This is a genomic window from Bradyrhizobium sp. LLZ17, assembly GCF_041200145.1.
GTDB lineage: Bacteria > Pseudomonadota > Alphaproteobacteria > Rhizobiales > Xanthobacteraceae > Bradyrhizobium.
On the sequence record NZ_CP165734.1, the window covers coordinates 115,344 to 173,014 of the forward strand.

The following is a 57,671-nucleotide window of genomic DNA, read 5'->3' on the forward strand; positions in this document are numbered from 1 at the left end:
TGTCGAGGGCCGCGATTGCATCGGCGGCACCTGGGATCTGTTTCGCTATCCCGGTATCCGCTCCGACAGCGACATGTTCACGCTGGGCTATTCCTTCAAGCCGTGGACCGATCCGAAAGCGATCGCCGACGGCGCGCAGATCCTGAACTACGTGCGCGAGACCGCGGCCGAGAACGATATCGAGAAGCACATCCGCTTCCGCCACCGCGTCAGGCGCGCGGCGTGGTCGACGAGCGAGGCGCGCTGGACCGTCGAGGCCGAGCGCATTGCCGGTGATGGCGCAACCGAGTTCGTGCGCTTGACCTGCAATTTCCTGTTCATGTGCGCCGGCTACTACAAATACGAAGCTGGCTACACGCCGGAGTTCAAGGGCGCTGAGGATTTCGCCGGTTGCATCGTGCATCCGCAAAAATGGACCGATGACATCGACTATTCGGGCAAGCGCGTGGTCGTGATCGGCTCCGGCGCGACCGCGGTCACGCTGGTGCCAGAGCTCGCCAAGAAGGCGGCGCAGGTGACAATGCTCCAGCGTTCGCCGACCTATGTGGTGTCGCGGCCCGCGCAGGATCCCGTCGCCAACAAATTGCGCCGCAACCTGCCGACGCGGCTTGCCTATCACGTCATCCGCTGGCGCAACGTGCTGTGGGGAATGTTTTTCTTCCAGCTCAGCCGGCGCAAGCCCGCCAAGGTCAAGGACCTGATCCTCAAGGGCGTGCAGATGGCGCTCGGTCCCGATTACGATGTCGCGACGCATTTTACGCCGCGCTACAATCCATGGGATCAGCGGCTGTGCCTCGTGCCGGATGGCGATCTGTTCAAAGCCATCCGCGAACAGCGCGCCGCGGTCGTGACCAACGAGATCGATACGTTCACGCAGAGGGGAATCCGCCTCAAGGACGGTCGCGAGCTGGAGGCGGACATCGTCGTCACCGCCACCGGTCTGGTGCTGCAAGTCGTCGGCGGGCTCGAGGTCAGCGTCGACGGCCGCGCCGTCGATTTCGCCAACACGCTGACCTACAAGGGGATGATGTATGCCGACGTGCCGAACATGGCCTCGGCCTTCGGCTATACCAATGCGTCCTGGACGCTGAAATGCGATCTCACCTGCGAATATGTCTGCCGGCTGATCAACTACATGGACCGGCATAATTTCCGGCAGTGCATGCCGCACAATGACGATCCGACCATCACCGCGCAGCCGTCGCTCGATTTCAGCTCGGGCTATGTGCAGCGCTCGGTCGCTAAGATGCCGAAGCAAGGCTCGAAGCGGCCGTGGCGGCTTTACCAGAACTACGCCTTCGATATCGTCTCGCTGCGCTTCGGCCGGATCGACGACGGTGTGATGCAGTATTCCTGATCACTGCCATCATGTGAGCATTGGGGCGCGCTGAGCGGCTGGGACCGGTACCGCGCTGCAACCACAAATACGTTGTTCTGCGTATTCGGGCCTCCAGGCTGAATCGGCCATCCTGCCCAAACGGTTAACGCCGGATTAACCGGTGAGTCCTAGGCTGTCTCGGCCGGGTTACTCGCGAGGCCGAGGTGAGCCCAATGGAAGCCCAGAAGATCGCGGTCGACGCCGTCGTGGCGCTGACCGATTGCGACCGCGACGCCGTCATCGCCTTCATCCGCCGGCTCTATATGGCCGGCGTCACCGACCCCAAGCGCCTGACCTTCAAGGGTCTTCAGGCGCTGTCACGGGCTTGATCCGGCTGGTTTCGGCGCTCAGTTCCCTCGTTTTGCTCCCCCCGCGTGAACGCAACGGTGCGGTGAATATCTTGCCGCTGCGGCTATGTCGGAGTAGATCACGTCCCCGGTTCACTCGGGAACTGGGGAAATGCTGAAACAGCTTTTTGCGCCGCAACTCGTCATTCTCTATGTGCTGGCGGCATCGACGATTTACGTTCACTTCCGGGGCAAGCAGCGGCTGCGCTTCGCGCGCCAGCTCGGCGACCACTCGACCTATCTCGCCCCCTACAACGTGCTGATGTATGCGGGCTCGGCGGTGCCGAACAGGCCGGTCATTGCGGTCGAGAACTTCCCCGAATTGAAACCGCTCAGCGACAACTGGGAAACCATTCGCGACGAGGCGGTGCGCCTGTTCGACGAGGGCTTCATTCGCGCGGCTGCGAAGAACAATGACTGGGGCTTCTATTCCTTCTTCAAGAGCGGCTGGAAGCGCTTTTACCTGAAATGGTACGACGACTTCCTGCCCTCCGCGCGCACCTTGTGCCCGAAGACGGTGCAACTGCTCAACTCGATTCCGAGCGTCCACGGCGCGATGTTCGCGATGCTGCCGCCGGGCGGCAAGCTGGGTGCGCATCGCGATCCCTTCGCGGGCTCGCTGCGTTATCACCTCGGGCTGGTCACGCCGAACTCGAACAAATGCCGCATCCTCGTCGACGGAGTCGAATGCGTCTGGCGCGACGGCGAGGCCTTCATGTTCGACGAGACCTTCATCCACAGCGCCGAGAATGCGACCGACGTCAACCGCATCATTCTGTTTTGCGACGTCGAGCGTCCGATGAAGTACGGCTTCATGACCGCGATCAACCGCTGGGTCAGTCACCACATCGTCAAGGCGTCGGCAACCCAGAACGTCGACGGCGAGAGCGTCGGTGTGCTCAACAAGGTGTTCGGCAAGCTCTACGAGATCCATCTTGCGAGCCGCAAGGTCAAGGAATGGAATCGCAGCGTGTACTACACGCTGAAATATTCGCTGACGGCCCTGATCCTCGGCCTCATCGTGGTGTCGGCGTTGCGGTGATGGAGCAGATAGCCGCGCCTTTGCCGGCCGCGAATGCCGAGATTGCGCAGTTCTTCCACGTGTGGCTGGAAACCTTCGCGGGCTATGTCCGCGAGGTCGACTACGCCGCGGCGCGACCGCTGTTCCATCCGGATGTGCTTGCCTTCGGTACGCATAACGACGTCATCCCCGGTCTGGACCAATGGGTTGCCACGCAATGGAACAACGTCTGGCCAAAGACGACCGACTTCCGATTCGTGCTCGAGCAGACCGCGATTCTGACCTCACCCGATGGCGCGATGACGACGGTGGTCGCGCCATGGACGAGCACGGGTTATCATCCCGACGGCACCCCGTTTCCGCGTCCCGGCCGTGCGACGATGGTGTTTTCGCGACATGGCGATGGCTGGCTGTGTATCCATTCGCACATGTCGCTCAATCGCGGTGTGCCGCAGACAAGCCATGCCGATCGGCCGGTGAAGGCCTGGTAGATCGGGATCGTCGGCAATCGAAATGAAAAGGCCCCGGACATGCCCGGGGCCTTCCGATTTCCACTCGCTGAAATAAGCTACTCGGGCTGGCCGATCGACACTTTCAGCGAGCCGACTCCGTCGACGCCGCATTCGAGCTTGTCGCCGGGCTGGAGCTGCGACACGCCAGCCGGCGTGCCCGTCATGATGATGTCGCCAGCGGCGAGCTTCACCTGCTGCGAAAGCTGCCAGATAATTTCAGGCACGTTCCAGATCAACTCGGTGAGGTCGCCCTTCTGGGCTTCCTTGCCATTGACTGTGAGCCAGATACTGCCTTTGGCGGGATGGCCGATCGTCGATGCCGGCTGCACCGCGGAGCAGGGCGCGGAATAGTCAAACGACTTGCCGACCTCCCACGGACGTTCCTTCTTGCGCGAGGCGATCTGGAGGTCGCGGCGGGTCAAGTCGATGCCGACAGCATAGCCGTAGACATGGTCCAGCGCCTTGTCGGCCGGAATGTTCAGCCCGCCGCTCTTCATCGCGACGATCAGCTCGACCTCGTGATGCAAATCCTTGGTCAGCGGCGGATAGGGGATGGTGGCGCCATCGGGCACCAGCATGTCGGCGTGCTTGGCGAAGAAGAACGGCGGCGCGCGCTCGTCATTGCCCATCTCGCGGATGTGTTCGAGATAGTTACGACCGACGCACCAGATGCGGCGCACCGGATAGCGGCCGGGCTCTCCGACGACGGGAAGCGACGGCTGCGACGGAGGCGGGATGACGTAGGAGGCGGCGTTCATGAAGCGGTCTCGCTGCTCTTGGGGTGAAACGAACTCTATGCGGTTGCGCTGATCGGCGCCAGAGCGCCGGCGTCGTGATGTTGCAGCCGGAAGAACGAGGCGTAGCGTCCCGAGCGGCGCAACAGCTCGTCGTGCCGGCCCTGCTCGATGATCTCGCCGCCCTCGACCACCAGGATCGCATCCGCGTGCATGATGGTGTGCAGGCGATGCGCGATCACGATGGTGGTGCGGTTCTGGCACAGATGCTCGATCGCCTCCTGCACCTGCTTCTCGGACTCGGAGTCGAGCGCGGCGGTGGCTTCGTCAAGCAGGATGATCGGCGCGTTCTTGATCAGCGCGCGCGCGACCGCGATGCGCTGGCGCTGGCCGCCCGAGAGTTGCGTGCCGTGCTCCCCGACGGGTGTGTCGTAGCCGAGCGGGAAGCTCATGATGAAATCATGCGCGCAGGCCGCCTTCGCGGCATCGGTGATTTGCTGTTCTGTCGCGCCCGGCCTGCCGAAGGCGATGTTGCTGCGAATAGTGTCGCGGAACAGATAGACGTCCTGGCCGACATAGGCGGTCTGCTCGCGCAACGACTTCCGCGAGATCGCGCCGATCGACTGACCGTCGATCACGATCGCTCCTTGCGTCACCTCGTAGAAGCGCAGCAGTAGCGCCAGCACGGTCGACTTGCCGCCGCCGGACGGGCCCACCAGCGCGGTGACCTTGCCCGGCTCGGCAACAAAGCTCATGTGGTTGAGCACGGTCTCGCCGGAGCGATAGCAGAAGCTGACGTCGCGCAGCTCGATCTTCGCTTCAGAGAGCTTCAGCGCCGGCTTGTCGTCGTCGGAATGCTCGCTCGCCGGACTGTCGACGACCTCGAGCAGCATGCGCGCGCCGACGAGCTGGCTGTTGAGATCGATATTGAGCCGCGCCAGCCGCTTGGCTGGCTCGGTCGCCATCAGGAAGGCGGTCATGAAGGAGAAGAACTGGCCGGGTGTGGCACCGAGCGCGACCACGCTGTAGCCGCCATAGAGCAGGCAGCCGGCCACCGCGAAGCCGCCGAGCATCTCCATCAGTGGATTGGAGCGGTTGGCGACGCGGGCCATCTTGTTTGCGTTGCGCTCGACGATCGCGATGTTCTCGTCGATGCGGTTCTGCATCGTCTCTTCGAGCGTGAACGCCTTGACCGTGCGGATGCCCTGGAGCGATTCCTGCATCGTCTCCATGATGTCGGCGGTGCCGGTGAACTGGTTGAAGGCGAGGCCCTTGATGCGCTTGACCAGCTTGCGCAGCACCAGCATCGCCGGCGGCACCGCGACGAGGCCGATGAACGACATCAGCGGATCCTGCCAAACCATCACGCCGATCATGGCGAGGAGCATCATGAGGTCGCGCCCGATGGCGTTGACCAGCATGTTGAGAACGTCGGTGATGGACTTTGCGCCGGCCGTCAGCCGCGCCAGGAATTCAGAGGAGTGCCGCTCGGAGAAGAAGCCGATGCTCTCGCGCATCAGCTTGGTGAAGAGCTGGCGCTGGTTGGTGGCGAGGATGGCGTTACTGATCTTGGTCAGGATCACCATGTGGCCGTAGGTCGCCACGCCCTTGACGAAGAGCAGGATGACCGTGACGCCCGAGAGCATCGCGATGCCCGGGATGTTCTTGTCGACATAGGCCTGGTTGATGACCTGGCCGAGGACGTAGGTCGCGGCCGCGGTCGATCCGGCAGCGAGCGCCATCAGCGCGAAGGCGACGAGGTAGCGCCGCCAGTAGACGAACCCTTGTTCCGTGACCAGGCGGCGAATCAGGACCGCTGCCGCGTAGGGATCGTCGGTGATTTTCTTTGGAAACTGCGCCATCCGGTGTCCATTGACGGCGCAGGGAAACGCCTGCCCGCGCGTCAGGGATCGAACGGCCTCTGTGCCCGCTAAAGCCACGGTTTTCAAGCCCAATTAGGGGCTTGCGTCCGGATGGAATCTAGGCCGAGGCGGCGTGGCGGAGTTCGCCATGGGACTCCCGGAACAGCTTGTCCTCCCAGGCCAGCGCATGCGCTGCAATGGTCTCGAGGTCGTCGTATTGCGGCCTCCAGTCGAGCAGGCCGCGGATCCGGCTGGTATCGGCGACCATGGTCATGATGTCGCCGGGGCGACGCGGAGCGTATTGCACGGCGAAGCTGCGGCCCGATACCCGCCGCACCGCATCGATCGTCTCCAGCACCGAATAGCCCCGGCCGTAGCCGCAATTCAGCGTCGTCGAGGCGCCGCCATTGCGCAGATAAGCAAGCGCCGAGCGATGGGCCTGCGAAAGGTCCGTGACGTGGATGAAGTCGCGGATGCAGCTTCCGTCCGGAGTCGGGTAGTCGGTGCCGTACACGTCGATCTTGGCGCGCTGGCCGGTCGCGGCTTCAACCGCGATCTTGAGCAGATGCGTCGCGCCGACGGTGGCGAGCCCGATACGCGCCTGCGGATCGGCACCCGCAACGTTGAAATAGCGCAGCACGACATATTGCATGCCGTAGGCGGCGGCGACGTCGTGCAGCATGATCTCGGTCATCAGCTTCGACGAACCGTAGGGCGACAGCGGCCGCGTCGGTGCATGCTCGGGCACCGGCACCTGGTCCGGGTCGCCGTAGACAGCCGCGGTCGAGGAAAAGATGAAGCGGTCGATGCCGCGCTTGACTGCGACGTTGAGCAGGCTGCGTGCGGTCATGAAGTTGTTGCGGTAATAGCCAAGCGGATCGCGCATCGATTCCGGCACGACGACCGAGCCGGCGAAATGGATGATGCTCTCGATGTCGTGCTGGGCGATCACGCCTTCGACCAGGTTCTCGTCGCCGGCGTCTCCAATGAACAGCGGCACGCCTTCGGGCAGACAGGTAGAGAAACCGGTGGAGAGATCGTCGATGACGACGACGTCCTCGCCGGCTTCCGCCAGCGCAAGGACCGTGTGACTTCCGACATAACCGGCGCCGCCGGTGACTAGCACAGTCATGCTCTCACCCGTCTTCCAATCGATGCTGTAAGCTAACGTTTACGTGGTGAAGAGGGGGTATCGGCGCCGCTGAACTGGTCACTATGCTTAATGTTGAGTATAGGGGACTTCCGAAACGGAGCGTGACGTGGCGAACTTCCCCGGTGATCTCCAGGTGATCGTGCCAAATCTGCACAGGCGCTATTCCGGGGTCACCGCGACCAACCGGATGGTGGCGCCGCGGCTGGCGAAACTCTATCGCGCGGCGTGGTTCGGCTCCGACGCCCCGGAGGGGATCGCGCGGCTGAGCACAGCCGATTTCCTGAGGCTATGGCGCCGCGAGGCGCCGCTGATCTGGCATGCGCGCCGCAACAACGAGATGATCGCGGGCGTGGTGCTGCGCGCGCTCGGCTGGCCGCTCAAGCTCGTCTTCACCTCGGCGGCGCAGCGGCACCATAGCTGGATCACGCGCTGGCTGATCCGGCGCATGGACGCGATCATCGCGACCTCAGGGATCTCTGCGTCGTTCCTGAAGGTGAAGGCGAGCGTGATCCCGCACGGCGTCGACACCGAAATCTACGCGCCGCCAGCGGATCGCACGGCTGCCTTCACGGAAGCCGCGCTGCCGGGCGCTTACGCGATCGGCTGCTTCGGCCGGGTGCGTGCGCAGAAGGGCACGGACGTGTTCGTGGACGCGATGTGCCGGCTGTTGCCGCGTTATCCCGATTTCACCGCTGTCATCGTCGGGCAGGTCACGGCGGAGCAGACCGCCTTTGCGAATGATCTCAAGCAGCGCATCGAGGCTGCCAACCTGCAATCGCGTATCGTCATCACCGGCGAGCTGCCGATCGAACACGTGCAGCGCTGGTATCAGCGGCTGTCGATCTACGCCTTCACGTCGCGCAACGAAGGCTTTGGCCTGACGCTGATCGAGGCGATGGCGGCGGGCAGCGCGCTCGTCGCAGCGCGCGCCGGTGCAGCCGAGCTCGCGGTCGAGGATGGCGTGACTGGCGTGCTGATCCCCACTGGTGATGCTGATGCGCTCGTTGCGGCGCTGGAGCCGCTGATGCGCGATCCCGCCGCCGCGCTCGCCATGGGGATGCGTGGACGGGCACGGGTGCTTGCGCAGTTCAGCCTCGATGCCGAAGCGGCGCGGATCGGCGAGGTCTACCGGCCGCTGCTCTGAGCCAGTGCCGGCGTGTGGTCGCGAACAAAAACCGCGAAAACAACCCCATGCACAGTAGACGGTGACTGCGAAATCAATGGTTTGAGCGGCGGCGCGATGTCTTTGCGGATTTTTCGAAATCCGTTTGACGCGTCGGGCAAAACACCTGTAGAAGGTGATCGTCGCAAGTTCGCATCGCGCCGGCCGCGGCCCATGCGGGAGGCCGCGCCGTCATCGCAGCGATCGCCAACCGATCTCGGCTCCAATTCCATCTAGTCCCGCGGCTCACTGATTCGCACCGGCGAGCGCGTGCCGGAGGGCGTGGAGGTCGAGAGCTTCCCCGAGGAGGTCTATCGCGAGGCGCCGACCTTGCGCGAGTACCGCTACATCAACCGCGATAGCCACACCTATATCGTGGAGCCGCAGGAGCGTCGCATCATCGAAGAGATCGATTGATCCTGCCCGCGAAGGAGAACGAAGGGCCGCTCTCGCAGCGGCCCTTTTTAATGTCGTTCCGGGAAATTAGGACACGTTCGGTTCCGGTATAGGAACACCGTGCTATTGCGGATTCCTCAGCTCCGTTGGAGGAGTCAGGATTGCTCCTGCCGGGGCTGCGATTTCATTCCGAGCAAATTTTTCCGGCGGGGGTCGCGCGAATGCGGCCCTTTTTTACTTCACAGTCGCGGGGGTAAGACACCGATGCGGCCAACACGAACGCCAACGCAACTGACGATCGATTTTGCTGAAGATGAGCAGGATTTCGGTACCATACGGTGAAGGCCCCTTGGCGTGAGGTCTCGCGCGCAAAGATGTGAGCCCGCCAAATGGCAGGTTACAAATTGGCGGGACACAGATGACGACAGTTGCGGTTTTGTCGGATTCTCTGCGGCCGGTGTAAGCTCGGCGCCATCAAAAGGGAGCCTGACAATGACAAGGCAGGAGAAGCTTGTGCTGATCGAGCGCTTGCACGACATCTGGAGCACGGGCGATACCCGGTCGATCCACGAGGTGTATGCCGAAAGCTTCGTCGCCCACATGCCGAAGGGTTGGGGGCCGGCCCCATCCCGTGACGGACACGACGGTATCCGACAGGCAATCGAGCGGCTCCGTTCCGGCTTTCCGGACTGGCGCGAGCACATTGACGACATTGTCATAGATGAAGACAGAGTGGCCGTTCGATATCACTCTACGGGCACTCATCTCGGTGCGTTCGCGGGCATGCCCGCCAGCTGTCGTCGTGTTGAGGTCGATGAATTGTCGATCTTCCGAATCAAGGAAGGACGCGTTGTGGAGCAATGGTGCCTCAACGACGACCTTGCCTTCGGAAAGCAGATTCGAGGCGAACCTCTCAGCTAACCGAGGGCTGCTGTCCGCCATTCTCAACATTCAGTGTACGATCCCGTCAACGCCCCGGGGTTTGGGCGAATGGCTGGCTGTGCTCAGGCAGCGTGAGCGACGTTCTGAGGACGCCAGTTCCAAGGCAGAAGTTCGTGAATACGCTTTGCGGGGTGGTCCGGCAAGCGGGCGGGCACGTCGGCCACCAAGCCTGCGCATCAATGTCGTCGAGCTTGGCACTGGCAATCCTGGGTGTAGATCGAATTTCGCCAAGGGCCTGTAGAATGAAAGAGGCCGCCCAACCTGGCGGCCTCACTTATTTGCGGAGGCGCGGTCTGTCGTGCTGGTTCCGTGTTATAGTGAATTGTGACAACCGGAGATCGTCCAATGTGGACGTGGACATTTGTCGTCGTTTCCTTGGCTTCGATACCGCTTGCAACCCATATGGCGCATGTCCGCGACAGGTCACCCCGAGCTTGGTTCTGGATAGCTGCCGTCGTTGGTCCTTTGGCGCCTTTGGCGCTCCTTGCTCTTGGCCGAGGCAAGCATCCCGCGCCGGCGAACTAGGTGTGGTGGCCTCGCGCCTAACCCTTCACGGCGGGTACGGGCGGCACCGGCAGAATGATTTCGGAAGCGACCTTCCAGTCCTTCCCGACGCGAAGCCAATTGATGATCATAAGAAACGGCTTGGCTGTTCCATCCTGCCCCGCATAAGAGACCGTGATGTTCATCGGCACGTAGGACTCGGCGACGTCGCGCGTCAGGCCGACAACCTTGAGCTTCGAATAATCGGGCTCGAGCACGACCGGACCGGAGCCGCCGATATCATGCAGCTTTTGATCAATCGCCTCGTTGCCCCAATAACCGGCCCAGTTGCCCTCGGACTGGATCGCGCTCTTAGCCACCAATAAGGTCGAGGGCGATTGCCAGAACATCTCATGCAGAGCCTTGAAATCGTGCTTGTTGGCAAATTCCATCAGCCTGCCGAACTCCGACTTGATGGTACCAAGGGTCGTAGAATCGAGCGGCTCCTCCTTGACAGCGGAAGCAGCCCCGATAGTGCCCGTGGAAAGCGCCATGGCGGTGAGAGTGGTAAGAAGTGTCTTGTACATGCGGGAATTCGCTTCCAGGTCGGTGGCTATGGGTCTGGTTCAGATCACAACGATGCCAGTCACTTTGCGCGATGGAGATGAGACACTCACTTCCATCGGCCGAGCACGGCTTCAGGACGTTAACTTGTACATTCGCGTAGCAGAGTTACGATTTTCGCATCGAGAGTTCGGGCGACGGCGAGGGCTTCCGAACTGCCGTAATGCAGCAGGTAACTCTCCATTTTGTCATAAGAGACGTGAACGCTATCGGGACGCTCATCAATGAGGACCGTGACTGGCGCGTAAGATCCAGCATCGGGCACGTGCCTGACCATTTCTTTCATGATAAGCGGATTGCCGACCACAAGCCGTATGATCTTAGGCGTCTTGGATCCCGTTTCGCGACGCAAGATGTCGCCCAAGTCGAACTCCGCGAAGAGCATAAGGTCGGTGCGGCCCACGCCGCTTTGGACAATGCGCTCAAAATCCGGGAAGGATTTTGCTGCCCTCGTCGCCCTAAAAAATTCGGCAATGTCAGGCTGACCGACCGCCGACTTGAGCGCAGCCACGACAGCGTCGAAAGGTTTTGAACTCGTGAGGCTGAAGCGCTCAACTTCTATTTTGGATTGTCATCTTATCTTCCGTCCCAACGCTCATGATTGAAGTGGCTCGATCGCATCAGAAGTATCGGGGATCACGCAACCGAGGGCCGAGCGTCCAGGAAAGTCCGGACGTGGCTGACGAAGATCTCGTGGTGCTGAAACAGGGCGCCGTGCCCTGAATCGGGATAGAGGACCAGTTGAGCGTTGCTTAGTTCCCTAGACATCGCGTAGGCATTGCTCGCGGGCAGCATGGTGTCGTGGCTGCCGCTGACCACAAGAGCCGGCTGGCGGATGGCGCGAAGAATGGCGTGCCCGGGATCCGGCGTGGCGCACCAGGTGATCAGCGCTCTAGCTTGCGGATCGGTCACTGCGCTGCCGTTATCGGTGTCCCGATCGTCCTTACGCACCTTCGTCCGCTTCAGGAATGCCAGGCCGGACAACCGGCTGGCGGACGAATTCGTGAAGAAAAGCGGCAGGCGGGGGTCCGGCGCATCGGTTTGAGAGAACGCCTGCTGCAGAACCGCTAACAGGTGTTCCTCTCCGCCTTTCGGCGCGGTACCGACGAGTATGAGCTTGCGGACAAGCCGTTCGTGCTCGGCGGCAATCTCTTGGGCAACGCAGCCGCCGAGAGAAAAGCCCAGCAGGTCGACTTCAGAAGCGCCGAGTAGGTTGATGAAGGCTACTGCATCTCGCCATCGCTGCGATATTGTCAGGCGTTTGGCCGGTCGAGCGACCGACCCCGGCGTTGTCGAATGCGATTACAGGGCGATCGGTGGCGAGAGCGTTGACGACGGCGGGATCCCACGCATCGATGTTGCCCGAAAAGTGCTGCAGGAGAACCAGCGGAGTTCCGGTCGCGGGGCCGAGACGGCGATAGGCGAAGCGGATTCCGTGGCCTTCGATGTAACGGGTTCGTGCCGTTTCGAGTGTGGGACCGTCCTGGTTCGCGATGTCGAGTTGAGTCATATCGTACTCCGAATGCTTGGCATGAAATGATCGAGCGGGTGACCCGCGAGCGCGGCGAGCGAGGCATTCCTCTAGGATGCCACTGGCGCTTCTGCGCCTTTGCCAGGTTTGCGCCATCGCGGTCTGAGGCGTTCTGCATTCCTCTGAGCGAGCGTGCGCGCTCCCGGCGCGAAAGCGCCGGGAGCGGTACAGTCACCTCGCGAGCGCCGCCTTTTCGATGACCTCAGCGACTTGCTTCGCATGGACGACGAGCGAGGCATGGCTGCCGGTGACTTCCGTCGTCTGAGCATGGATCCTGGCTGCGAACGACTTCTGGGCCTCGGGCGCGAGGACTTTGTCCTTCGTGCTGATGACGTAGAAATTCGGCTTGTGATGCCAGGCCGCAATGTCGACAGGGGCTTCGAATGCAACGTGGTTCAGCGGAAGTTGCGAGGTGGCCAGATGCGCGGCGATCTCCGGGGGAAGGTCGGCCGCCACCGCGGAAGGAAACACCTTCGGGTCGATGTAGAGGTTGCCCTTGTCGTCGGGATGAATAGCGTTGCCGCCTTCGGTCGGCGGGCCGGCTTTGGACAGCGACGCCAGAGACTCTCCGACGTCGGGCGCGAACGCGGAGACATAAACCAGCGCCGAAACCTTGGGATCGTCCCCTGCTTGCGTGATGACGATCCCACCCCATGAGTGGCCGACCAGAACGGTCCTGCCGTCCTGATTCGCGAGCGCCTGCTTGGTGGCATCAACGTCTGCGGCGAGCGAAGTGAGCGGATTTTCGACGAGCGTGACGTGGTAGCCTTTTTTCGTAAGAATATCGGCAACGGGCTGCCAGCTCGTCTGGTCAACGAAAGCGCCGTGCACGAGCACGATATTGTGGGCTGCCCCCTTGGGCAGTTCGGCGGAGTGGACGGAGCCGGCCAATGTCGTGCCGGCCAGCAGTACGGTGGCGGCGGAGAGGAGGATATTTCGCATTGATTGTTCCTGTTGGTATGTCGGACGAACACGGTCCGGGGAAATGGACAGGCGTTTCCAGCAAGGTCGCGGTTCTTCCATCTGCCGTTGGCGAAATGGTTGCCGCACGTCACGTCGGCCCGCCGTGGCATGACCTATTCCGCGGACCTCTCGGACGATAGGGACCAATCGTCCGGATCTTGTGTCCGATCGTCCACTGCTCTAGTCTCGGTGGATGGATATACTCACCCAGGTGCTCGATCGGGTTCGTCTCGGCGGGACGCTGCTCTTTCATTTCGAGCTCGGCCATCCCTGGCATCTTGAATTGCCGGCGCGCCCCTACGCCCTGTTTCACTATCTCAGCCAGGGTTCAGCGACCCTCGCGCTCGAACAGGGAGAGGAAATCCAGATCACCGGGGGCGATTTTGTCGTGATCACACGTGGCGAGCCCCATGTGTTTTATTCGGATCGCCGGGCCGAGCCTTTGCGCATCGTGGATATCGAACGGTCGTCGCCACGCCTCGGCTTCCTTCGCCACGGCAACGGTGCAAAACCGCTCTCGACCATGCTCTGCGGCAATTTTACGGTGTCGCGGCCGATGTTTGGCAGCGTGCTGGAGTTGCTTCCACCCGTGCTCTTGCTGAAGCCGACCTCGGACCGTGGTTGGCTCGAAGCCATCCTGCGCCGCATGATGAGCGAGTCCGCGCTCGAGCGTCCTGGCCAAGGCGTCGCGCTTTCACGACTGACGGAAGTGCTGTTTGTCGAGGTGCTCCGAAGCTGGATCGCGTCTCTCAGTCCCGGACAAGGCGGCTGGATCGGGGCCATTTCTGACCCCCATATCGGACCGGCGCTGAAGCTGATTCACAAAAGTCCGGAGCAGCTTTGGACGCTGAGCGATCTTGGCCGTCGCGTCGGGCTCGGCCGCTCGGCATTTTCGGCGCGCTTCAGCAGGCTCGTCGGCCAGCCCATGCAACGTTATGTGATCGAACGCCGGATGGCGGAGGCGGCGTTCCTGCTGGAAACCAGCGACGAGCCCATCGCACGCATCGCCAGCCGGGTTGGTTACGAGACAGCGGCGGCCTTTTCAAAGCTGTTTCACCGGCATCACGGACTGTCGCCCGGCCGATACCGGGCCGCTCGACGACTTGATGGAAGTCGCCCGCAACCGAACAGTTCGGCAGTACAAGCATAGCCGACCTTCGGCGTCTTTTCCGGTTCGGTCGCTGTCGGGTTCAATCTGGAGATGCGCGGCGACTTCACCGAGCCTGGCCCGCGATCCAACCTCGTCAAACTCACCCGTGAGACGTGCGACCAGGCTTCATTTCCAATTTGTAATCGATCATTGGTGAACCAATGCAGTCGTCGGACGCAACTGAGATTTGTGACCATCGATATTCAGTGGAGAATTTCCGATGAAGCGTCTCGTTCTTGCGGCGATATTGTTGATGAGCGCTTTAGTCGGTGCCCAAGCCGACTCAGAGTATGCGAACACCCAAAAACAGTGGCGCGGGGATGATGCCCTCCATGCCGATGCACAATATTGCGATCAGCGCTTCGGAGTGGTGCTGGACGGCGCCGCAACTTCAGCCGCCTATAAGAAATGTATGCTCGGCCGGGGTTGGCGGTACAGGCGCTCCACCCACCCACAGACCTGGATTGATCCCGAAATTGGTGACACCTGCCACGACATCCTTGGCGGGCTTGGCTCGTCTTGCGGGAATTTCTAGTGAGGTCCCGCAACACGAGTGACCCAACGCAGGCTTGCGGATGGTCCCGCAACCCCGCTCGCAAGGGCAATTTGTCCTGGCGCGCGGGTGCGGTCGGTGTCAAAGCAAAGCGGATATCACACCGATTTATGAGTACGCGCCCCAGGACACGAGGGATCAATACGGAGCCCCGAGTGGCTGCGGGAGGGTCGCCATGTCGCCTAAAGATTACCGACTTCGCGGCCGAGGTTCAGCTCAAAGTCGCCGGCGCTTCCTATGCCTCGCGCGCGCAGCTTCGGCATGCGCTCGGCTGCGCCTGGCCAGCGGAACGTGGTGAAGAAGGTGTCCTGCGTCGCCTGCAGCTGAGCGGGGTCCGGCAGGCCGTGCTGGTTGATGGTCGCTTTGCAGGTGCTCAGCGCCTGTTTGTCGAACGACAGGATGCGCCCCACGAAATTCGCGACGAACTCATCGAGGTGGGCTTCGGGGATGGCGCGGTTGATCCAGCCGTATCGTTCGGCGGTCTCGGCATCGAAATCGTCGCTCCCGAGGATGATCTCCATCGCGCGCGAGCGGCCCACCAGGATCGGCAGGCGTTGAAGCGCCCCGCCGCCTGGGATGAGGCCGCATCCGACCTCAGGCTGGCCAAAGATCGCCTTTTCCTTGCTGGCGAAGCGCATGTCGCAGGCCAGGGTGAACTCGCTCCCACCGCCGCGCGCCCGGCCGCGGATCACCGCAACGCTGAGGACGTTGCTATGAGCCAGCTTGGTGGCCGGTTCGATCCAGCGTGGCGCGCCGAACCGGCTGCGGGGCTCGGCCGTGCTGTAGTGAGCGATGAAGAAGTCCGGGTTGGCGCTCTCGAAGGTCACGACCTTCAGCGCATCGTCCGCGTCGATCTCCTCCACCAAATCGTAGAACTCGTCGTAGGTGCGATCATCGATCGCGTTGATCGGCGGGTTGTTGAAGGTCACGCGCCAATAGCCCGGCGTGGACTTGTCGATGCTGATCCTGGTGGGGATGTCGCTCATGGTTGCCTCCGTTCCATGGACTTGTTGAGTGAGCCTTGCGTCAGGGGACGATGACGAGCTTCCCGCGCGTATGTCCGCCGGCTAGAATCTCGTAGGCGGCAGCGAGCTGATCGAAGCCATAGGTCGCGCTCACGGAGGCGCGGATGGCGCCGGTGTCGATCAGGGCCGCGATCTCCGCCAGTTGAGCGCCGTCCGGCCGGGTGAGGGGGCCATGGAACTCCGCCTTGCGGGCGGCGGCGCGCGCGATGAACGGTCGAATGGCCGCCGAAGCTTGCTCGGCCACCGGAGGCGGGAAGCCGATTTCGCGATAGCTCTGGGCATCGGCGGTGCGCACCAGGCCGACATAGCGGCCGCCCTCGCGCAGGGTGTCGATGCCACGCTCGATCAGCGGACCGCACACACCGTCGTAGACGACGTCGAATGGGCCGGCAGCCTCGAAGCTTTCGGTCGTGTAGTCGATCGTGCGGTCCGCTCCGAGCCCAGCCATGAACGCCTGGCTGTCCGGTCCGCCCGTCGCAACGACGTAGGCCCCCAGGTGCTTCGCGAGCTGGATGGCGAAGGCGCCGACGCCGCCCGCGCCTGCCTGGATCAAGATCCTTTCGCCGGCCTTGAGCTGCGCGCGCTCCACAAATGCCTGCCAGGTGGTCAAGGCGACCGTCGGCAGGCTCGCCGCCTCCTCGAAGGAAAGGGTGCGCGGCTTGTGCGCCAGGAGACTGAGTGGAACGGCTGCGCGGTCGGCATAGGCGCCGGGACGCCGGTTGGGCAGGCGGGCGTAAACCTCGGCACCTGCCTTGAACGCCCCGCCCGAGGGCGCGGAGACAACAACGCCGGCGACGTCGTAGCCCAACACCTGCGGAAAGGTGAATGGAAAGGCGGCATGGAACAGACCCTGCCGCATGGCGATCTCGACGGGATTCGCACCGGCGGCCCGGACCTCGATCAACGCCTCGTCGGCGCCCGGGACAGGATCGATGACCTCCCCGTAGCCGACCACGGAATTGTCGCCATAGCCCGTGATGTACGCTGCCCGCATTTCATTCTCCTCGCGCTAGGTCGTCCGACCAATTAGTCTCATTATTGAACTTTTATGCGCTTGAATGAACGTTGGCAAGCCCCGTCGGGGCGCCGGCGTGAATGAGAGCGTTTTCGAGCGAAGTGAATGCCGATTCGCGTGAAGAACACGCGCCAAAACAAGACTTTAGAGCTTAGGTTCTGATTCACTCAGAACCGAAAAGCTCAGAGGTTGCCGGCCCGGGCCTTCGGCTTACCCGCGGCGCGCCGGCGCAAGCGAAGATCGGCAAGCGTGATCTCGCGCCCAAGGGAGGAGCGGACCTTTATCGGGTCCAGTTCGCTGCCGTCGACGCCGTCAAGCATTTGAATCGGGGGCGGATCGGGCCGGAACAGCCATCGGTCACCCCATTGGCGCAGTGCGATGATGGTCGCAAAGAGATCCTCGCCCATTTCGGTCAGAACATACTCGTGCCGCCGCGCTTCCTCGGCGATGGGCCGGCGTTCGAGAATGCCAGAGGCGACGAGTTTCTTCAGTCGGGCGGTCAGCAGGTTCCGCGACATCTCCAGCTCCTTCTGGAAATCGTCAAATCGGGTCGTGCCGCCAAAGGCCTGGCGCAGGATCATCAAACTGCCCCAGTCGCCGATGACGTCAACGGAGCGGGCCATGGGGCACTCGTACGAGGCCCAACTTTTCCGCTGCATGGACTGATCTCCTTCGCCGGTGTCGCCTGGGCAGGAATTAAAGTCCCATGCGACAACCGACAAGGTTGCCACAAACTCCTGCCGTCGTCTCTCCCACGGAGAGGGTGCCCCACCTAGGCCCCAGCCTCCCTCAACACCCGCTCCGCAATCGCCACCACCTCGCTTGCCGCGATATCCCGCATGCAGCGGTGGTCGTTCATCTTGCAGATCGTGCTCTGGCAGGGTTGGCAGGCGAGCACGCTCTTGTCCTGCACGACAGTGGCGGCGAGGCCGTTGAGGGGGCCCAGAGATAGGGGCTGGTCGGGCCGAAAATGCCCATGGTGGGCGTCCCCAATGCGGCTGCGATATGCATCAGGCCGGAATCGTTGGAGATGGCGGCGCCGGCCGCGGCCATGGCCAGCACGCCGTTGCGCAGGTCGGTGCCGGTGAGGTCGCGGACACCCGGGCCGCCTGCCGCGACGATATCCTGGGCGAGGCCCTTTTCCGCGGGGCCGCCGACCACCCAGACCTCCAGCCCGCGCTCGACCAGCAGCCGGGCGGCCTCCGGATAGGAGGTCCAGCGCTTCGAGACGCCGACCGAGCCGGGGGCGAGCGCCACGGCGGCGCCCGCACTCAAGCCGTTGGCCTGCCGCCAGCGGGCGATGTCCTCGGACGGGACCCGCAATTGCGGCACCGGCCATTCCGGCGGCAGCGGCGCGCCGTCGGGCTGGGCCAGCGCGGCGTTCTTGTCGATGAAGCGGGGAAGCTTCTTCTCCCCCCAGCGCCAGCGGTTGAGCAGGCCGAACCGGAACTCACCGACGAAGCCGACCCGCTCGGGGATGCCGGCCAGCGCCGGCGCGATGGCCGCCTTCCAGGTCCGGGGCAGCACCAGGGCGGTACCGTAGTTCCGCGCGCGCAGGAGCTTTGCCAGCCCGAACTGGCGGCCTACGGCAAGCTGGCTGCGCGGCAGGTCCCAGAGGATGCCCTCGCGCACGCCGGGCATATAATCGACCAGCGGGGCACATAGCGAGGTGGTCAGGAGATCGACCGGCCGATTCGGCCATCGCTCCTTCAGGACCCGCACGACGGTGTGATTCCGGACGAAATCGCCGATCCACATATAGGGGACGATCAGGATCGGGCGCGTGTCGCTCGGGTCCTCATTTCCGCCGAATTGCAGATCTTTGTTCATTCTTAGGGAGACCACGGGTGCTCTGATGTGGCGGTTCGGTTAGCTGCTCCGGGGCGCCGGGTAAAGCGGCGGCAGCGCCGATCCCAAAACCGCTTACACTTTGGCAGATCATGCGCTAGGGCAGAACCGGACCTTAAAACTCGGGCAGGGATGCTGGAATGTTGCTGGTGACCGGCGGGGCCGGTTTTATCGGATCGAATGTCGTGGCCGCGTTGAACGACGCCGGCCGCAGCGACGTCGTGGTCTGCGATCGCCTCGGTACCGACGGCAAGTGGCGCAATCTCGCCAAGCGACAGCTTGTGGATATCGTTCCGCCGGCTGAGTTGCTCGACTGGCTCAAGGGCCGCAAGCTCGATGCGGTCATCCATCTCGGCGCGATTTCCGAGACCACAGCCACCGACGGCGATCTCGTCATCGAGACCAATTTCCGCCTCTCGATGCGCCTGCTGGATTGGTGCACCGCCAATGCTGTGCCGCTGATCTACGCTTCGTCGGCGGCGACCTATGGCGACGGGACGGAAGGCTTCGACGACGATTCTTCGCTGCCTGCGCTGAAGCAACTGCGGCCGATGAACCTCTACGGATGGAGCAAGTATCTGTTCGATCTTACTGTTGCCGAGCGCGTCGCGAACGGCGACAAGCTGCCGCCGCAATGGGCTGGCTTGAAATTCTTCAACGTGTTCGGCCCGAACGAGTACCACAAGGGCGCGATGATGAGCGTGCTGGCGCGCCGCTTCGACGACGTCAAGGCGGGCCGTGTCGTGCAATTGTTCAAGTCGCACTGCGAAGGCATCGCCGACGGCGATCAGCGCCGCGATTTCATCTATGTCGACGACGTCGTGCGCGTGATCATGTGGCTGCTGGCAACGCCATCGGTCTCCGGCATCTTCAATGTCGGCACCGGCAAGGCCCGCAGCTTCAGGGACCTGATGCTGGCCGCCTATGCGGCGCTCGGCACCAGGCCCAACATCGACTACATCGACATGCCCGAACAGATCCGCGGCAGCTATCAGTACTTTACCCAGAGCAAGGTCGATCGTCTCCACCGCGCCGGCTATAATGGCGGCTTCACGACGCTGGAGGATGCGGTGAAGGCCTATGTCGGGGATTATCTCGACCGGCCCGATCGCTTCCGCTGAGGCCCTTTGATGATGCCGACGCCCATTCTCGATTTCGATGCACTCGCGCAAGACTTCACGCGCCGCACGGTGCTGTGCATCGGCGACATCATGCTGGACGAGTTCGTGTATGGCGACGTGTCGCGGATTTCACCGGAAGCGCCGACGCCGGTGATCAGCGCCCAGCGCAGCGAAATCCATATCGGCGGTGCGGGGAATGTCGCGCGCAATATCGCCTCCCTCGGCGCGCGCTGCGTCTTTGTCGGCCTCGTCGGCGACGATGAGCCGGGCAGGCGGCTCGCGGCCGCGCTTGCCGACCAGGCCGACATCGAAAACCTGCTGGTCTGCGATCCGTCGCGGCCGACCACGCGAAAAGTGCGCTTCGTCTCCGAGCATTTTTCCACGCACATGCTGCGCGCGGACTGGGAGCAGGCGGCGCCTGCTTCCGATGCCGTCGAGACCAGGCTGATCGAGACGATCCTGCCGCAGATCGCGCGCGCCGACGTCGTGCTGCTGTCCGACTATGCCAAGGGTGTGCTGACCGCGCGCGTGATCCGCCACACCATCGACGCCGCGCGAAAACTCGGCAAGCCCGTGATCGTCGATCCCAAGAGCCTGAACTGGGCAATCTATCGCGGCGCCACGCTGCTCACGCCCAACCGCAAGGAATTTTCGGAAGCCACCCGCAGCCGCGCCGACACGGGGCAGAGTATCGTCGCTGCCTCGGAAGACGTGATGCGGCTTGCCGATTGCGAGGCGATCCTCGTCACCCACGGCGAGCACGGCATGACGCTGGTGCCGCGCAACGGCGAGGCCGTCCACGTTCCCGCCTTTCCGGTCAAGGTGCGCGACGTGTCCGGCGCCGGCGACACTGTCGCCGCCGCGCTCGCGGTCTCGCTCGCGGCGGGCGCGCACTGGGACACCGCGTTGCGGATCGCAAATGCGGCAGCCGCCGTTGCGGTCGGCAAGCAGGGCACGGCGAGCGTGAGCGCTGCCGAGCTGCGGCGGAAGATCTTGCCGCACGCCTATCTCGCGGCCGAGGAGAAGATCGTGCTCGAGGCCGGAGCACTCGATGCGCAGCTTGCGGAATGGCGCAGGCTGGGCTTGCGGGTCGGCTTCACCAATGGCTGTTTCGACATCCTGCATCCCGGCCATGTCAAGGTGTTGACCGCGGCGCGCGCCGCTTGCGATCGCCTGATCGTGGGGCTCAACAGCGACGCTTCGGTGCGGCGCCTGAAAGGCGCGGACCGTCCGGTCCAGGACGAGCGCGCGCGGGCCGAAGTGCTGGCGGCGCTCGAAGCGGTCGATCTCGTCGTCATCTTCGAGGAGGACACGCCGATCGAACTGATCACCCGGATCAAGCCGAGTGCGCTGGTCAAGGGCGGCGACTACACCCGCGAGCAGGTGGTCGGCTACGAGGTCGTCGAGGCCGCAGGCGGCAGCGTCGTGCTGGTCGACATTCTCCAGGGCTTCAGCACGACGGCGCTGGTTCATCGCGCGCGGGGAGATGGCAAGTGACGATGCTGGCCCGCGAGACCACCGGTCAGATGCTGTGGCAGCGTCTGCGCAGTCCGGCGGCCTGGGGCGAGACGGTCGACCTGTTCGCGATCCTGACCGCGGCGTCGCTGCCCTGGTCAACCTCGCTTGCGGGCATATTCAACGCGCTCATGCTGCTCTGCATGGTGCCGTTCCTCGACGTTCGCGAGTTCCTGCAATCACTCAAACGTTCGATCTGCGCCGCGCCGATCGCGCTGGTCCTGCTCGCGCTGGTGGGGACATTGTGGTCGGACGCGGCCTGGGGCGCGCGCTTTTACGCGGTCAATCCCACCGTCAAGCTGCTGATGCTTCCGGCTCTGCTGTTTCACTTCACGCGGTCGCGGCGCGGGCATTGGGTGTTCGTCGCCTTCCTGGCGTCCTGCGCACTGTTGTCGGTGATGTCGTGGCTGGTCGCCTTTTACCCCAACCTCGCGCTCAAGACCGATCCCGCCGAACGCGGCATCTTCGTCAAGAACTACATCGACCAAAGCCAGGAGTTCACCCTGTGCGCGGTCGCGCTGGCCTATCCGATCGTGATGCTGCTGCGCCAGAAGCGCTACTGGATCGCCGGTTTGCTCACGGCGCTGGCACTCAGCTTCTTCGTCAACATGGCTTTCGTGGTGGTGTCGCGCACCGCGCTCGTTACCATCCCGATCCTGTTCGGCGTGTTCGCGCTGCTGCACCTGAGATGGCGCAGTATCGCGATCATCTCCGTCGCTCTGCTTGCGGGCGCCGCTGTCGCCTGGCAGGCCTCGCCGCAGCTGCGCAAGACCGCCGACACGTTCGTGAGCGACTACACCCGCTACAAGGAAAGGGGCGAGCCGACCTCGGCCGGCTTGCGGCTGGAATTCTGGCGAAAGTCCCTCGGCTTCTTCGCGGAGGCGCCGATCATGGGGCACGGCACCGGCTCGACGCGCGGATTGTTCGAGCGCGTCGCAACCCCCGGCGGTCAGTACCTGGCCTCCGCCGAGGTGATCGGCAACCCGCATAACCAGACGCTGAACGTTGCCGTGCAATGGGGCATCATCGGCGTCGTCGTCCTCTATGCGATCTGGATTCTGCACCTTCGGCTGTTTCGCGGCGATGGACTTGCCAACTGGGTCGGTCTGCTGGTCGTGGCGCAGAACATCTTCACCTCGCTGTTCAACTCCCATCTGTTCGACTTCCACGAGGGCTGGATGTACGTCCTCGGCGTCGGCGTCGCCGGCGGCATGGTGATCCGGGCTCAACTGGCCGAGACGAAGCTGGGGGAAGCAGGTTCCTGAACGGCCGCGCGGCTGGCAAGTCTGTTGTTGGCAAGTCTGTTGCTGGCAAGTCTCTTGCTGGCAAGTCTTTTTCGAGCAAGTCTTGTGATGGCAAGTCTTGTGCTGGCAACTCCCGTCGAGATGGGTTATCAGCGCGGTCAGGTTGCAACTCACGGGATATTCATCGGTCGGCGGATGAGGCGTCTTTCGCATCTTACCTCGCGCAATTATCTGATCGCGCTCCACGACCTGCTGGCGACCACGGCGGCGCTGTTCGTAGCGTTTTATCTGCGTTTCGAGGGCGGTGAGGGCTTCTACGACCGCTTGCCGCTGCTGCTGCAGATCCTGCCCTACTTCCTCGCCTTCAGCGTGGTCGTGTTCTTCATCTTCAACCTGACCACGACGAAATGGCGCTTCATCTCGCTGCCGGACGCGCTGAACATCATCCGCGTCGCAAGCGTGCTGACGGTTGCGCTCCTCGCGCTCGACTACATCTTCGTCGCCCCCAACGTTCGCGGCGCCTTCTTTCTCGGCAAGGTCACGATCGTTCTCTACTGGTTCCTTGAAATCTCCTTTCTCAGCGCCTTGCGCATGACCTATCGCTACTTCCGCTATACGCGGGTGCGACGCCGTGCCAGGACCACGGATGCCGCGCCGACGCTGCTGATTGGCCGTGCCGCGGACGCCGAGGTGCTGCTGCGCGGCATCGAAAGCGGCGCGATCAAGCGCATCTGGCCGGTCGGCGTGCTGTCGCCGTCGCACTCCGATCGCGGCCAGTCGATCCGCAACGTGCCGGTGCTGGGCGGCATCGACGACATCGAGGACGTCATCGCCGACTTCGCCAAGCGCAACAAGGCGATCGCACGCATCGTGATGACACCGTCGGCGTTCGAGCCGGAGGCTCATCCGAATCGATCCTGATGCGGGCGCGCAAGCTCGGGGTGATCGTCAATCGCATGCCCTCGCTCGAGAGCGGCGATACGCCGCGGCTGACGGCCGTGGCGGTCGAGGACCTGCTGCTGCGCCCGAGCGAGATCATCGACTATGCGCGCCTCGAAGCGCTGATCAAGGGCAAGGCGGTGATCGTCACCGGCGGCGGCGGCTCGATCGGCTCCGAGATCTGCGAGCGTGTCGTCGCCTTCGGCGCCGCGCGCCTCCTGATCGTGGAAAATTCCGAGCCGGCGCTGTACGCGGTCACCGAGGCGCTCGCGGCGCATGGCGCGGCTGCCGCGATCGAAGGCCGGATCGCCGACATCCGCGATCGCGAGCGCATCATGCGCCTGATGGCCGAGTTCAAACCGGATATCGTGTTCCATGCCGCCGCCCTCAAGCATGTGCCGATCCTGGAGCGCGACTGGAGCGAGGGCGTCAAGACCAACATCTTCGGTTCGATCAACGTGGCCGATGCCGCGCACAATGCCGGCGCCGAAGCCATGGTGATGATCTCCACCGACAAGGCGATCGAGCCGGTGTCGATGCTCGGCCTGACCAAGCGCTTCGCCGAGATGTACTGCCAGGCGCTCGACCATGATCTTGCGGCGGGTCACGGCGGCGCCAAGCCGCCGATGCGGCTGATCTCGGTCCGGTTCGGCAATGTGCTGGCCTCGAACGGCTCGGTGGTGCCGAAATTCAAGGCCCAGATCGACGCCGGCGGCCCGGTGACGGTGACGCATCCCGACATGGTCCGCTACTTCATGACCATCCGCGAGGCCTGCGATCTCGTCATCACGGCGGCAACGCACGCGCTCGGTACACAGCGTCCGGACGTCTCGGTCTACGTGCTCAATATGGGCCAGCCGGTGAAGATCGTCGATCTCGCCGAGCGCATGATCCGCCTCTCCGGCCTGCAGCCCGGCTACGACATCGAGATCGTGTTCACCGGCATGCGGCCGGGTGAGCGCCTGCATGAGATCCTGTTCGCGTCCGAGGAGCCCACCCGCGAGATCGGCGTTGCCGGCATCATGGCCGCGCAGCCGAACGAGCCGCCGATGCAGACCCTGCGCAAATGGATCACGGCGCTCGAGCAGGCGATCGCACGGGACGATCGGGCGACCATCAGGACCATCCTGAAGGATGCGGTCCCTGAATTCGGGTCGACCGCGGCCTGATCATGCAGTCTCGAGGCAAGATCGTGGTCGCGAGCCAGCATTACCCGCCGGATCCGAGCACGACCGCGGCGATCATGGCCGAGATCGCCTGCCGCCTCGCTGCCGACCACGACGTGGTCGTGCTGTCGGGCTCACCCGGCACGCTGCCGGTTTCGCAGACCGGTCCGGGCAAGCCGCGCGTCGTTGCTGTCAGGAACCGGATGGCGGAGAAGGCGGCACTGGTGCAACGCGGTCTGTCCGAACTGCTGTTCGTGCTGCGCACCTTCTTTGCGCTGATGCGGGAGCTTCGGCGAGGTGACGTCGCGCTCACCGTCACCGCGCCGTTCATGCTGCCTTACGCGGTGGCGGCGGCGGCAAGGCTCAGGGGCGCGCGCTCGGCGCTGATCATGCACGATCTTTTTCCGGACGTGCTGGTGATGGCCGGGCTGCTGAAGCCCGGTTCGATCGTGGCGAGGACGATGCGCGCCGCCAACGGCCTGATGTTCCGCGCCCTCAACGCCGTCATCACGATCGGCCGCGATGCCGAGCGGCCGCTGCTGAGCTATTCCGGCATGACCCGGAACAAGATCCGCTTCATCCCGAACTGGGCGACGCTCGTGCCGGCGCCGCGGCCGGTGACGCCGGACAATCCGTTCCGCAAGTCGCTCGCGGCCCGCTTCATTGTCGGCCTGTCGGGCAATCTCGGCTTCACCCATGATCCGGGGATCGTGTTCGAGGCGGCGCGCTTGCTCAAGGACGAGCCGGATATTCACTTCCTGCTCTCCGGCTGGGGCATCGGCTTCGAGCGGCTGAAGCAGTTGCAGGCGGCTTTGAGCCTGCCCAACGTTTCCTTCGTGGCGCGGGTCGAGGATTCCGAGCTCGAGCGGTTTCTGGCTGCGGCCAATCTCTGGATCATTCCGTACCGGAAAGACGTCGCGGGGGTGTCGGTGCCGAGCCGTTTCTATAATCTGCTGGCGGTCGGGCGTCCGGTCGTGCTGGTCTCCGAGCCGCAGGCCGAAGCTGCCTTGACGGTCGTGGAGAACCGGCTGGGTTGGGTCGTGACGCCGGGCCGCGCCGATCAGCTCGCCGAGGCCATCCGTGCCGCGTCCCTGTTCCGACAACACCGGCATTGCGGAGCGTGCCGTGAAGGCGGCATCGAAGTTCGATCGCGCCGTCGCGATGAACGCCTATGCCGCGCTGGCAGACGAACTGCTGCGCAACCCGGACCTCAGGGAGCAACGATGAGCGAGAACAAGCCGGTCGTGCTGGTGACGGGAGCGAGCGGCTTTCTCGGCCGTCACGTTGTGCCTGCGCTGATGCGTGCGGGATGGTCGGTCCGCCGCGCGGTCCGCAACCCGGAAGGCCTCGCCGACGAGGTCGTGATCGAGACGATCGGCCCCGACACCGATTGGCAGGCCGCGCTCGACGGCGTCGATGCCGTGGTCCATCTCGCCGCGCGCGTGCATCACAAGTACGAGGAGCATGCGGTCCAGCTCTATCGCAACGTCAACATCGCCGGCACGCTGCATTTGGCGCGCGGCGCCGCCGCGGCCGGCGCGCGCCAGTTCATCTTCATCAGCACGGTTCTCGTGCATGGCCGCAGCAATGAGGGCCGCGCCCCGTTCAGCGAGGACGACATCCTCACGCCGCGCGGTCTCTACGGCATGTCCAAGGCCGCAGCCGAGGCCGGACTGCGGACGCTCGCGCGCGACAGCGACATGAAGATCTCGGTGATCAGGCCGCCGCTGGTCTACGGCGCGGGCGCCAGAGGCAATTTTGCGCTGCTGACGCGCGCGGTGGACCTTGGACTGCCGCTGCCCTTCGCCGCAATCCGCAACCACCGCGCCTTCCTGGCCGTGCAGAATCTCTCGTCCTTCATGCTGCGCCGGCTCTCCCACCCCGATTCCACGAGCAATTTCGAGATATTTCTGGTGGCCGACGGAGAGCAGGTCTCGACCCCCGAATTCATTGAGCGTCTCGCCAAGGCATCCGGTAGGAGCTCGCGGCTGTTCGGCGTGTCGCCGGAGCTGTTGAGCCGGCTTCTCTGCGCGATCGGCCGGCAGGAGATGCATGACAGCCTGATCGGTTCGCTCGAGCTCAACGTTTCCAAGGCTCTCGCAACCGGATGGCAGCCGCAGGTCTCCCTCGATGAGGGCTTGCGGCTCGCTCTGTCGGCTCAGGACGCCTGAGGGCGGGAGAATCGCATCAGCACGTAGCCGATCGCAAACGCGCCTGCCAGCAGCGCAACCAGCGTGATCGCCAATGAGCCGGCGCGTACGGTGGCAATGGCAAGGCCCGCGAGCACGACATTGAGCGCGAACACCGCGCCGATCACGCGGGGGACCGTGAAGCCGTTGTCGGTGGCGCGCTGGTAGAAATGCGAACGGTGCGCTGACCAGAATGGTTCGCGCCTTGCGATGCGACGGACCAGCGTGACGGTGGAATCGACGAGGTAGTAGGCTGGCAGCAGCAGCGCCGCCGCCGGCTGCCGATGCCAGGCAAGCTCGAGCAGGCACCAGCCGAGCAGAAGCCCGATCGGCAGGCTGCCGACATCGCCCAGGAAAACCTTTGCGGCCGGCTTGTTGAAAGGCGCAAAGCCGAGCATGGCGCCGCACAGCGCCGCGGCGACCAGCGCGGCCGGCCGGGACAATTCGCCGAGCCATCCCAGCAGCAGCAGCGCCGCCGTGACCGGCACCACTTCGGCCACCGTCATCAGGTCGAGCCCGTCCATGAAGTTCACGAGGTTCACGAACCATATTCCGGCGAGCAGGATCACGCCGCGCTCCAGCGCAAGCGGCAATGCCGGCACGATGCGCGCGGTCTCTGGCGCGGTGAACACGACGGTGCCGACCGCTGCGGCTTGCAGCACGAGCCGCACCAGCACCGGAAGCGACTTGATGTCGTCGGCAAATCCGACCAGCGCGATCGCGACCGTCGCGCCCACCAGTGCCGGCGGGATCGCAACATCTGCGAAACTACCCCAGGCCGATGCGACCAGCAGAGTCGCCGAGATCACCGCGATGCCCGCGCCTTGCGGGGTCGGAATGCGATGCGAGGATCGCGCGTTGGGCCGCGCCAGCGCGTAGCGCTGGAGCAGGGGGCGGCTGGTCCAGGTGATGAGCGCCGAAATCAGCGCGGCGATCGCAAGGGCAAGCAGCGACGGCACGACGGCGAGGGTGCTCACTCCGGCACCCCGAGCGGGGCCGATCCTTGCGCGGCTTTCTCCGCGCTGAGGATCCAGACCAGGCCGCCGAACGCGCCGACGATGAAGAAGACCGCGCCGAACAGCAGCGAGACGTTGACGCCTTCGGTGGCGGCGAGTCCCGCGAAGCCGAAGGCCAGGCCCATGGTGGCCTCACGCACGCCCCAGCCGGCGATCGAGATCGGCATCAGGGTGATCAGCATGACCGGCGGCACCAGCAGGAAGACCTGGCCGAAGCTGACTGGAGCGGCGATAGACTGCACCACGCACCAGGCGATGACGACGGCCAGCACGTGAATGGCCAGCGACAGGATCGCGATGATCGGTCCGCGCTGGGCGTTGAAGATCACACGGTTCGCGATCACCGCGCAGGCGTGGAGGTGATGGGTCGCCCACCAGGTTTTCAGCCATGGCCATTTCAGCGCGCCGAACACCAGGAAGCCGAGGCCGCCCGCGAGCGCCGCAAGGTCGAGGAGCAGCAGCGCCGAACGCCCATTCGGATCGGTGATGAGGGCGTAACTCCAGGGCAGGCTCGCGACAATGATGATGGCGAGCGCGATCAGGCCGATCGCGCGGTCGACGAAGATCGAATAGGTCGCCGCGCGCCATCCCGCGCCGGCGCGCGCAACCAGCCACAGCCGGACCGCGTCGCCGCCGATTGCCGACGGCAGGGTCTGGTTGAAGAATGCGCCGATCACGTTGTAGCGCATCGCGCGGCCGAGCTCGAGCGGCGCGCCGCATGCGGAGCTGATCTCGCGCCAGCGCAGCACGCCGACGAAGATTTGCAGGAATGTGACCGCGATCGCCATCGCAATCCAGAACAGGCTGTTCGCGGTGAAGCGCGAAAACAGTTCGGTCAGATCGACCTTGCGCAACGCCAGGTACAGCAGCGCCGCGGAAATCAGGATCTTGGCCGTCGACAACAGGATCCGGCGCATCTCGCCCGCATGAACAGGGTTTGCGAAGATTTGAGGCAACCCGACGCGAGGCGTCGAATTCGGCCGCTTTGGTATGGTTTTGGCGCCGATCTTGCAATAGCTGTCGTGAAGGGGAGCCAAGCGAACTGCAGCGGAGCTATTGCGGCCCCCGCGATGCGGCGGGTAAACAGGCGGTACAGGCTGAGGCGGCTGTTGGGAACAGGATGACGGATCAGGCGATTTTGGTCACGGGAGCCGCGGGCTTCATCGGCTTTCACGTCGCCCGGCAACTGCTCGCCGAAGGCCGGGCCGTCGTCGGGCTCGATAATCTCAACAGCTATTACGATCCGGCGCTGAAACAGGCCCGCCTGGAACTGCTGCGTGCCGATTCCGGTTTTCGTTCGTCAAGGCCGATCTCGCCGATCGCGAGACCATCGCGGCGCTGTTCGCGCGGCATGGATTTTCAGAGGTCGTGCATCTCGCCGCGCAGGCCGGCGTGCGCTACTCGATCGAGCAGCCGCAGACCTACGTCGAGTCCAATCTCCAGGGCTTTCTCAACGTGCTCGAGGGCTGCCGCAACAACGGCTGCCGTCATCTCGTTTACGCCTCGTCGTCCTCGGTTTATGGCGCCAACGCCAAGCTGCCATTTGCCGTGCAGGACCGCACAGATCATCCGGTCAGCTTCTACGCTGCGACCAAGAAGGCGAACGAGGTGATGGCGCAGTCCTACAGCCATCTGTATCGGCTGCCGGTCACGGGGCTGCGCTTCTTTACCATCTACGGCCCGTGGGGCCGGCCCGACATGGCCATGTTTCTGTTCGTGAACGCCATCATCGCGGGCAAGCCGATCCGGCTCTCGCTCTTTAACCATGGCAAAATGCGTCGCGACTTCACCTATATTGGCGACGTCACCCGCGTGGTATCCAAACTGATTGATCTGGTGCCCGCGGATGACCCGGCTGCCGCAAATGCGCCGTCTAAGCTCTATAATATCGGTAATCACCATCCGGAAGAGCTGATGCAAGTCGTCGGACTTCTGGAACACGAGCTGGGTCGGACGGCGGTCAAAGAATTGCTGCCGATGCAGCCGGGAGATGTCCTGAAACGTTCGCGGATGTCGAGGATCTGATGCGCGACACCGGCTTTGCACCGTCAACGCCGATCGCGCACGGGATTCATAATTTTGTCACCTGGTATCGCGACTATTTCAAGGTTTGAAATGACGATGGACAAACGCATCATCCCCCTGATCATGTGCGGCGGTGCCGGCACGCGGCTGTGGCCGGCTTCGCGCGAGGTACGCCCCAAGCAATTCCTGCCGCTGTTCGGCACGCGCTCGACCTTTCAGGACACGCTCTCGCGCGTCTCCGATCCCTCGCTATTCGATCGTCCGATCGTCATCACCAATGCGGCCTATCGCTTCATGGTGCTGGAGCAGCTGGCCGAGATCGGCATCGAGGCCGACGTGATCCTCGAGCCGATGCGGCGTGACTCCGGGCCGGCGATTGCCGCGGGCGCGGTGTTCGCGCAGAACCGCGCCAAGGACGCGATCGTGCTCGCGCTCGCCGCCGACCACGTGGTGCAGGACAATGCCGCCTTCGTCGCCGCCTGCCGCGAAGGCCTTGTTGCGGCCAAGGCCGAGCGCATCGTCACCTTCGGCGTCAAGCCGGAGCGGCCGGCGACCGAATACGGCTATATCAGCCCGGGCGAATTGATCTCGGGCGAAGTGCACGCGGTCGCGCGCTTCGTCGAGAAGCCCGATGCGGTGAAGGCCGCCGACTACGTCAATTCGGGCTATCTCTGGAACAGCGGCAACTTCATGTTTCCCGCGACCCTGCTGCTCGATGAATATCGCAAAGTGGATGCGGCGAGCGTGCAGGCGATCTCCGATGCGGTCACCAATGCCGGCCGCGATCTCGGCTTCGTGACGCTGGAGCCGCAGGCGTTTGGCGCGGCGAAGGCGATCTCGATCGACTATGCGGTGATGGAAAAGACATCGCGCGCAGCAGTGGTGCCGGTGTCCTGCGGCTGGTCCGACGTCGGCTCCTGGCACGCGGTGTGGGAATTGTCGGACAAGGACGGGCACGGCAACGCCGCGCACGGCACTGCGGTGTTCGAGGATCCGCGCAACTGCAACGTCACCAGCGATTCCGCGCTGGTAGCGCTCGAAGGCGTCGACGATCTCATCGTGGTGGCGACCGCCGATGCGGTGCTGGTCTCGCGCCAGAAGGATGCCAACGGCCTGAAGCGGCTGGTGACCAGGCTCAAGACAATCGCGCCGAAGGTCACCGAGGAGCACCTCAAGGTGCATCGGCCCTGGGGCAGCTATCAGTCCGTCGACAACGGCGAGCGCCACCAGGTCAAGCGCATCGTAGTCAAGCCGGGCGGGCGGCTGTCGCTGCAGAAGCATCATCATCGCGCCGAGCACTGGATCGTGGTCCGCGGCGCGGCCCGTGTCACCGTCAACGAGACCGTCAAGACGGTGCACGAGAACGAGTCGATCTACATCCCGATGGGCGCGGTGCATCGGATGGAGAACCCCGGTAAAATCATGCTGGAATTGATCGAGGTCCAGACCGGCTCCTATCTCGGGGAAGACGACATCATCCGGATTGAAGACGACTATCAAAGGTCGTAACCAGCCAACTCCGAATCACGCGATCCTGGCCAGGAGGCGCTGCCTTTTGGCGCTAAGGCCCGGGGAACGTGTAATTTTTTGAATCAAATCGTGTCCGGTCGGTTCGGCCGGCATTCGCCACAAATGTGGCGACCGTGCTAGAAGCGGCGCGGGGATTTGCGGTGAATCGGGGTTCGATCAGATGAGTTCCAAAGTGTCTGCACCGGCAAAAGCCGGCTTGCGCGTCGGCGTCATTGGCGCGGGCGTGATGGGCAGCAACCACGCGCGCGTGCTCGCGGGGCTTCCCGGCGTCAGTCTCGTCGGTGTGGTCGATCCGTCGCCGGCGCATCTGGCGCGCACCGCGGAGCTCGCCAACTGCCGGGGTTTTGAGACGCTCGACCAGCTCATCGCCGAAGGCGTCGATGCCGTCACGATCGCGGCGCCAACTCATCTGCATCACGAGGTCGCACTCGCCTGCATCGCCAGGAACATCCACGTGCTGGTCGAGAAGCCGATCGCCTCCACCGTGGCCGAGGGCCGCGAGATCGTCGCCGCCGCCCAAAAGGCCGGCGTCACGTTGATGGTCGGCCATGTCGAGCGCTTCAATCCGGCGGTCGCCGCGGTCAAGCAGGCGATCGCGGGCGAGGACATTCTCTCGATCGCGATCACGCGCGTGGGTCCGTTCCCGCCGCGCATGTCCAATGTCGGCGTCGTCATCGATCTCGCCGTGCACGACATCGACCTGATCCGCTGGTTCACCGAATCCGACATCGTCGAGGTGCAGCCGCAATTGTCGAGCGCGGTGGCCGAGCGCGAGGACATCGCGCTGTTGCAGTTCCGCACGGCTTCCGGCGTGCTCGCCCATATCAACACCAACTGGCTGACGCCGTTCAAGGCGCGCAGCGTCACGGTGGCGACCCGCGGCAAATACGTCATGGGCGATCTTCTCACGCGCCAGGTCACCGAATGTTTCGGCTTCAAGCCGGACGGCAGCTATTCGATGCGGCATCTGCCGGTCGGCCACGACGAGCCGCTGCGCGCCGAGCTGATCGCGTTCCTCAAGGCCGTGCGCCATGGCGAGATCCCGGCGGTGACCGGCGACGAGGGTGTCGCCAGCCTCGAGATCGCGACGCAGTGCCTCGAAACACCGGCGCGGCCCGCGGCCAATTCGTCGGCGGCCCGCAGGCCCGCGCCGCGTCGCCGGCTAAAACCCCTTTCCATGTCAACCATTCAAGAAAGCGCCAAGAACGAGACCATGAACCAGCATCTGCGTTCGGATCCCATTCCCTTCATCGACGTCGGCTCGCAGCGCCGCCGGCTCGGCGCGGAGCTTGATGCCGCAGTCAAGCGCGTGATGGATCATTGCCAGTTCGTCAATGGACCCGAGGTCTTCGAGCTCGAGAAGCAGCTTGCGGCATATTGCGGCGCCAAGCACGTCGTGGCCTGCTCCAGCGGCACCGATGCGCTTTTGATGGTGCTGATGGCGAAGAATGTCGGGCCCGGCGATGCCGTGCTGTGTCCCTCCTTCACCTTCATTGCGACCGCGTCGCCGGCGGCGCGGACTGGCGCCACGCCGGTCTATGTCGACGTCGATGAGACGACCTTCAACATGAGCCCGGAATCGCTCAAGCGCGGCATTGCGGCCGCGCGCAAGGCCGGCCTGACGCCCGTGGCGGTGATTCCTGGTCGATCTGTTCGGCCAGCCGGCCGACCACGATGCCATCGCCGAGATCGCCAAGGCCGAAGGCCTGTTCGTGATCGACGACGCGGCGCAGAGTTTTGGCGCGAGCTACAAGGGTCGCAAGCTCGGCACCTTCGGGCTCGCCACCACCACCAGCTTCTTCCCGGCAAAGCCGCTCGGCTGCTTCGGCGACGGCGGCGCGATTCTGACCGATGACGACGAGCTCGCGGCGACGCTGCGCAGCATCCGCGTGCACGGGCAGGGCGTCGACAAATACGACAACGTCCGCCTCGGCCTGACCGGCCGGCTCGATACGATGCAGGCCGCAATCCTGATCGAGAAGCTGAAGATCTTCGACGACGAGATCGCCGCCCGCAACAAGGTCGCGGAGCGTTATGCGCGGGGACTGTCCAACGTGGTCACCGTGCCGCGCCTCAGCTCCGGCAACACCTCGGTCTGGGCGCAGTACACCATCCGCCTGCCCAGGGGTACCGACCGCGATGGCTTTGCCGCCGCGCTGAAGGCCCAGGGCGTGCCGACCGCGATCTATTACGGCAAGTCGATGCACCAGCAGACCGCTTACAAGCAGTATCCGGTCGCCGACGGCGGGCTGCCTGCTTGCGAGAACCTGTCGCAGGACGTCATCAGCCTGCCGATGCACCCCTATCTGACCGAAGCCGATCAGGAGCGAATCATCGCCGCCGTGCGGGGCGCGATCACGGGCTGATCTGGCCGTTCTTCCCCTCTCCCCTTGTGGGAGAGGGTGGCTCGCCGCGATAGCGGCGAGACGGGTGAGGGGTCTCTGTCCGCACGGAATGCGCGGAGAGAGACCCCTCACCCCAATGAGTTTGTGTCTACTCGCGGCGCTGCCCTCTCCCACAAGGGGAGAGGGCACAGCCATGCGCATCGCAAGATGCAATCGACCTCTGTTCGATAAGTCTCTAAAGCAGACGCATGCTCGGACGTATCTTCACGGTTGGCGGATATACGCTGCTGTCGCGGCTGACGGGATTTGCCCGCGACATCATGCTCGCGGCGATCCTGGGCGCAGGCCCCGTGGCCGACGCCTTTTTCGTGGCGCTGCGGCTGCCCAATCATTTTCGTGCGATCTTCGCCGAAGGCGCGTTCAACGCCGCCTGGGTGCCGGCCTACGCCCACGTCCATGGCGAGCGCGGGGAGGCATCCGCGCGCCTCTTTGCCGACCGCATCTTCACGCTGTTGCTGGCCTCGCAAGTCGTGCTGCTGATCGTTGCCTGGCTGTTCATGCCGCAGGCCATGAGCTTACTTGCGCCCGGCTTCAGCGAAGATGCCGAGCAGCGCAAGCTCGCGATCGAGCTGACCCGGATCACCTTCCCGTATCTTTTGCTGATCACGCTGGTGACGCTCTATGGCGGCATGCTCAACGTGATGCAGCGCTTCGCCAGCGCTGCCGCCGCGTCGATCTTCCTCAACGTGGCGATGATGATGACGCTGGCGCTCGCCGCCTGGTTTCCGACCGCAGGTCATGCCGCGGCCTGGGGCGTCCTCATCTCCGGCTTCCTGCAATATTTTCTGCTTGCGGGCGATCTCGCGCGCCATGGTGGCCTGCCGCGTTTTGCGCCGCTCAAGCTCGACGAAGACGTTCGCGGCTTCTTCAGGGCGCTTGGGCCTGCGACGCTGGGCTCGATGGGCACGCAGCTCGCGCTGTTCGCCGACACCATCATCGCGACCTTCCTGCCGGCGGGCGCGCTGTCGGCGCTGTATTATGCCGACCGGCTCAATCAGCTCCCGATCGGCGTCATCGGCATCGCCATCGGCACCGTGCTGCTGCCGGAGATGTCGCGGCGGATCACGGCCAATGACCAAGACGGCGCGATGAAGGCGCAACGCCGTGCCTTCGATTTCACGCTGCTGTTCTCGATCCCGTTCGTCGCGGCCTTCCTCACCGTGCCCGATGAGATCATGCGCGCGCTGTTCGCCCGTGGTGCCTTCTCGAAGGCGGATGCGGCCGCTGCCGGTGCGACGCTCGCGGCCTACGCGATCGGCCTCATTCCGTTCGTGCTGATCCGCAGCGCGGTCGCGACTTTCTATGCACGCAAGGACACCGCGACGCCCGTCCGGGCCTCGCTGACCGGCATCGCCGTCAATGTCGCCCTGAAAATTGCCCTGATGGGCTCGCTGGCCCAGATCGGCCTGGCGCTGGCGACCGCGATCGGCGTCTGGACCAATCTGCTGCTGGTGCTGTTCTTCGCCGTGCGCCGAGGCTTTCTCGTGCTGGACCGCGGCTGGCTGTTGTCGCTCGCCAAATTTTTGCTGACCGGCATCATCCTGGCCGCGAGCTTCTGGCTGATCGCGCGCTTCGGCGGTTCTTCTCTCGGCTCGATGCACTTCCGGGATGAACTGATATTGGTCCTGCTGGCGTTCGGGGGCACGATCGTTTACACGCTCGCGATCCTCGCGCTGTTCGGTCGCAGCTGGCTGATCTCGCTGGTGCGCGGCTAGGCGAGCTTCAAATGCGCGAGAGCGAAGTGCTCGCCTCCAGGATGTAGCTTCAATCCATACATCTCTTGATTTCGCGCGATTGCCGTGCTATTGGCGGCCTATGTTCAAATCAATGCGCAAACTCAACTGCATTCACATGACCCGCTTCGGCCGGGCCGTGGAAGGAGTCGTGCGCTAGGAATTCGACGACGACATCTCTTCCACCAGGCCCCGCCGGCATCGGACGGGGCCTTTTGTTTGGCCACGCTTCCCTGCCGGCACAACAGCAGGAGCATCCGATGCCACCCCAACAGACGGATATCATATCCAAGGGCGATGCCGCGGCGCTGCGCCCCGACATTGCATTGGTCGGGCGCATTTTCAGCCTCATCAGGCGGTACTGGCGCGCGCTTCGGGAGCGGCGCTGGCGGCGGCCCCCGCAACTCACCTTGCAGGATCTGAGCGACAGGCAATTGATGGACATCGGCCTGACGCGTGGCGAGATCGACTACATCACGCCGGACCGGGCTATCGATACGTTGAGAAATAGCGCAATCCATCTATGGAGCCGTGGAGGGATGTAGGTGTTGAGGAGCTTGGCTGAGTGCTTCTTCGCGGCCCATCCTTGGAGACGCCCGCCTATGGCGGGCCCTCAGGATGAGGTCGCGTGGCGGCGAGATATTAAACCCTCATGGTGAGGAGCCCGCCAAAGCGGGCGTCTCGAACCATGCAGGCCGAGTTCGTTCTACAGTCACCGGTTGCCATATGCGATAGCCCGGTGGTGACCGAGGCGCGGCGCGTTCCCTTGCCTGCAATCACCTGCCTCTCTAAAGCCGTTTGCCTTGCCTGTTTTTCCACGGCAATATGCCGGCAAAACAACCATGAGAACGGGAAGAGAAAATGGCGGCTCCCATCAAATTCGGCGTTGGCCAAAGCGTGTTGCGCAAGGAGGATGACGCGCTCATCCGCGGCAAGGGCCGCTATACCGACGACTACGCGCCGCAGGCCGCTCTGCGCTGCCTGGTGCTGCGCTCGCCGCATGCGCATGCCAAATACAGCATCGATGCCAGCCGCGCCCGCACCCTTCCCGGCGTCGCGCTGGTCCTGACTGCGGATGACGTCAAGGAGCTCGGCAATCTGCCTTGCCTGTTCAACCTCGAGACGGATCCGTTCACCGGACCGCCTTATCCGATCCTTGCCAGGGACGAGGTGCGCCATGTCGGCGATGCCGTCGCCTTCGTGGTCGCCGAGACCATCGACCAGGCCCGCGACGCGATCGAGGCGATCGAGGTCAAGTGGACGCCGCTGCCGGCGGTGACCGGCGTCGTCAACGCCATCAAGAAGGGGGCGCCGCAGGTCTGGCCGGACAAGCCCGGCAATGTGCTGTTCGACGTCTCGATCGGTGACAAGAAGGCGACCGAAGCCGCATTCGCCAAGGCGCATGCGGTGGCCGAAATCTCCATCGTCAATCCGCGCGTGGTCGCAAGCTTCATGGAGACGCGCGCGGCGGTCTGCGAATACGACCCGAAGGCCGATCATCTGACGCTGACGGTCGGCAGCCAGGGCAGCCATCGGCTGCGCGACATCCTTTGCCAGAACGTGCTCAATATCCCGACCGAGAAGATGCGGGTGATCTGCCCCGATGTTGGCGGCGGTTTCGGCACAAAGCTGTTTCCGTACCGCGAATATGCGCTGTTGGCGGTGGCCGCGCGAAAACTGAAGAAGGCGGTGAAATGGGCGGCCGATCGCTCCGAGCACTTCATGGGTGATGCGCAGGGCCGCGACAACGTCACCACCGCGAAGATGGCGCTGACTGAAGACGGCAAGTTCCTCGCCATGGATTGCGACCTGATGGGCGACATGGGCGCGTATCTCTCGACCTTCGGGCCCTACATTCCGCATGGCGGCGCCGGCATGCTGCCGGGCCTCTATGATATCCAGGCGTTCCACTGCCGGGTGCGCACCATCTTCACCAACAGCGTGCCGGTCGATGCCTATCGCGGCGCGGGCCGGCCCGAGGCCGCCTATGTCATCGAACGCCTGGTCGACGCCTGCGCGCGAAAACTCGACATGACGGTGGACGCCGTCCGCCGCAAGAATTTCATTCCGCCCAAGGCGCTGCCGTACAAGACCGCCACCGGCAAGGTCTATGATTCCGGCGACTTCGCCGCGCATCTCAAGCGCGCGATGGAGATCGCCGAGTGGAAGGAGTTTGGCAAGCGCGCCAAGCTCGCCAAAAAGCAGGGCCTGATCCGCGGCATTGGCCTTGCAAGCTATGTCGAGGTCTGCGGCGTGATGGGCGAAGAGACCGCCAATGTGCGGCTCGATCCCAATGGCGACGTTACCGTCTTGATCGGCACGCAGTCGAGCGGGCAGGGCCACCAGACCGCCTATGCGCAGATCGTTGCCGAGCAGTTCGGCCTCCCGCCCGAGCGCGTGCATGTCCGCCAGGGCGACACCGGTGAGATCGCGACCGGTCTCGGTACCGGCGGCTCGGCTTCGATTCCGACTGGCGGTGTCTGCGTCGAGCGCGCATCGAGCGAACTCGGCAACAAGCTGAAGGAGCTCGCCGCGCAGGCCCTGGAAGCCAGTATCGGCGATCTTGAAATCACCGATGGCGTGATCCGTATCGCCGGCACCGACCGCTCCATCTCGTTTGCCGATTTGGCCAAGCGCCCGGGCGCCGATCCCTCAAAGCTGAACGGCAGCGCGACCTTTGCCAGCGCCGACGGCACCTATCCCAACGGCACCCATGTAGCGGAAGTCGAGATCGATCCGGCCACCGGCATCATCAAGATCGTCAACTACGTGATCGTCGACGATTTCGGCATGACGCTCAATCCGCTGCTGCTGGCCGGCCAGGTGCATGGCGGCGCCATGCAGGGCATCGGCCAGGCGCTGATGGAGCAGGTGGTCTATGGCGCCGGTGACGGGCAGCTCATCACCGCGACCTATATGGACTATGCCCTGCCGCGTGCAGCTGATGGTCCCGCCTTCGTGTTCGAGACCGCCAACGTCCCCTGCAAGACCAATCCGATGGGCGTGAAGGGCGCCGGCGAGGCCGGTGCGATCGGCTCCTGTCCGGCCGTCGTCAACGCCATCGTCGACGCCCTGTGGCGCGAATACAAGATCGATCACATCGACATGCCGGCGACGCCGGAGCGGTTGTGGATCGCGATCAACGAGCACCATCGCCGCCACAGCCTCTGACAATCCCCAATCTGCCCGCGCGGGAATAAACCTCGCGCGCGGGGTTCTAATCTGGACGGACGGACACCCGTGAACCGGGTGGATCGTCTGTCCCAAAATCTGTGATCCGGAGAACAAAGAATGAAACGGATGATGATTGTCGCGGCGACCCTGCTGTTGGGCGCCGGCGCCGTGACGGCACAGCAGCAGGTCGCGGTTCAACAGGACAATCTGATGCGCTCGCAGGCCAAGAGCCTCTACAGCGTGATCCTCAAGATGACCAAGGGCGACATTCCCTACAACCAGAAGGCCGTCGACGAGGCGATTGCCAATCTCGAAGCCGACGTTGCCAAGATCTCCAAGACCTTCGAGATCAATCCCAAGCAGGACGTGGTGAACGCGACCTATGGTGCGTCGCCGAAGGTCTGGCAGAACAAGGCCGATTTCGATTCCAAGATCCCGCCGGTGCAGAAGGCGATCGCCGAGGTCAAGGGCAAGATCACCGATGTCGCGACCCTGAAGGCCGCCTACACCAGCATCAACGATCGCTGCAACGACTGCCACGAGACCTATCGGGTCAAGCTGAAATAGGCGTTGGGCGTTCGTAGCCCGGATGGAGCGAAAGCGAAATCCGGGTGAGCTGTCGAGCTCGATAGCTGTCGCGGATTGCGCCGCGCTCCATCCGGGCTACGGGAATCATGCTGGTCTGACCGCGTTGGCAAATTCTGCTCGCATGGCCTGACGGATCGCCGTCGGAGTGGTTATGTTTGCTCGCGCGGTCGCTGCGTCGATGCCTCACGAGGTCTGGAGTTCCGACGCGCGGCGAGGATCCTAGTCAACAGCGAGACAGGCCATGGCAAAACCGTTCCCGTCGAAAACCCATATCGGCAACCATCTGCTGCATCCGGAAACGCTGATGCTGACCTATGGCTACGATCCGCAATTGTCGGAAGGCGCCATCAAGCCGCCGGTGTTCCTGACCTCGACCTTCGTGTTCAAGACGGCCGAGGACGGGCAGGATTTTTTCGACTACGTCGCCGGCCGGCGCGAGCCGCCGGAAGGCATGGGCGCTGGCCTGGTCTATTCGCGCTTCAACCACCCCAACAGTGAAATCGTCGAGGACAAGCTCGCGGTCTATGAGCGCACCGAGAGCTGTGCGCTGTTCTCGTCCGGCATGTCGGCGATCGCGACCACGATCCTCGCGTTCGTCCGCCCCGGCGACGTCATTCTGCACTCCCAGCCGCTCTATGGCGGGACCGAAACCCTGCTGACGAACACGCTCTCGCGTCTCTCGATCGGCGCCGTCGGCTTTGCCGATGGCGTCGACGAAGCGGCGGTCAGGCAGGCCGCGGAGGAGGCCATGCGCAAGGGACGGGTCGCGATGGTCCTCATCGAAACCCCGGCCAATCCGACCAATGGCCTGGTCGACATCGCGATGATCCGCTGCATTGCCGACACGATCGGCAAGGCCCAGGGACATACGCCGATCATCGCCTGCGACAACACGTTGCTCGGACCGGTGTTTCAGCGGCCGATCGAGCAGGGCGCGGACGTTTCGCTGTACTCGCTGACCAAATATGTCGGCGGTCATTCCGACCTGATCGCAGGCGCCGCGCTCGGCGCGAAGGCGATCATGAAGGGCATCAAGGCGCTCCGCGGCGCCATCGGCACCCAGCTCGACCCGCACACCTGCTGGATGATCAACCGCTCGCTCGAGACCTTGAGCCTGCGCATGGAGAAGGCCGACAGCAACGCGCGCCTCGTGGCGGACTATTTGCGCGACCATTCCAAGGTCGCCAAGGTCCATTACCTCGGCCACCACGAAGAGGGTTCAGCGGCCGGACGCGTATTCGCGCGGCAATGCCTCGGCGCGGGATCCACATTCTCGTTCGACATCGTCGGCGGCAAGGCGGCGGCGATGAAATTTCTCAACGCGCTGCAGATCTTCAAGCTGGCGGTGAGCCTCGGCGGAACGGAGTCGCTGGCGAGCCTGCCCGCGACGATGACCCATTCCGGCGTCCCGGCCGACATCCGCCAAAAAATCGGCGTCCTGGATTCCACGATCCGGCTCTCGATCGGCATCGAGAACCCGTCAGACCTGATCGCGGACCTCACGCAGGCGCTGAGTGCGGCTTAGGCCTGGTTGCCAAAGCGCGATGCTCTGACTCGAAAAGGCCGGACGCGCCCTCCGCGCGTCCGGCCTTTTGTCGACGAGGCAGCCGTCTGACGAAGCAGCGTTGGCTTACTTCGTCACCTGACCGCGGATCTCGCCGCCCGGGTTCGCCGCCGTGTGAATGTTGACGTAAAGCTTGCCGCCCAACAGATCGGAGGCCTGCGCGTCGGTCAGCGTGGCCGAGCCTTCGGCCGGGCTCGATGCGATGCCCGGGATCGGGACCGCGACGCCGGCATTCTTGCCGGGCTCGGCGGGGCCGTGGAAATGGGCGGCGGTGGCGGGGCCGGACAGGCCGGAATAGGTCACCTTCCAGGAGAGCTTCTTGCTGGCGGCGTCATAGTCGAGATCGGCCGTGCCGGTGCCGCTGCTGGTGGTCGCCGGGACTTCGGACTTGCCGTCAAGCGTCGCCTTCAGTTTCTCCGCGCTGGCCGGGGCGGCGAATGCGACGGCGGCTCCGAGTGCCAGCGTGGCAAAAAGGACTTTGTTCATGGGTCTCTCCCTGTTGACATCTGATTGCTGTCGATTTGCAAACAGTGCAGTTCGGACTTTATTCCCGGATTCCGATCAAACCATCTAAATTATTCGTGGCTGGAGCGGACACCGGATGATCCGTAAGTTCGAGCGCGATGGGATTCTCGATGCCGCGACGAATTATTTCTGTCATCCTGATCGCCGCCGTCGCGGCCTTCGCCGTCTATTGGTGGTTGACCGCGCCGACCGTGCTGGCATTGCCGGCACCAACGCGCGGGCCCGATCTCGCCAATGGGCAGGAGCTGTTCAATGTCGGCGGCTGCTCGTCCTGCCATGCGGTGCCCAACCAGCCCGACCGCCTGCGGCTCGGTGGCGGCCTGGCGCTCGGCTCACCGTTCGGGACGTTCTATGCGCCGAACATCTCCTCCGATCCCACCGACGGCATCGGCCGCTGGAGTGAGGCCGATTTCGTCAACGCCGTGACGCGCGGCGTTTCGCCGGCGGGCACGCATTATTTTCCGGCGTTTCCCTACACCTCTTACCATTTGGCAAGGATCGACGACGTCCGCGATCTCTTCGCGTATCTGAAGACGCTGCCGGCCGTGTCGGGCCGGGTGCGCGACCACGATCTGCCGTTCCCGTTCAACATCCGCCGCAATGTCGGCATCTGGAAACTGCCGTTCATGGATGTCAGGCCGTTCGCGCCGGATGCAAATCGCTCCGCGCAATGGAATCGCGGCGCCTATCTCGTCAACGGCTTTGGCCATTGCGCCGAATGCCACAGCCCGCGCAATTTTCTCGGCGGCGTCATCACCTCGCAGCGGTTCGCCGGCGGTCCCAATCCGGAAGGCGAGGGCTGGGTGCCGAACATCACCCAGAAGGGCATAGGTAGCTGGAGCGAGAACGACATCGCCGATTTCCTCGAAACCGGCGACATGCCCGAGGGCGACAGCGCCTCCGGCGCGATGCGGCCGGTGATCAAGAATCTGGCGCAACTCAGACCTGAGGATCGCGCCGCGATGGCCGCTTATTTGAAGTCGCTGCCGCCGGTCGACGGGCCGACGCCGCCCAAGCGCAAAGAGGGCGGCGGCTAGCTCGCGCCGAACGCCTTGAAGGTGATGATGGTGAGGGTGTCCTGGATGCCCGGCAGCACCTGCACCTTCTCGTTGACGAAGTGGCCGATGTCGGTGTCGTTGTCGACGTAGAACTTCACCAGAAGATCGTACTGGCCGGCCGTGGAGTAGATCTCGGAGGCGATCTCGGCTTCGGCGAGCGCGTTGGCCACCGTGTAGGACTGGCCGAGCTTGCATTTGATCTGGACGAAAAAGGGAACCATTGCAGTCACTCCGAAGGCATATCTGGCGGCTAATAGGCCAAACCCGGCCGAATATAGCAAGCGGACTTGCCGGCTGCCGGCAGCAGCAGCCGTTTTGCGCGCAGATACCAGTCCTGCGCTAGGGCGTCACGGTCGCGGCCGCGAATGCGTCCCTGAGCCGCTGCGCCAGCTCGGCCTTGCGATAGGGCTTTCTCAGAACGACCGCCCGCGCCTGGACACGGCCCTGCTCGACCAGCGTCTCCAGTGCGTAGCCGGAGGTGAACAGGACCGGGAGACCCGGACGAATCCGCCGGGCCTGTTCGGCGAGCTCCCAGCCGCTCATGCCACCCGGCATGATGATGTCGGTGAACAGCATGTCGATGCGGGGATCGTCGCGCAGCCGCTGCAGGGCCTCCGTGCCGTTGACGGCGGCGACGACCCGATATCCGAGAGCCTCGACCCTTTGGGTCACCGAGGAGCGCACGAACGGATCGTCTTCCGTGATCAGGATCGTCTCGCGCCCGCGGGGCGCCGCCTCCTCATTGTCCGGCGTATCGGCCGGCGATTCGCCCGCGCCGGCGCGCGGCAGGTAGATCCGGACCGTCGTCCCAAGGCCCGGCTCGCTATAGATCGAGACATGGCCGTCGGACTGTTTGGCGAAGCCATAGACCATGCTCAGCCCGAGCCCCGAGCCCTTGCCGACTTCCTTGGTGGTGAAGAATGGTTCGAAGGCGTGCTCGATGACGTCAGGCGTCATGCCTTCGCCGTCATCGGTGACGGAGATCAACGCGTAGCTGCCGGATGCGAGTTCCGGGTGCAGCGCGTGATAATGCTCATCGATTGCAGCCAACTCCGTGCTCAGGGTCAAATGCCCTCCGGCCGGCATGGCGTCCTGCGCGTTGAGCACCCGGTTCAGCAAGGCAGATTCAAGCTGGGCGCGGTCCGCGAATGTCTGGATCGTGCCGGGCCCGAATGCCGTCTCGATCTCGATGTTTTCGCGCAAGGTGCGCTTGAACAGCTTGAGCATGGATTCGAGCAGCTCGCGGCAATCGATCGCCTTCGGCCGGAGCAGCTGGCGGCGGCTGAACGCGAGCAACCGCTGCGTCAGCTCCGCGCCGCGTTCGCCGGACTCGCAGATGTCGTCGGCAAATTGCCGCAGGTCCGGCCGGGCCTTGAGCTCTTCGCTGAGGAGCTCGGCGTTGCCGATGATGACGGTGAGGAGATTGTTGAAGTCGTGGGCGATGCCGCCCGAGAGCTGGCCGACCGTCTCCATCTTCTGCGCCTGCTGGAGCTGCTGCTCCGTCAGCTTGCGCGCGGTCAGATCGTGGACGATGCCGACATAGATCAGATCGCCGTCCTGCCACGCCTGGCCCACCGACAGATCCATCGGAAAGGTCGAGCCGTCCTTGCGCAGGCCGACGGATTCCCCGGTTGCGAAGCGCCGCGCATGAGCTGTGGACGAGGGCCTCTCGTTGGACATCAGCATGCTGACGTCGAGATTCATGACCTCGTCGGCGCGATAGCCGAACAACCGTTCGCAGGCCGGGTTGAACAGCAGAATGCGGGCTTGCGCATCGAACAGGATCACGCCGTCGACCGCGGTCTCGACGACAGCGGTGAGGCGCGTCATGCTTTCGCGCATCGCGCGCTGCGCGTCTCCGAGCTGCTGGAGCAGCAGCGTCGCGTCCCGGCTCTTGATTTCCTCCTGTTCGAGCGCGGCCTGGACCTTTTGAAGCTGAAACGGGGAGGGGATCGTCAGGATCTTCGGCAGCAGCGGCCAGAGCGCGCCAGCCGTGAAGACCGACGCCACCGCCGTCACCGCCTTGACGATGCCCTCGATGCCATAGGCCGGGACCCAGAGCGTGTAGATCGACAGCAGGTGCGTCAGGCCGCACGCCGTGATGAAGACCGCGAACGCCCAGTACACCCAGCCGAACTGGAGGTCGCGCCGCTTGATGACGAGAATTGCGAGAGCAAACGGAATGGAGAAATAGGCAGCCGCGATACAGGCGTCCGAGACGACGTGGAGCCAGATCAACTCGGGCTCCCACAACAGGCAGATGCCGTGCGGTGAAAACATCGAGGAGTCGAGGATGCGTTCGAAGTAGGCCCACATGATTCCACTCCGAGAGGCTTGCGGGCCGAGGTCGGCCCGCAACGTTGGTGTCGCTGGACTGATTCCGGCACCAACGTGTCACTCATCGATCTGGACGCCAAGGCCCGCAGCGGGATCAAGGCCATTTTTTGCAACCTCTGCACGACTGCGGGACGACAATGCCGCGTCGGATCGCGACTGGCTGATTCGCCGGGGCCGGTTTTGCGCGCCGCGAATGGCGGCCGGTGCGGCTTGCTGGGGCTCCCTGAGCGCGGTAGGACAGGCCATGGCGGTGTCCCCCTCAAGCAAGCGTATCCCGCGATGACCACGCCCGTGGCGCTCACAATTGCCGGCTCCGATTCGAGCGGCGGCGCCGGCATTCAGGCTGACCTGAAGACCTTTGCCGCGCTCGGTGTCTACGGCGCCTCGGCCATCACGGCGCTGACGGCGCAGAACACCAATGGTGTCACCGGCATTCACGCGGTGCCGGCCGAGTTCGTCACCGCGCAGATCGACGCCGTGTTCGCCGATCTCGATGTCGGGGCGGCGAAGATCGGCATGGTGGCGCAAGCCTTGAGCATCGACGCGATCGCAGCCGCGCTGTCGCGCTGGGCTCCGCGAAATGTGGTGCTCGATCCGGTGATGGTCGCAACCTCCGGCGATCGGCTGCTGTCACCGCAGGCCGTCGAGGCCCTGCGCAACAAGCTGGTGCCGCTCGCCTCGGTGATCACGCCGAATCTGCCGGAGGCCGCCGCTCTGCTCGACGAGCCGGTCGCGCGTAGCGAAGCCGAGATCGAGAGCCAGGGGCGGCGCCTGCTCGCGCTCGGCGCTCGCGCGGTGCTGATCAAGGGCGGCCACGGCGAGGGTGCCGCGAGCATCGACTATCTCGTCAGCGCGGAAAGCACGATCGCACTCGCCGCGCCGCGCGTCGCGACCAAAAATACCCACGGCACCGGCTGCTCGCTGTCCTCGGCGATCGCGGCAGGTCTCGCCAAGGGCGACACTCTTGAGCAGGCGGTGCGCAACGCCAAGGCCTGGATCAGCGCCGCGATCGCCGCCGCCGACCGCTTCAGCGTCGGTCATGGCCATGGGCCGGTCCATCATTTCCACAAATTTTACTGACGCGGGCGAGTTCGACCTCTTCCGCTTGCGGGTAGGGCAATCGCATATGGGTCCTCGCGGCCATCCTTCGAGACGCCCGCCGTTGGCGGGCCCTCAGGATGAGGACCGAGTGTGCGGCAGCAGTTTCAACGGGCACCGATGCCGCTTAGCCTCATCCTGAGGAGACCGCGAAGCGGTCGTCTCGAAGGACGAGGCGTGCGTTCAGCCCTCCCAAAATACCATATGCGATTGCCCTGCCCGCAAGCGGGCGAGGGAGCGCACCTGCGATCGTGACTTACAGTGTGAATCTGATCCTGGGCGGGGCGGCTGCGGCGCCATGTCGCCTGATTGTCGCATGCGGCTGATATTCGCAGGGAGGGCGAGGCGAGTTTGATTCGTATCTGAGGGTGCCTCAAAGGTTTCGATCGTTCATCCCCCTGTCACGGGATATTGTTACAGGCTGTCGCATGGGAAGTTACGATATGAGTGACGAGAGCCCTGAAAGGCGCTTTCGCACCTTGTTCATCTCCGACGTTCATCTCGGAGCCCGCGGTTCGCAAGCCGACCTTCTGCTGGATTTCCTGCGCTACCACGATGCCGACACCATCTATCTCGTCGGCGACATCGTCGACGGCTGGGCGCTGAAATCGAGCTGGCACTGGCCGCAATCGCATAACGACCTGGTGCAGAAGCTTTTGCGCAAGGCGCGCAAGGGTGCCAAGGTCATCTACATTCCCGGCAATCACGACGAGTTCCTGCGCAACTATTACGGCACGCATTTCGGCGGCATCGATGTGGTCGAAAACACCGTCCACACCGGCGTCGATGGCAAGCGGTTTCTGGTGATCCACGGCGACATCTTCGACCTCGTGGTGCAGAACGCGCGCTGGCTCGCCCATCTCGGCGACAAGGCCTACGACTTCGCCATCCAGATGAACCGCTTCGTCAACTTCTTCCGGCGTATGTTCAAAGTGCCTTATTGGTCGCTGTCGCAATGGGCCAAGCAGAAGGTCAAGAACGCCGTCAATTATATCGGCGCGTTCGAGCAGGCGCTCGCCGCCGAGGCGCGCCGCCACGACGCCGACGGCGTGATCTGCGGCCACATCCATTATGCCGTGATCCGCGACGAGGGCGGCATCCGCTACATGAACTGCGGCGACTGGGTGGAGAGCTGCACCGCGCTGGTCGAGCACGACGACGGCCATTTCGAGATCATCACCTGGGCGGATCACGCGCAAAAGCCGGCGGAAGTCCCCCAGGTGGCGGCAAGGGCGGCCTGATGCGCATCCTGGTCGCGACCGACGCCTGGCACCCGCAAGTCAATGGTGTGGTTCGGACGCTGACCAAGCTCGCTGACGCCGCGAACGGCTTCGGCGTCGAGCTCACGTTTCTGACGCCGCAATCGTTCCGCACCTTCGCGATGCCGAGCTATCGCGACGTGCGGCTCGCGATGCCGCGCCCGGCCCGGATTGCAAAGCTGATCGAACAGGCCCAGCCCGACAGCATCCATATTGCGACGGAGGGGCCGATCGGCCTGATGGTCCGCCGCTTCTGTCGCCAGCGCAGGCTGCCGTTCACGACCAGCTTCCACACCCGCTTCCCCGAATATGTCCGCGCCAGGGTGCCGGTTCCGGAATCCCTGATCTGGCGCGCGCTGCGGCGCTTCCACAGCGCCAGCCGAGCGGTGATGGCGGCAACCCCGGCGCTCGCCCGCGAACTGACCGAGCGCGGCTTCGCCAAGGTCGTGCTGTGGCCGCGCGGCGTCGACACCCATTTGTTCCACCCGCGTGCGATCGACCTGTGCCTTCCGGCCCCGGTGTTCCTTTCGGTCGGTCGCGTCGCGGTGGAGAAGATCTCGAAGCCTTCCTCGACCTCGACCTGCCCGGCACCAAGGTGATCGTCGGGGATGGCCCCGCCCGCGTCGCGCTGGAGGAGGCATATCCGGATGCGATCTTTCTGGGGGAAAAGCACGGCGAGGAACTGGCGGACATCTACGCGGCCGCCGACGTCTTCGTGTTTCCCAGCAAGACCGACACCTTCGGCCTGGTCCTGCTCGAGGCGCTGGCAAGCGGCTTGCCGGTCGCGGCGTTTCCGGTGAAGGGTCCCCGCGACGTCATAGGCGATGCGCCGGTCGGCGCGCTGGATCATGATCTGCGCGATGCCTGCTTGGCAGCGCTCGACGTTTCCCGCCAGGCCTGCGTCCAATTCGCCTCCAATTACACCTGGGAGGCCTCGGCCCGGGCTTTTGTCGACAGCATTCTGGCGGTCGGCGCGGTGCTGCCCGGCCGGAACAGCGCGGATCAGCCACGCTTCGTCGCCTGACCAGGCGAAATCCTCGCGCGGAGATGTCTTGCCCGCGGCTCCTCCGCCGCGATAACATCTGACATGACCGAACAGCTCCTCCCGATCGGCCCAGCCGATATCGATGCCGCAGCGCGCGTGATCGCACCCTTCGCCGTCCGCACCCCGCTGTTGTCCTTTCCCGTGCTCAACGAGCGCGTCGGCGCGAAGGTCTTTCTGAAGCCGGAGATGCTCCAGCGCACCGGCTCCTTCAAGTTCCGCGGCGCCTTCAACAAGGTCGCCTCGATTCCGGAGGACAAGCGCGCCGGCGGCGTGGTCGCGTTCTCCTCCGGCAACCACGCCCAGGGCGTGGCGGCCGCGGCAAAGATCCTCGACATGCACGCGACCATCGTGATGCCGGCAGACGCGCCCTTGTCGAAGCGCGAGCGCACCAAATCCTACGGCGCCGAGGTCGTGCTGTATGACCGTGACCGCGACGACCGCGAGGCGATCTCGCGCGGTATCGCCGAGAAGCGCGGCGCGACGCTGGTCAGGCCCTATGACGATCCCTTCGTCATCGCCGGGCAGGGCACTGCCGGCCGCGAAATCGCGGAGGATATGGCAGCGCTCGGCCTTAAGCCGGACATCGTGGTCGCGCCGGCCTCCGGCGGCGGCCTGATCGCCGGCGTTGCGACTGCGGTGAAGGCGCGCTTTCCGCTCGCCGAGATTGTGGTGGCCGAGCCCGAGGCCTTCGACGATCACGGGCTGTCGCTGACCGCAGGTCATCGCGAGCCGCATGCGCCGGCAGGCCGCACCATCTGCGACGCGCTGATGGCCTTGATCCCTGGCGAGATGACCTTTGCCATCAACAGCAAGCTGCTGGCGCGCGGCGTCACCGCCTCGGACAAGGAAGTCGGCGCGGCGGTCGCCTTCGCCTATCGCGAGCTGAAGCTGGTCGTCGAGCCCGGCGGCGCCGTCGGCCTCGCCGCGCTGCTCGCCGGCCGCCTCGACGTCGCCGGCAAGAATGTCGTCATCGTGCTCTCCGGCGGCAATGTCGATGCTGATCTGTTCGCCGAGCTGGTGGCCTGATCATCTCACATGAAGAAGGGGCAGCGCGTTGCGGCGCTGCCCCTTTCTCGTCTTTGGGGTTTGTCGTGATCAGTGCATGAAGCCGCGGTGGTTGTTGCCGCCATTCATGACTGGCGACTGGTTCATCGACTGGCGGAAGTTGCTGCCGCCACCATTGCCGATCGCATTGAACTGCGGACGGTTGTTCTGCTGGTTGTTCTGCACCTGCACCTTGTTCACCGGGTTGTTGTTCAGTTTCACGTCGTTGTTGACGTGGATCGGATTGGTCTGCGTCTGGACTTTCGTCGTCTTCACGTCGGTCGTCTTGACCTCGATGTTCGAGCCGCCTTTGCCGACATTCACCGGCATGCTCACGATCTTGCCCGGGTTAGCGTTGGCGTTGCCGGCATTTGGCGTAGTGTTGGTCACCGGCAGCGTCACGATCTTGCCGATGCTGCCGTTGTTCGTCGTCGTGTTGGTCGGCGCGGGCAGGGTGACGATCTTGCCGCCAGCGCCGCCAGTGCCGATCAAATTGCCCTCGCCCTGCTTCTGCACGACCGGCAGACTGCCGTTTGCTTGCGCATGATCATTGCCCTGCTGCATCAGCGGCATGTATTTGGGCTGGCCGAGATTGCCGAGCTTCAAGGTCGGGGCGATATTCTGCGGAGCCAAGAACTTCGTCGCCTGCATCAGCGGGATCAGCTTCGGCTGCTTCTCGAGCTTCAGCGCGACCTGCGCATAGGGGCTGTTGCCGTAGCTGTCGTAGAAGCTCTTGTAGCCGAGCGGCGAGTTCGCAAGCACCGCCTTGTGCCAGGCCTGCGAGATCAGGAGGTTCGACAGCAGCCAGCGGATGTGGTCGCACAGCGGGTCGTGCGGATACATCTCGATGAACTCCTGATAGTATTCGGGCCGGCCTTCCGACAGCACATAATCATAGGCCTGGCGGGTCGAGCGGCTCGGCAGGTTGGAGGCCATCTGCACCACCGGCGCATTCACCGGCGCGCGGTTGGCGGCGACGGCGGTGTCGCCGAAGAAGGTGAAGTCGGAGGTGAGCGACGAACTCTCCCACGGATCTGCGCGCCGCTGGTGGTCTGGTTGACCTCGAGACGCACGCGCTTGAACAGCTGCTCGATCGGCACGTTGGGTTCGCGCGCGATGTTCAGGAAGGCCTGTGTGTAGGGGCTGTGGCCGCCGGCACCGTCGAGCGCCTCGGCGCCCGGCGCGGTGGAATAGCCGACGATCGAGCCGTTCGGCGCATCGACGATGGCGAGACCGCGGCTGGCGTCGTTGACGTTCGGGAACGGGTTGTTGCGGCAGGCATCAAGGATGACGATGCGCATCCGGCTCGGGATCGTCTCCAGCGTCGACATCACGTCGACCAGACGCACCGAGTTGTTGACGAGCTCGGTCTGGTTCGAGACCTTCGCGTCGACGGGAACGAGATAGTTCTCGCCGGCGAGCTGCACGCCGTGTCCGGCGTAATAGACCATCGCCACCGTATTCGGACCGCGCGCGGAGACTTTTGCCGAAAAATCCTGGACGACGCGGAGCATGTCGTTCTGGGTCAAATCGGTCGCCGAGATCACCTCGAAGCCGGCCGAGTTCAGGAACTGCGCCATCGATTGCGCGTCATTGTCGGGGTTCGCCAGCTGCGGCGCGTTCTGGTAGTTCGAATTGCCGATCACCAGCGCGACCCGCTGCTCCGGGCCTTGCAGCGCGGTCGGGGCCGGCTCGACCGGGGCGACTTGTGCGGAAACAGGGCCGCAGGCGAAGCCGAACAGGCTTCCCAGCAGGCCCGTGATCATCAGGAAAGGCTTTAGGCGGAACATGGCGTGCTCCTTTGGCACTCATCTCGATGCGAGATTGGTTGCGCCGAAGCTTGGCCGCGTTCGAGCCTTGGGTCCGTGATTGCGATCACTCTGGGTGCATGCGTGATCTGAATCACGCTGGTCCCGCCATCATGAGCATAGGGGGTTGCAGGAGAGCGAGCGCCGCTTACGAGAAGAACGCGATCTTTTCGGCTTGCGTCATCCTGCGGATTGGCGCCAGTGCGTCGTTGGCCGCAGTGCGGGGCTTTTGCAGCATGCCGCTGGCCAGGATGGTTGCGCCGAGTGATTGCTCGGGCAGGGGCGAGGGCATGGGCAATGTCGCGGTCGGCGCCGCGCCGAACGTTGCCGTGGCCGCCATTGCCATGGCCGGCTGCTCCATCACTTCGGCGGCGGCTTCTGCTATCGCATCGGTGAGGCGGGCGAGCGATTCCATCGCGATCGGCGCCTCGATGACGGGCTCCTCAACCTGCGGTGCGACGGCCGGCTCCACAGCGACCGGCTCAGGAACGTCGACGGCAACCGGCGGCGCGACGTCCGCGGCCACAGGCTCCGGGATCTCCGCAGCCATCTCCATGGGCTCGACGATTTCGTCGAACTCCGGATCGGGCGCGGCCATCTCCATCGCGATCGCCGCGAGCACGGCGTCGTCTTCGGCCTCCGCAGCGGCGTCGAGCGAGAACTCGTCCGTGATCTCCGCGACAGCGGCAGGCTCGGCGAGGCTTTCCTCAACCGCAGCGAAACTCTCTTCAGCCGCGACATGGGTCTCGGCAACCTCCGGCGCGACGGTGACGTCCGTCGCTTCCTCGGCGAGGGACATCGCGTCAGCAGCGCCGGCGGGTTCGTGCTCAGGAGCGACAGCGACATCCTGCGGCGCCTCAGTAAAAGCCACGGGTGCTTCGCTCGTCGGCGCTTCCGCGACCGGAGGCTGCGATTCCTGCACGGGAGCCGGGCCAGGCTCCACCGCCAAGCCGTTCGCGTCGGTCTGGTCGACCCGGTCTCTCAACAGATCGAAGGCGACCTTGAGGTCGCCGCGCGGGTCTAAGATGGAAGCCTGGGCGCAAGCCGCTTCCATCGAGGCGAGCTGCAGATCAATCAGGTCGCAGATTCGGCTGTCGGCGCCGATCTCGCGCCAGCGCCACGAGATCTCCTTGATGATGCGCACCCCGCGCGGGATCGCCGAGAGGCTGGCCTGGATCGCCGCGGGATCGACGGCCGCGATCGCGATCGTCTCGGCCTCGCGGATTGCGCGGCGGATCTCGACCAGCGCTTCGGGCAGGCGGTCCTCGACGAGGGGTTGCCGCTGTGCCGCAAGGGTTTCCTCGATTTTCGCGACGGCGTCGAGCACCATGCTGGTATCGGCGTTGCGGTTGCGCTTGGCGAATTCGCCGAGGAACCAGCGGCCGCGCGCGGTCTCCATAAAGGCTTCGCGGATCGCGTCGTAATCCTGCTCGTTCGGCTCGGCCGCACGGGCAGACATAGGCGAGAGGGCGAATGCTTCAGAGGCCATGTCAATCTCGTCGCGCAAATCACGGCGCGTTACAGTAACGATCACCACGATATCGACCGAATCGCAATTGGTTTGATGCTACCCGAATCACAAATCCCCACCACAGCGTCCGAGAAGCGGCGATTCGCCGTCCGCCTGGCGCTGTTCTATTCGGCGATGTTCGCGGTCTCGGGCACCCATCTGCCGTTCTTTCCGGTCTGGCTGAAGGCGGTCGGCGTCGATGCAGCCTGGATCGGCATCATCAACGCGGTGCCGGGAATCACGCGCTTCACCACCTTGCCTTACGCGACCGCCTTTGCCGAAAAGCGCCATGCGATTCGCGCCGGGATGGTGGTTTCGGTATTTGCGACCGCGGTGGGATTTGCGGTGCTCGGCATGCTGCACCAGCCGCTGGCGCTGCTCCTGGTTTATGGGCTGATCTGCATCGTGTGGACGCCGGCGGTCCCGCTGACCGATGCGTACGCGCTGCGCGGGGTCGTTCGCTACGGCTTCGACTATGGGCCGGTGCGGCTGTGGGGATCGGCAGCTTTCGCCGCCGGGTCGCTTGCCTGCGGCTATCTCGTCGACAGCATCGCTGCGCGCGAGCTGATCTGGGTCATCGTCGCATGGGCTGTTGTAGCTGCGATCGCCGGCCTGTTGCTCGAGCCGCTTGTCGATGTCAGGCGAAAGGTCGCCGACAGGGACGCCGGCAAGGCGCTGCTGCGCGATGCCGGCTTCTGGCTGGTGATCGTGTCAGCCGCGCTGATCCAGGGCAGCCATGCCGCCTATTACGCGTTTTCCGCGATCAGCTGGCAGGCCCGGGGCCTCGGTGGGCTCACGATCGCAGGGCTCTGGACGCTGGGTGTGATCGCCGAGATTGTCGTGTTCGCGCTGTCGCCGCGCTTTTCGCTGCATCCGTCGTCGCTCATGGCGATCGGTGGTGCAAGCGCCGTCCTGCGCTGGGTGATCACAGCGCAGGATCCGCCGCTCGCGCTGCTTGCGGTGGTGCAGTTGGGACACGGGCTCAGCTTCGGCGTGACCATCGTCGGCACCATGACCCTGCTGGTGCAGCGCGTGCCCTCACATCAGATCGCGCGCGGGCAGGGCTATTATGCGGCGTGCAGCGGGCTGCTGGGCGCGACCACCTCGATCGCGTCAGGCGCGATCTACGCCCAGATCGGCGAGGGCGTGTACTACGTCATGGCGGCGATGGCCGGTGCCGGCGCGCTGCTGATCTGGTCGGCGCGGCAGCGGCTGAAATCTCAGCCCCAGAGCGAGGGCGCCGGCGGATAGACGAGGCTGTCGTCGTACCGCAGGGCGTGCTCGCGATCGCGCGCCAGCAGCAGGGGGCCGTCGAGATCGACGAAGCGCGCCTGCGGCGTCACCAGCATCGCCGGCGCCATCGACAGCGAGGTTGCGACCATGCAGCCGATCATGATCTCGAAGCCGAGCGCCTGCGCGGCATCGGCCATGGCGAGGGCCTCGGTGAGGCCGCCGGTCTTGTCGAGCTTGATGTTCACGGCGTCGTAGCGCTCGCGCAACGGTGCGAGCGAGTTACGGTCATGCACGCTCTCGTCGGCGCAGACCGCGAGCGGCCGCTTGATCCGGGCGAGCCGCCCGTCCTTGCCGGCCGGCAGCGGCTGCTCCACCAGGGTGACGCCTGCGGCCTCGCAGGCGGCGAGATTGTGCTCCAGATTGGCCTCGGTCCAGGCCTCGTTGGCATCCACGATCAGCTCGGACTCGGGCGCGGCCTTGCGCACCGCCGCGATCCTGGCGTCATCACCCTCGCCGCCGAGCTTGATCTTGAGCAGCGGCCGGTGCGCCGCTTTCGCCGTCGCCGCCGCCATGGCCTCGGGGGTGGCCAGCGAGATGGTGTAGGCCGTGGTGCGCTCGCCCGGCACCGGGCGGTCCAGGAGGCTCCACGCCCGCAGGCCCGCGGCCTTGGCCTCCAGGTCGATCAGGGCGCAATCCAGCGCATTGCGGGCCGCCCCAGGCGGCATGGCGGCCTGGAGCGCCTCCCGGTTAAGGCCGTTTGCCACAGCCGCCTGCATGGCCTGGATGGCCGCGAGCGTCGCCTCGGGGGTCTCGCCATAGCGGGGATACGGCACGCATTCGCCGCGGCCGGTCAGGCCGTTTTGGCTCACTTCGGCCACGACGGTCACGGCCTCGGTCTTGGCGCCCCGGCTGATCGTGAAGGTCCCCGCGATCGGGAAGCGTTCGATCCGGGCGATCAGGGCTGGAACTTTGCTGGAAGTCATTTTGAACTCTGGCGAAATCTGAACCTGCTGGTTACCTCTAGCAACTAACAATGGCCAGTTGGGGATACCTTTCCAGGTAAGGGCGCGTGCGCAACCATCCGATTTTGTCCGCCTCGGCACGGGAGCGGAGATCTTGAGCGGCGATCCGAAGCTGGAACGGATTGCCAAGGGCAACGCGCTGGCCCTCTGCGCCACTGGAACCTGGACCGCGAGCTTCGCGCCGGTCCTGGAGCGGATGGTCGCCGACGCGGAGAAGCTTGCCGGCGGCCCGCAGAGCGTGTTCATCGATGTCTCCGAGGTCTCCAAGCTCGACACCTTCGGCGCCTGGCTGATCGAGCGGCTGCGCCGCAGCCTCACGAAAGGCACGGTCGAGGCGCAGATCGCCGGCCTCTCGACCAATTATGCGAGCCTCGTCGACGAGGTGCGCCGGGTCCGGGCGACGCCCGTGATCGACGCCACCTCGATCACCATCACCGGCATGCTGGAGCAGATCGGCCGCGCTGTGGCCGGCGTCGCGGAGACGGTTGCCGGCCTTCTCGACATGCTCGGCGCAGTGCTCGCGGCGGCCGGGCGCACCCTGATTCACCCGCGGTCGTTCCGCCTGACCTCGACCGTGCATCATCTCGAGCAGGTCTGTTGGCGCGCGGTGCCGATCGTGGTGCTCATCACCTTCCTGATCGGCTGTATCATTGCGCAACAAGGCATCTTCCATTTCCGCAGGTTTGGCGCCGACATCTTCGTCGTCGACATGCTCGGCGTGCTGGTGCTGCGCGAGATCGGCGTCCTCCTGGTCGCGATCATGGTCGCGGGCCGCTCGGGCAGCGCCTACACCGCCGAGCTCGGCTCGATGAAGATGCGGGAGGAGATCGACGCGCTGCGCACCATGGGTTTCGACCCGATCGAGGTGCTGGTGCTGCCGCGCATGCTGGCGCTGGTGCTGGCGCTGCCGATTCTGGCCTTCCTCGGCGCCATGGCCGCGCTCTATGGCGGCGGTCTCGTCGCCTGGCTCTATGGCGGCGTCGATCCCGAAGCCTTCCTGCTGCGCCTGCGCGACGCCATCTCGATCGACCATTTCATCGTCGGCATCGTCAAGGCGCCGGTAATGGCCGCCGTGATCGGCATCGTCGCCTGCGTCGAGGGGCTTGCGGTGCAGGGCAGCGCGGAATCGCTCGGACAGCACACGACGGCATCCGTCGTGAAGGGCATCTTCTTCGTCATCGTGATGGACGGCGTGTTCGCCATCTTCTTCGCCTCGATCGGGATGTGACGATGGCGCAAGAACTTCAAAACGCGATCCAAAATCCCATCATTCGCGTCCGCGACATCACCGTGCAGTTCGGCGCGACGCGCGTGCTCGACGGGCTGAACCTCGACGTCAGGCGCGGCGAGATCCTAGGCTTTGTCGGACCCTCCGGCGCTGGCAAGTCGGTGCTGACGCGCACCATCATCGGCCTGGTGCCGAAAGTCGCCGGCAGGATCGAAGTTTTCGGCGTCGATCTGGACTCCTCCAGCACGTCGCAGCGGCGCAATGTGGAGCGGCGCTGGGGCGTGCTGTTCCAGCAAGGCGCGCTGTTCTCCTCGCTGACCGTGCGGCAGAACATCCAGTTTCCGATGCGCGAATATCTGCGCGTCTCGCAGCGGCTGATGGACGAGATCACCATCGCCAAGCTCACCATGGTCGGCCTCAAGCCCGAAGTGGCCGAGCGCTTTCCCTCGGAGCTGTCCGGCGGCATGATCAAGCGCGTGGCGCTGGCGCGTGCGCTGTCGCTCGATCCGGACCTCGTCTTCCTTGACGAGCCGACCTCCGGCCTCGATCCGATCGGCGCCGGCGACTTCGACGAACTGGTCAGGACGCTGCAGCGGACTTTGGGCCTGACGGTTTTCATGGTAACGCACGACCTCGACAGCCTTTACACAGCTTGCGACCGCATCGCCGTTTTAGGGAACGGTAAGATCATTGCGGCAGGGTCGATCGCCGACATGCAGGCCTCGCAGCATCCCTGGCTGAGGCAATATTTCCATGGCAAGCGCGCTCGCGCGGTGATGGGCTGAGGTGCCGGAGTAGCTGATGGAAACGCGCGCAAATTACGTGCTGATCGGGTCGTTCACGCTGGCTGTCATCGCCGCCGCGATCGGCTTCGTGCTGTGGTTCCAGTCGCTGCACACCACCAAGCAGCGCAGCCCCTTCCGCGTCGTGTTCGAGGGCCCGGCGGCGGGCCTGCGCAACGGCGGCAGCGTCAATTTCAACGGTATCCGGGTGGGCGAAGTGGTCTCGGTGAAGCTCGACAACCCGCGGCGGGTTGTCGCACTCGCCATGATCGAGAACAACACGCCGCTGCGCAAGGACACCCTGGTCGGCCTCGAATTCCAGGGCCTGACCGGCGTTGCCGCGATCTCACTCAAGGGCGGCGAGGAGGCGGCACCGCCGCCCCCGCTGGACGAGGACGGCATCCCGACACTGACGGCCGATCCCAACAAGCTCCAGGACGTCACCGAGGCGATCCGCGGCACGCTCCAGAACATCAACAAGATCGTCGCCGACAATCAGAATCGGTGAAGAACTCGCTGAAGAACCTCGAGACCTTCACCAACTCGCTCGCCCGCAACTCCGAGAAGATCGACGGCGTCATGGCCAAGGTCGACGGCGTGATGCTCAAGGCCGACAACCTCATGCTCGGGCTCAACACGCTCGCCGGCGGCAAAGACGGGGGCGAGCTGTTCCTGGCCGTGAAGTCGATCCGCGAACTCGCCGACGATTTCGACAAGCGCTCCGGCGCACTGATGACCGATGGCCGCCGCACGCTCGGCGACATCAGCCGCGCCGTGAACAATTTCGACCGCAACCCCACCCGCGTGCTGTTCG

The 57,671-nt window shown here is 64.3% G+C and carries 41 protein-coding genes and 11 pseudogenes (2 of these 52 cut by a window edge); 33 read left to right on the forward strand and 19 right to left on the reverse strand.

Features of this window, described 5'->3' with window-relative positions:
• The 4 genes from AB8Z38_RS00520 to AB8Z38_RS00535 all read left to right on the forward strand — a co-directional run.
• A protein-coding gene (locus AB8Z38_RS00520) for a flavin-containing monooxygenase (RefSeq protein ID WP_369722576.1) crosses the window boundary here: on the forward strand, positions 1–1,357 show its 3' portion. It extends 104 nt beyond the left edge of the window; only the last 1,357 of its 1,461 coding nucleotides appear in the window; the start codon falls outside the window, past its left edge; the stop codon is at positions 1,355–1,357.
• Between the two features lie 194 nt (positions 1,358–1,551).
• Positions 1,552–1,707, forward strand: coding sequence for a hypothetical protein (locus AB8Z38_RS00525; RefSeq protein ID WP_369722577.1), 156 nt, complete (start codon positions 1,552–1,554; stop codon positions 1,705–1,707).
• A 130-nt stretch (positions 1,708–1,837) separates the two neighbouring features.
• Positions 1,838–2,767: an aspartyl/asparaginyl beta-hydroxylase domain-containing protein gene (locus AB8Z38_RS00530; RefSeq protein ID WP_369722579.1), complete on the forward strand. Its 930-nt coding sequence runs from the start codon at positions 1,838–1,840 to the stop codon at positions 2,765–2,767.
• Positions 2,767–3,237 carry a nuclear transport factor 2 family protein gene (locus tag AB8Z38_RS00535; RefSeq protein WP_369722580.1) on the forward strand — a complete coding sequence of 157 codons (471 nt, stop codon included), beginning with the start codon at positions 2,767–2,769 and terminating at the stop codon, positions 3,235–3,237. The genes AB8Z38_RS00530 and AB8Z38_RS00535 overlap by 1 nt, the downstream gene beginning before the upstream one ends.
• Positions 3,238–3,314: 77 nt before the next feature.
• On the opposite strand, the gene AB8Z38_RS00540 is transcribed toward AB8Z38_RS00535, so the two are convergent.
• The 3 genes from AB8Z38_RS00540 to galE form a co-directional block, all read right to left on the reverse strand.
• Positions 3,315–4,016, reverse strand: coding sequence for a fumarylacetoacetate hydrolase family protein (locus AB8Z38_RS00540; protein ID WP_369722581.1), 702 nt, complete (start codon positions 4,014–4,016; stop codon positions 3,315–3,317).
• A 35-nt stretch (positions 4,017–4,051) separates the two neighbouring features.
• The gene (locus AB8Z38_RS00545; protein WP_369722582.1) at positions 4,052–5,854 is read right to left on the reverse strand and encodes an ABC transporter ATP-binding protein; all 1,803 of its coding nucleotides are present in this window, start codon (positions 5,852–5,854) and stop codon (positions 4,052–4,054) included.
• A 118-nt stretch (positions 5,855–5,972) separates the two neighbouring features.
• Complete coding sequence (gene galE / locus AB8Z38_RS00550) at positions 5,973–6,986, reverse strand: UDP-glucose 4-epimerase GalE (protein ID WP_369722583.1); 1,014 nt, start codon at positions 6,984–6,986, stop codon at positions 5,973–5,975.
• A 127-nt stretch (positions 6,987–7,113) separates the two neighbouring features.
• Between galE and AB8Z38_RS00555 the strand changes: the two genes are divergently transcribed.
• The 3 genes and pseudogenes from AB8Z38_RS00555 to AB8Z38_RS00565 all read left to right on the forward strand — a co-directional run bounded on the left by AB8Z38_RS00555 (position 7,114) and on the right by AB8Z38_RS00565 (position 9,486).
• The gene (locus tag AB8Z38_RS00555) at positions 7,114–8,151 is read left to right on the forward strand and encodes a glycosyltransferase family 4 protein (protein ID WP_369722584.1); all 1,038 of its coding nucleotides are present in this window, start codon (positions 7,114–7,116) and stop codon (positions 8,149–8,151) included.
• A 270-nt stretch (positions 8,152–8,421) separates the two neighbouring features.
• A pseudogene (locus AB8Z38_RS00560) lies at positions 8,422–8,586 on the forward strand (DUF1236 domain-containing protein); the annotation flags it as partial.
• A 471-nt stretch (positions 8,587–9,057) separates the two neighbouring features.
• On the forward strand, positions 9,058–9,486 hold the full coding sequence (locus AB8Z38_RS00565) for an ester cyclase (protein WP_369722585.1): 429 nt from the start codon (positions 9,058–9,060) through the stop codon (positions 9,484–9,486).
• 563 nt (positions 9,487–10,049) lie between these two features.
• On the opposite strand, the gene AB8Z38_RS00570 is transcribed toward AB8Z38_RS00565, so the two are convergent.
• The 4 genes and pseudogenes from AB8Z38_RS00570 to AB8Z38_RS00585 all read right to left on the reverse strand — a co-directional run bounded on the left by AB8Z38_RS00570 (position 10,050) and on the right by AB8Z38_RS00585 (position 13,087).
• Positions 10,050–10,577, reverse strand: coding sequence for a hypothetical protein (locus tag AB8Z38_RS00570; protein ID WP_369722586.1), 528 nt, complete (start codon positions 10,575–10,577; stop codon positions 10,050–10,052).
• A gap of 119 nt (positions 10,578–10,696) precedes the next feature.
• A complete protein-coding gene (locus AB8Z38_RS00575) occupies positions 10,697–11,125 on the reverse strand; it encodes a DUF302 domain-containing protein (RefSeq protein ID WP_369722587.1) in 429 nt (142 codons plus the stop codon).
• A 125-nt stretch (positions 11,126–11,250) separates the two neighbouring features.
• Positions 11,251–12,124: pseudogene (locus tag AB8Z38_RS00580) on the reverse strand (alpha/beta fold hydrolase).
• A 192-nt stretch (positions 12,125–12,316) separates the two neighbouring features.
• Entirely contained in the window at positions 12,317–13,087 is a 771-nt protein-coding gene (locus AB8Z38_RS00585; protein WP_369722589.1) for an alpha/beta fold hydrolase, read from the reverse strand.
• 214 nt (positions 13,088–13,301) lie between these two features.
• Here AB8Z38_RS00585 and AB8Z38_RS00590 point away from each other — a divergent pair, with 214 nt between their 5' ends.
• Together AB8Z38_RS00590 and AB8Z38_RS00595 are read left to right on the forward strand one after the other, a co-directional pair.
• Positions 13,302–14,258 (forward strand): cupin domain-containing protein, encoded by a 957-nt coding sequence (locus tag AB8Z38_RS00590; RefSeq protein WP_369722590.1) that lies wholly within the window; start codon positions 13,302–13,304, stop codon positions 14,256–14,258.
• A gap of 220 nt (positions 14,259–14,478) precedes the next feature.
• Complete coding sequence (locus tag AB8Z38_RS00595) at positions 14,479–14,793, forward strand: hypothetical protein (protein WP_369722592.1); 315 nt, start codon at positions 14,479–14,481, stop codon at positions 14,791–14,793.
• A gap of 200 nt (positions 14,794–14,993) precedes the next feature.
• On the opposite strand, the gene AB8Z38_RS00600 is transcribed toward AB8Z38_RS00595, so the two are convergent.
• From AB8Z38_RS00600 to waaF, 4 genes and pseudogenes are all read right to left on the reverse strand, one after another.
• Positions 14,994–15,797 (reverse strand): enoyl-CoA hydratase/isomerase family protein, encoded by an 804-nt coding sequence (locus AB8Z38_RS00600; RefSeq protein WP_369722593.1) that lies wholly within the window; start codon positions 15,795–15,797, stop codon positions 14,994–14,996.
• A 40-nt stretch (positions 15,798–15,837) separates the two neighbouring features.
• The gene (locus AB8Z38_RS00605) at positions 15,838–16,830 is read right to left on the reverse strand and encodes an NADP-dependent oxidoreductase (protein WP_369722594.1); all 993 of its coding nucleotides are present in this window, start codon (positions 16,828–16,830) and stop codon (positions 15,838–15,840) included.
• 203 nt (positions 16,831–17,033) lie between these two features.
• On the reverse strand, positions 17,034–17,474 hold the full coding sequence (locus AB8Z38_RS00610; RefSeq protein WP_369722595.1) for a winged helix-turn-helix transcriptional regulator: 441 nt from the start codon (positions 17,472–17,474) through the stop codon (positions 17,034–17,036).
• Positions 17,475–17,623: 149 nt separating this feature from the next.
• Positions 17,624–18,681 (reverse strand): annotated as a pseudogene (gene waaF, locus AB8Z38_RS00615) (lipopolysaccharide heptosyltransferase II).
• 158 nt (positions 18,682–18,839) lie between these two features.
• On the opposite strand from waaF, the gene rfaD reads away from it, so the two are divergent.
• From rfaD to AB8Z38_RS00645, 6 genes and pseudogenes are all read left to right on the forward strand, one after another.
• Complete coding sequence (gene rfaD, locus AB8Z38_RS00620) at positions 18,840–19,820, forward strand: ADP-glyceromanno-heptose 6-epimerase (RefSeq protein ID WP_369722596.1); 981 nt, start codon at positions 18,840–18,842, stop codon at positions 19,818–19,820.
• A 12-nt stretch (positions 19,821–19,832) separates the two neighbouring features.
• A complete protein-coding gene (gene rfaE1, locus AB8Z38_RS00625) occupies positions 19,833–21,317 on the forward strand; it encodes a D-glycero-beta-D-manno-heptose-7-phosphate kinase (protein ID WP_369726711.1) in 1,485 nt (494 codons plus the stop codon).
• Positions 21,314–22,600: an O-antigen ligase family protein gene (locus tag AB8Z38_RS00630; protein ID WP_369722597.1), complete on the forward strand. Its 1,287-nt coding sequence runs from the start codon at positions 21,314–21,316 to the stop codon at positions 22,598–22,600. The genes rfaE1 and AB8Z38_RS00630 overlap by 4 nt, the downstream gene beginning before the upstream one ends.
• 174 nt (positions 22,601–22,774) lie before the next feature.
• A pseudogene (locus tag AB8Z38_RS00635) lies at positions 22,775–24,687 on the forward strand (SDR family NAD(P)-dependent oxidoreductase).
• A gap of 74 nt (positions 24,688–24,761) precedes the next feature.
• Positions 24,762–25,712 (forward strand): annotated as a pseudogene (locus AB8Z38_RS00640) (glycosyltransferase family 4 protein); the annotation flags it as partial.
• A 195-nt stretch (positions 25,713–25,907) separates the two neighbouring features.
• Positions 25,908–26,855 (forward strand): NAD-dependent epimerase/dehydratase family protein, encoded by a 948-nt coding sequence (locus tag AB8Z38_RS00645; protein WP_369726712.1) that lies wholly within the window; start codon positions 25,908–25,910, stop codon positions 26,853–26,855.
• Here the strand turns inward: AB8Z38_RS00645 and AB8Z38_RS00650 are convergent.
• A complete protein-coding gene (locus AB8Z38_RS00650) occupies positions 26,843–27,850 on the reverse strand; it encodes a glycosyltransferase family 4 protein (protein ID WP_369722599.1) in 1,008 nt (335 codons plus the stop codon). The two genes, AB8Z38_RS00645 and AB8Z38_RS00650, sit on opposite strands and share 13 nt — an antisense overlap.
• A complete protein-coding gene (locus tag AB8Z38_RS00655; protein WP_369722600.1) occupies positions 27,847–28,806 on the reverse strand; it encodes a lysylphosphatidylglycerol synthase transmembrane domain-containing protein in 960 nt (319 codons plus the stop codon). Before AB8Z38_RS00655 ends, AB8Z38_RS00650 begins: the two co-directional genes overlap by 4 nt.
• A gap of 203 nt (positions 28,807–29,009) precedes the next feature.
• Between AB8Z38_RS00655 and AB8Z38_RS00660 the strand changes: the two are divergent.
• The 9 genes and pseudogenes from AB8Z38_RS00660 to AB8Z38_RS00700 all read left to right on the forward strand — a co-directional run bounded on the left by AB8Z38_RS00660 (position 29,010) and on the right by AB8Z38_RS00700 (position 40,869).
• Positions 29,010–30,003 (forward strand): annotated as a pseudogene (locus tag AB8Z38_RS00660) (SDR family NAD(P)-dependent oxidoreductase).
• A 7-nt stretch (positions 30,004–30,010) separates the two neighbouring features.
• Positions 30,011–31,423, forward strand: coding sequence for a mannose-1-phosphate guanylyltransferase/mannose-6-phosphate isomerase (locus tag AB8Z38_RS00665; RefSeq protein WP_369722601.1), 1,413 nt, complete (start codon positions 30,011–30,013; stop codon positions 31,421–31,423).
• A gap of 181 nt (positions 31,424–31,604) precedes the next feature.
• Positions 31,605–32,610 (forward strand): annotated as a pseudogene (locus AB8Z38_RS00670) (Gfo/Idh/MocA family oxidoreductase).
• Positions 32,611–32,657: 47 nt separating this feature from the next.
• A pseudogene (locus tag AB8Z38_RS00675) lies at positions 32,658–33,810 on the forward strand (DegT/DnrJ/EryC1/StrS family aminotransferase).
• Between the two features lie 227 nt (positions 33,811–34,037).
• Positions 34,038–35,564: a murein biosynthesis integral membrane protein MurJ gene (murJ, locus tag AB8Z38_RS00680; protein WP_369722603.1), complete on the forward strand. Its 1,527-nt coding sequence runs from the start codon at positions 34,038–34,040 to the stop codon at positions 35,562–35,564.
• 233 nt (positions 35,565–35,797) lie between these two features.
• Positions 35,798–36,127 carry a hypothetical protein gene (locus AB8Z38_RS00685; RefSeq protein ID WP_369722605.1) on the forward strand — a complete coding sequence of 110 codons (330 nt, stop codon included), beginning with the start codon at positions 35,798–35,800 and terminating at the stop codon, positions 36,125–36,127.
• A gap of 316 nt (positions 36,128–36,443) precedes the next feature.
• Complete coding sequence (locus AB8Z38_RS00690) at positions 36,444–38,753, forward strand: xanthine dehydrogenase family protein molybdopterin-binding subunit (protein ID WP_369722606.1); 2,310 nt, start codon at positions 36,444–36,446, stop codon at positions 38,751–38,753.
• A gap of 120 nt (positions 38,754–38,873) precedes the next feature.
• On the forward strand, positions 38,874–39,323 hold the full coding sequence (locus tag AB8Z38_RS00695; RefSeq protein ID WP_369722608.1) for a cytochrome c: 450 nt from the start codon (positions 38,874–38,876) through the stop codon (positions 39,321–39,323).
• A 262-nt stretch (positions 39,324–39,585) separates the two neighbouring features.
• Positions 39,586–40,869, forward strand: coding sequence for a cystathionine gamma-synthase family protein (locus AB8Z38_RS00700; protein WP_369722609.1), 1,284 nt, complete (start codon positions 39,586–39,588; stop codon positions 40,867–40,869).
• A gap of 105 nt (positions 40,870–40,974) precedes the next feature.
• On the opposite strand, the gene AB8Z38_RS00705 is transcribed toward AB8Z38_RS00700, so the two are convergent.
• Complete coding sequence (locus AB8Z38_RS00705; RefSeq protein WP_369722610.1) at positions 40,975–41,394, reverse strand: CHRD domain-containing protein; 420 nt, start codon at positions 41,392–41,394, stop codon at positions 40,975–40,977.
• 149 nt (positions 41,395–41,543) lie between these two features.
• Between AB8Z38_RS00705 and AB8Z38_RS00710 the strand changes: the two genes are divergently transcribed.
• A complete protein-coding gene (locus AB8Z38_RS00710) occupies positions 41,544–42,470 on the forward strand; it encodes a cytochrome c (protein ID WP_369722611.1) in 927 nt (308 codons plus the stop codon).
• On the opposite strand, the gene AB8Z38_RS00715 is transcribed toward AB8Z38_RS00710, so the two are convergent.
• Entirely contained in the window at positions 42,467–42,712 is a 246-nt protein-coding gene (locus tag AB8Z38_RS00715; RefSeq protein ID WP_106951518.1) for an Lrp/AsnC ligand binding domain-containing protein, read from the reverse strand. The two genes, AB8Z38_RS00710 and AB8Z38_RS00715, sit on opposite strands and share 4 nt — an antisense overlap.
• Before the next feature lie 118 nt (positions 42,713–42,830).
• Entirely contained in the window at positions 42,831–44,807 is a 1,977-nt protein-coding gene (locus AB8Z38_RS00720; protein WP_369722612.1) for a PAS domain S-box protein, read from the reverse strand.
• Between the two features lie 300 nt (positions 44,808–45,107).
• Here AB8Z38_RS00720 and thiD point away from each other — a divergent pair, with 300 nt between their 5' ends.
• From thiD to AB8Z38_RS00740, 4 genes and pseudogenes are all read left to right on the forward strand, one after another.
• On the forward strand, positions 45,108–45,908 hold the full coding sequence (gene thiD, locus AB8Z38_RS00725) for a bifunctional hydroxymethylpyrimidine kinase/phosphomethylpyrimidine kinase (protein WP_369722613.1): 801 nt from the start codon (positions 45,108–45,110) through the stop codon (positions 45,906–45,908).
• A gap of 446 nt (positions 45,909–46,354) precedes the next feature.
• Complete coding sequence (locus tag AB8Z38_RS00730; RefSeq protein WP_369722614.1) at positions 46,355–47,167, forward strand: UDP-2,3-diacylglucosamine diphosphatase; 813 nt, start codon at positions 46,355–46,357, stop codon at positions 47,165–47,167.
• Positions 47,167–48,209, forward strand: a pseudogene (locus AB8Z38_RS00735) (glycosyltransferase family 4 protein). The gene AB8Z38_RS00730 and the pseudogene AB8Z38_RS00735 overlap by 1 nt, the downstream one beginning before the upstream one ends.
• A 63-nt stretch (positions 48,210–48,272) precedes the next feature.
• The gene (locus AB8Z38_RS00740) at positions 48,273–49,256 is read left to right on the forward strand and encodes a threonine/serine dehydratase (protein WP_369722615.1); all 984 of its coding nucleotides are present in this window, start codon (positions 48,273–48,275) and stop codon (positions 49,254–49,256) included.
• A gap of 69 nt (positions 49,257–49,325) precedes the next feature.
• Here the strand turns inward: AB8Z38_RS00740 and AB8Z38_RS00745 are convergent.
• Positions 49,326–51,064 (reverse strand): annotated as a pseudogene (locus tag AB8Z38_RS00745) (caspase family protein).
• Positions 51,065–51,230: 166 nt separating this feature from the next.
• Entirely contained in the window at positions 51,231–52,571 is a 1,341-nt protein-coding gene (locus AB8Z38_RS00750) for a hypothetical protein (RefSeq protein ID WP_369722616.1), read from the reverse strand.
• Positions 52,572–52,646: 75 nt separating this feature from the next.
• Here AB8Z38_RS00750 and AB8Z38_RS00755 point away from each other — a divergent pair, with 75 nt between their 5' ends.
• Positions 52,647–53,843 carry an MFS transporter gene (locus AB8Z38_RS00755; RefSeq protein WP_369722617.1) on the forward strand — a complete coding sequence of 399 codons (1,197 nt, stop codon included), beginning with the start codon at positions 52,647–52,649 and terminating at the stop codon, positions 53,841–53,843.
• Here the strand turns inward: AB8Z38_RS00755 and dgcA are convergent.
• Positions 53,813–54,808: an N-acetyl-D-Glu racemase DgcA gene (dgcA, locus tag AB8Z38_RS00760; RefSeq protein ID WP_369722618.1), complete on the reverse strand. Its 996-nt coding sequence runs from the start codon at positions 54,806–54,808 to the stop codon at positions 53,813–53,815. The genes AB8Z38_RS00755 and dgcA overlap by 31 nt on opposite strands.
• A gap of 133 nt (positions 54,809–54,941) precedes the next feature.
• On the opposite strand from dgcA, the gene AB8Z38_RS00765 reads away from it, so the two are divergent.
• The 3 genes and pseudogenes from AB8Z38_RS00765 to AB8Z38_RS00775 form a co-directional block, all read left to right on the forward strand.
• Positions 54,942–56,075 (forward strand): MlaE family ABC transporter permease, encoded by a 1,134-nt coding sequence (locus AB8Z38_RS00765; RefSeq protein ID WP_369722620.1) that lies wholly within the window; start codon positions 54,942–54,944, stop codon positions 56,073–56,075.
• Positions 56,076–56,077: 2 nt separating this feature from the next.
• On the forward strand, positions 56,078–56,860 hold the full coding sequence (locus tag AB8Z38_RS00770; protein ID WP_369722621.1) for an ABC transporter ATP-binding protein: 783 nt from the start codon (positions 56,078–56,080) through the stop codon (positions 56,858–56,860).
• A 16-nt stretch (positions 56,861–56,876) separates the two neighbouring features.
• Positions 56,877–57,671, forward strand: a pseudogene (locus AB8Z38_RS00775) (MlaD family protein); it runs 89 nt beyond the window's last position.

Bases quoted from the DNA above. Each gene is read 5' to 3' on its own strand.
- AB8Z38_RS00525 (WP_369722577.1), top strand. From the start codon at position 1,552: ATGGAAGCCCAGAAGATCGCGGTCGACGCCGTCGTGGCGCTGACCGAT.
- AB8Z38_RS00530 (WP_369722579.1), top strand. From the start codon at position 1,838: ATGCTGAAACAGCTTTTTGCGCCGCAACTCGTCATTCTCTATGTGCTG.
- AB8Z38_RS00535 (WP_369722580.1), top strand. From the start codon at position 2,767: ATGGAGCAGATAGCCGCGCCTTTGCCGGCCGCGAATGCCGAGATTGCG.
- AB8Z38_RS00540 (WP_369722581.1), bottom strand. From the start codon at position 4,016: ATGAACGCCGCCTCCTACGTCATCCCGCCTCCGTCGCAGCCGTCGCTT.
- AB8Z38_RS00545 (WP_369722582.1), bottom strand. From the start codon at position 5,854: ATGGCGCAGTTTCCAAAGAAAATCACCGACGATCCCTACGCGGCAGCG.
- galE (WP_369722583.1), bottom strand. From the start codon at position 6,986: ATGACTGTGCTAGTCACCGGCGGCGCCGGTTATGTCGGAAGTCACACG.
- AB8Z38_RS00565 (WP_369722585.1), top strand. From the start codon at position 9,058: ATGACAAGGCAGGAGAAGCTTGTGCTGATCGAGCGCTTGCACGACATC.
- AB8Z38_RS00570 (WP_369722586.1), bottom strand. From the start codon at position 10,577: ATGTACAAGACACTTCTTACCACTCTCACCGCCATGGCGCTTTCCACG.
- AB8Z38_RS00585 (WP_369722589.1), bottom strand. From the start codon at position 13,087: ATGCGAAATATCCTCCTCTCCGCCGCCACCGTACTGCTGGCCGGCACG.
- AB8Z38_RS00590 (WP_369722590.1), top strand. From the start codon at position 13,302: ATGGATATACTCACCCAGGTGCTCGATCGGGTTCGTCTCGGCGGGACG.
- AB8Z38_RS00595 (WP_369722592.1), top strand. From the start codon at position 14,479: ATGAAGCGTCTCGTTCTTGCGGCGATATTGTTGATGAGCGCTTTAGTC.
- AB8Z38_RS00600 (WP_369722593.1), bottom strand. From the start codon at position 15,797: ATGAGCGACATCCCCACCAGGATCAGCATCGACAAGTCCACGCCGGGC.
- AB8Z38_RS00605 (WP_369722594.1), bottom strand. From the start codon at position 16,830: ATGCGGGCAGCGTACATCACGGGCTATGGCGACAATTCCGTGGTCGGC.
- AB8Z38_RS00610 (WP_369722595.1), bottom strand. From the start codon at position 17,474: ATGGCCCGCTCCGTTGACGTCATCGGCGACTGGGGCAGTTTGATGATC.
- rfaD (WP_369722596.1), top strand. From the start codon at position 18,840: ATGTTGCTGGTGACCGGCGGGGCCGGTTTTATCGGATCGAATGTCGTG.
- rfaE1 (WP_369726711.1), top strand. From the start codon at position 19,833: ATGCCGACGCCCATTCTCGATTTCGATGCACTCGCGCAAGACTTCACG.
- AB8Z38_RS00645 (WP_369726712.1), top strand. From the start codon at position 25,908: ATGAGCGAGAACAAGCCGGTCGTGCTGGTGACGGGAGCGAGCGGCTTT.
- AB8Z38_RS00655 (WP_369722600.1), bottom strand. From the start codon at position 28,806: ATGCGCCGGATCCTGTTGTCGACGGCCAAGATCCTGATTTCCGCGGCG.
- AB8Z38_RS00665 (WP_369722601.1), top strand. From the start codon at position 30,011: ATGGACAAACGCATCATCCCCCTGATCATGTGCGGCGGTGCCGGCACG.
- murJ (WP_369722603.1), top strand. From the start codon at position 34,038: ATGCTCGGACGTATCTTCACGGTTGGCGGATATACGCTGCTGTCGCGG.
- AB8Z38_RS00690 (WP_369722606.1), top strand. From the start codon at position 36,444: ATGGCGGCTCCCATCAAATTCGGCGTTGGCCAAAGCGTGTTGCGCAAG.
- AB8Z38_RS00695 (WP_369722608.1), top strand. From the start codon at position 38,874: ATGAAACGGATGATGATTGTCGCGGCGACCCTGCTGTTGGGCGCCGGC.
- AB8Z38_RS00700 (WP_369722609.1), top strand. From the start codon at position 39,586: ATGGCAAAACCGTTCCCGTCGAAAACCCATATCGGCAACCATCTGCTG.
- AB8Z38_RS00705 (WP_369722610.1), bottom strand. From the start codon at position 41,394: ATGAACAAAGTCCTTTTTGCCACGCTGGCACTCGGAGCCGCCGTCGCA.
- AB8Z38_RS00710 (WP_369722611.1), top strand. From the start codon at position 41,544: ATGCCGCGACGAATTATTTCTGTCATCCTGATCGCCGCCGTCGCGGCC.
- AB8Z38_RS00715 (WP_106951518.1), bottom strand. From the start codon at position 42,712: ATGGTTCCCTTTTTCGTCCAGATCAAATGCAAGCTCGGCCAGTCCTAC.
- AB8Z38_RS00720 (WP_369722612.1), bottom strand. From the start codon at position 44,807: ATGTGGGCCTACTTCGAACGCATCCTCGACTCCTCGATGTTTTCACCG.
- thiD (WP_369722613.1), top strand. From the start codon at position 45,108: ATGACCACGCCCGTGGCGCTCACAATTGCCGGCTCCGATTCGAGCGGC.
- AB8Z38_RS00730 (WP_369722614.1), top strand. From the start codon at position 46,355: ATGGGAAGTTACGATATGAGTGACGAGAGCCCTGAAAGGCGCTTTCGC.
- AB8Z38_RS00740 (WP_369722615.1), top strand. From the start codon at position 48,273: ATGACCGAACAGCTCCTCCCGATCGGCCCAGCCGATATCGATGCCGCA.
- AB8Z38_RS00750 (WP_369722616.1), bottom strand. From the start codon at position 52,571: ATGGCCTCTGAAGCATTCGCCCTCTCGCCTATGTCTGCCCGTGCGGCC.
- AB8Z38_RS00755 (WP_369722617.1), top strand. From the start codon at position 52,647: ATGCTACCCGAATCACAAATCCCCACCACAGCGTCCGAGAAGCGGCGA.
- dgcA (WP_369722618.1), bottom strand. From the start codon at position 54,808: ATGACTTCCAGCAAAGTTCCAGCCCTGATCGCCCGGATCGAACGCTTC.
- AB8Z38_RS00770 (WP_369722621.1), top strand. From the start codon at position 56,078: ATGGCGCAAGAACTTCAAAACGCGATCCAAAATCCCATCATTCGCGTC.